At 46.5% G+C, this 57,671-nt stretch carries 58 protein-coding genes (1 of these 58 running past the window's edge); 35 read left to right on the forward strand and 23 right to left on the reverse strand.

Annotated elements, in window-relative coordinates:
• Both IE163_RS17690 and IE163_RS00005 read left to right on the forward strand, forming a co-directional pair.
• The coding region (locus tag IE163_RS17690; protein ID WP_229833372.1) for a hypothetical protein at window positions 1–218 on the forward strand (218 nt) is incomplete at its 5' end.
• A gap of 129 nt (window positions 219–347) precedes the next feature.
• A complete protein-coding gene (locus tag IE163_RS00005) occupies window positions 348–881 on the forward strand; it encodes a gamma carbonic anhydrase family protein (protein ID WP_189429076.1) in 534 nt (177 codons plus the stop codon).
• Here IE163_RS00005 and IE163_RS00010 read toward each other — a convergent pair.
• Together IE163_RS00010 and aroE are read right to left on the reverse strand one after the other, a co-directional pair.
• Complete coding sequence (locus tag IE163_RS00010) at window positions 878–1,114, reverse strand: DUF1488 family protein (RefSeq protein WP_189429077.1); 237 nt, start codon at window positions 1,112–1,114, stop codon at window positions 878–880. The two genes, IE163_RS00005 and IE163_RS00010, sit on opposite strands and share 4 nt — an antisense overlap.
• The gene (gene aroE, locus IE163_RS00015; protein ID WP_189429078.1) at window positions 1,111–1,926 is read right to left on the reverse strand and encodes a shikimate dehydrogenase; all 816 of its coding nucleotides are present in this window, start codon (window positions 1,924–1,926) and stop codon (window positions 1,111–1,113) included. The genes IE163_RS00010 and aroE overlap by 4 nt, the downstream gene beginning before the upstream one ends.
• 28 nt (window positions 1,927–1,954) lie before the next feature.
• Between aroE and IE163_RS00020 the strand changes: the two genes are divergently transcribed.
• The gene (locus IE163_RS00020; protein ID WP_229833373.1) at window positions 1,955–2,377 is read left to right on the forward strand and encodes a group II truncated hemoglobin; all 423 of its coding nucleotides are present in this window, start codon (window positions 1,955–1,957) and stop codon (window positions 2,375–2,377) included.
• Here IE163_RS00020 and hemF read toward each other — a convergent pair.
• Together hemF and tsaC are read right to left on the reverse strand one after the other, a co-directional pair.
• Entirely contained in the window at window positions 2,374–3,303 is a 930-nt protein-coding gene (hemF, locus tag IE163_RS00025; protein ID WP_189429080.1) for an oxygen-dependent coproporphyrinogen oxidase, read from the reverse strand. The genes IE163_RS00020 and hemF overlap by 4 nt on opposite strands.
• Window position 3,304: 1 nt before the next feature.
• On the reverse strand, window positions 3,305–3,859 hold the full coding sequence (tsaC, locus tag IE163_RS00030; RefSeq protein WP_189429081.1) for an L-threonylcarbamoyladenylate synthase type 1 TsaC: 555 nt from the start codon (window positions 3,857–3,859) through the stop codon (window positions 3,305–3,307).
• A 113-nt stretch (window positions 3,860–3,972) separates the two neighbouring features.
• Between tsaC and purE the strand changes: the two genes are divergently transcribed.
• Both purE and IE163_RS00040 read left to right on the forward strand, forming a co-directional pair.
• Window positions 3,973–4,464 (forward strand): 5-(carboxyamino)imidazole ribonucleotide mutase, encoded by a 492-nt coding sequence (gene purE, locus IE163_RS00035; protein ID WP_189429082.1) that lies wholly within the window; start codon window positions 3,973–3,975, stop codon window positions 4,462–4,464.
• Window positions 4,461–5,591: a 5-(carboxyamino)imidazole ribonucleotide synthase gene (locus IE163_RS00040; protein ID WP_189429083.1), complete on the forward strand. Its 1,131-nt coding sequence runs from the start codon at window positions 4,461–4,463 to the stop codon at window positions 5,589–5,591. The genes purE and IE163_RS00040 overlap by 4 nt, the downstream gene beginning before the upstream one ends.
• 66 nt (window positions 5,592–5,657) lie before the next feature.
• On the opposite strand, the gene IE163_RS00045 is transcribed toward IE163_RS00040, so the two are convergent.
• From IE163_RS00045 to IE163_RS00060, 4 genes are all read right to left on the reverse strand, one after another.
• Window positions 5,658–6,203: a DNA topoisomerase family protein gene (locus IE163_RS00045; protein ID WP_189429084.1), complete on the reverse strand. Its 546-nt coding sequence runs from the start codon at window positions 6,201–6,203 to the stop codon at window positions 5,658–5,660.
• Between the two features lie 185 nt (window positions 6,204–6,388).
• Complete coding sequence (locus IE163_RS00050; protein ID WP_189429085.1) at window positions 6,389–6,862, reverse strand: DUF494 family protein; 474 nt, start codon at window positions 6,860–6,862, stop codon at window positions 6,389–6,391.
• Window positions 6,863–6,864: 2 nt separating this feature from the next.
• Window positions 6,865–7,947 (reverse strand): DNA-processing protein DprA, encoded by a 1,083-nt coding sequence (dprA, locus tag IE163_RS00055; protein WP_189429086.1) that lies wholly within the window; start codon window positions 7,945–7,947, stop codon window positions 6,865–6,867.
• 24 nt (window positions 7,948–7,971) lie between these two features.
• Complete coding sequence (locus tag IE163_RS00060) at window positions 7,972–9,078, reverse strand: LysM peptidoglycan-binding domain-containing protein (RefSeq protein ID WP_189429087.1); 1,107 nt, start codon at window positions 9,076–9,078, stop codon at window positions 7,972–7,974.
• A gap of 125 nt (window positions 9,079–9,203) precedes the next feature.
• Between IE163_RS00060 and def the strand changes: the two genes are divergently transcribed.
• From def to trkA, 4 genes are read left to right on the forward strand one after another with little or no spacing between them, the layout of a single operon-like run.
• Window positions 9,204–9,719: a peptide deformylase gene (def, locus tag IE163_RS00065; RefSeq protein WP_189429088.1), complete on the forward strand. Its 516-nt coding sequence runs from the start codon at window positions 9,204–9,206 to the stop codon at window positions 9,717–9,719.
• 12 nt (window positions 9,720–9,731) lie between these two features.
• Window positions 9,732–10,676, forward strand: a complete 945-nt coding sequence (fmt, locus tag IE163_RS00070; RefSeq protein WP_189429089.1) for a methionyl-tRNA formyltransferase — start codon at window positions 9,732–9,734, stop codon at window positions 10,674–10,676.
• Complete coding sequence (gene rsmB, locus IE163_RS00075) at window positions 10,673–11,974, forward strand: 16S rRNA (cytosine(967)-C(5))-methyltransferase RsmB (protein WP_189429090.1); 1,302 nt, start codon at window positions 10,673–10,675, stop codon at window positions 11,972–11,974. Before fmt ends, rsmB begins: the two co-directional genes overlap by 4 nt.
• 8 nt (window positions 11,975–11,982) lie before the next feature.
• Entirely contained in the window at window positions 11,983–13,359 is a 1,377-nt protein-coding gene (trkA, locus tag IE163_RS00080) for a Trk system potassium transporter TrkA (RefSeq protein ID WP_189429091.1), read from the forward strand.
• 42 nt (window positions 13,360–13,401) lie between these two features.
• Here the strand turns inward: trkA and IE163_RS00085 are convergent, their stop codons facing one another.
• Genes IE163_RS00085 through IE163_RS00095 form a run of 3 tightly spaced genes read right to left on the reverse strand, consistent with a single transcriptional unit; the run spans window position 13,402 to window position 18,161 of the window.
• The gene (locus tag IE163_RS00085) at window positions 13,402–14,853 is read right to left on the reverse strand and encodes a TrkH family potassium uptake protein (RefSeq protein ID WP_189429092.1); all 1,452 of its coding nucleotides are present in this window, start codon (window positions 14,851–14,853) and stop codon (window positions 13,402–13,404) included.
• A 20-nt stretch (window positions 14,854–14,873) separates the two neighbouring features.
• A complete protein-coding gene (pepQ, locus tag IE163_RS00090) occupies window positions 14,874–16,199 on the reverse strand; it encodes a Xaa-Pro dipeptidase (RefSeq protein WP_189429093.1) in 1,326 nt (441 codons plus the stop codon).
• Window positions 16,200–16,241: 42 nt separating this feature from the next.
• On the reverse strand, window positions 16,242–18,161 hold the full coding sequence (locus tag IE163_RS00095; RefSeq protein ID WP_229833374.1) for a transglycosylase SLT domain-containing protein: 1,920 nt from the start codon (window positions 18,159–18,161) through the stop codon (window positions 16,242–16,244).
• 206 nt (window positions 18,162–18,367) lie between these two features.
• Here IE163_RS00095 and fadB point away from each other — a divergent pair, with 206 nt between their 5' ends.
• The 6 genes from fadB to rlmF all read left to right on the forward strand — a co-directional run bounded on the left by fadB (window position 18,368) and on the right by rlmF (window position 24,535).
• The gene (gene fadB, locus IE163_RS00100) at window positions 18,368–20,521 is read left to right on the forward strand and encodes a fatty acid oxidation complex subunit alpha FadB (protein ID WP_189429094.1); all 2,154 of its coding nucleotides are present in this window, start codon (window positions 18,368–18,370) and stop codon (window positions 20,519–20,521) included.
• Between the two features lie 18 nt (window positions 20,522–20,539).
• A complete protein-coding gene (gene fadA / locus IE163_RS00105) occupies window positions 20,540–21,703 on the forward strand; it encodes an acetyl-CoA C-acyltransferase FadA (RefSeq protein ID WP_189429095.1) in 1,164 nt (387 codons plus the stop codon).
• Window positions 21,704–21,829: 126 nt separating this feature from the next.
• Entirely contained in the window at window positions 21,830–22,078 is a 249-nt protein-coding gene (gene tusA, locus IE163_RS00110; protein ID WP_189429096.1) for a sulfurtransferase TusA, read from the forward strand.
• A 143-nt stretch (window positions 22,079–22,221) separates the two neighbouring features.
• On the forward strand, window positions 22,222–22,644 hold the full coding sequence (locus IE163_RS00115) for a hypothetical protein (protein WP_189429097.1): 423 nt from the start codon (window positions 22,222–22,224) through the stop codon (window positions 22,642–22,644).
• 113 nt (window positions 22,645–22,757) lie between these two features.
• Window positions 22,758–23,552, forward strand: coding sequence for a response regulator (locus tag IE163_RS00120; protein WP_189429098.1), 795 nt, complete (start codon window positions 22,758–22,760; stop codon window positions 23,550–23,552).
• 68 nt (window positions 23,553–23,620) lie between these two features.
• Complete coding sequence (gene rlmF, locus IE163_RS00125) at window positions 23,621–24,535, forward strand: 23S rRNA (adenine(1618)-N(6))-methyltransferase RlmF (protein ID WP_189429099.1); 915 nt, start codon at window positions 23,621–23,623, stop codon at window positions 24,533–24,535.
• 74 nt (window positions 24,536–24,609) lie between these two features.
• Here the strand turns inward: rlmF and blaOXA are convergent, their stop codons facing one another.
• From blaOXA to dnaA, 7 genes are all read right to left on the reverse strand, one after another.
• Window positions 24,610–25,443 (reverse strand): class D beta-lactamase, encoded by an 834-nt coding sequence (gene blaOXA, locus IE163_RS00130; protein WP_189429100.1) that lies wholly within the window; start codon window positions 25,441–25,443, stop codon window positions 24,610–24,612.
• Window positions 25,444–25,518: 75 nt separating this feature from the next.
• A complete protein-coding gene (gene glyS, locus IE163_RS00135; protein WP_189429101.1) occupies window positions 25,519–27,576 on the reverse strand; it encodes a glycine--tRNA ligase subunit beta in 2,058 nt (685 codons plus the stop codon).
• Entirely contained in the window at window positions 27,576–28,499 is a 924-nt protein-coding gene (glyQ, locus tag IE163_RS00140; protein WP_189429102.1) for a glycine--tRNA ligase subunit alpha, read from the reverse strand. Before glyQ ends, glyS begins: the two co-directional genes overlap by 1 nt.
• A 61-nt stretch (window positions 28,500–28,560) precedes the next feature.
• The gene (gene gyrB, locus IE163_RS00145) at window positions 28,561–30,978 is read right to left on the reverse strand and encodes a DNA topoisomerase (ATP-hydrolyzing) subunit B (protein ID WP_189429103.1); all 2,418 of its coding nucleotides are present in this window, start codon (window positions 30,976–30,978) and stop codon (window positions 28,561–28,563) included.
• Between the two features lie 2 nt (window positions 30,979–30,980).
• Window positions 30,981–32,081 (reverse strand): DNA replication/repair protein RecF, encoded by a 1,101-nt coding sequence (gene recF / locus IE163_RS00150; RefSeq protein WP_189429104.1) that lies wholly within the window; start codon window positions 32,079–32,081, stop codon window positions 30,981–30,983.
• A gap of 24 nt (window positions 32,082–32,105) precedes the next feature.
• The gene (gene dnaN, locus IE163_RS00155) at window positions 32,106–33,209 is read right to left on the reverse strand and encodes a DNA polymerase III subunit beta (protein ID WP_189429105.1); all 1,104 of its coding nucleotides are present in this window, start codon (window positions 33,207–33,209) and stop codon (window positions 32,106–32,108) included.
• 12 nt (window positions 33,210–33,221) lie between these two features.
• Window positions 33,222–34,589: a chromosomal replication initiator protein DnaA gene (gene dnaA / locus IE163_RS00160; RefSeq protein WP_189429106.1), complete on the reverse strand. Its 1,368-nt coding sequence runs from the start codon at window positions 34,587–34,589 to the stop codon at window positions 33,222–33,224.
• A gap of 440 nt (window positions 34,590–35,029) precedes the next feature.
• Here dnaA and rpmH point away from each other — a divergent pair, with 440 nt between their 5' ends.
• The 5 genes from rpmH to mnmE all read left to right on the forward strand — a co-directional run bounded on the left by rpmH (window position 35,030) and on the right by mnmE (window position 38,877).
• Window positions 35,030–35,167 (forward strand): 50S ribosomal protein L34, encoded by a 138-nt coding sequence (gene rpmH / locus IE163_RS00165; protein ID WP_008222343.1) that lies wholly within the window; start codon window positions 35,030–35,032, stop codon window positions 35,165–35,167.
• 19 nt (window positions 35,168–35,186) lie between these two features.
• On the forward strand, window positions 35,187–35,555 hold the full coding sequence (rnpA, locus tag IE163_RS00170) for a ribonuclease P protein component (RefSeq protein ID WP_189429107.1): 369 nt from the start codon (window positions 35,187–35,189) through the stop codon (window positions 35,553–35,555).
• On the forward strand, window positions 35,510–35,773 hold the full coding sequence (gene yidD, locus IE163_RS00175; RefSeq protein WP_189429108.1) for a membrane protein insertion efficiency factor YidD: 264 nt from the start codon (window positions 35,510–35,512) through the stop codon (window positions 35,771–35,773). Before rnpA ends, yidD begins: the two co-directional genes overlap by 46 nt.
• 3 nt (window positions 35,774–35,776) lie before the next feature.
• Window positions 35,777–37,417 carry a membrane protein insertase YidC gene (gene yidC, locus IE163_RS00180; RefSeq protein WP_189429109.1) on the forward strand — a complete coding sequence of 547 codons (1,641 nt, stop codon included), beginning with the start codon at window positions 35,777–35,779 and terminating at the stop codon, window positions 37,415–37,417.
• Window positions 37,418–37,512: 95 nt separating this feature from the next.
• Window positions 37,513–38,877 carry a tRNA uridine-5-carboxymethylaminomethyl(34) synthesis GTPase MnmE gene (mnmE, locus tag IE163_RS00185; RefSeq protein WP_189429110.1) on the forward strand — a complete coding sequence of 455 codons (1,365 nt, stop codon included), beginning with the start codon at window positions 37,513–37,515 and terminating at the stop codon, window positions 38,875–38,877.
• A gap of 56 nt (window positions 38,878–38,933) precedes the next feature.
• On the opposite strand, the gene IE163_RS00190 is transcribed toward mnmE, so the two are convergent.
• The 5 genes from IE163_RS00190 to IE163_RS00210 form a co-directional block, all read right to left on the reverse strand.
• Complete coding sequence (locus IE163_RS00190; RefSeq protein WP_189429111.1) at window positions 38,934–40,556, reverse strand: methyl-accepting chemotaxis protein; 1,623 nt, start codon at window positions 40,554–40,556, stop codon at window positions 38,934–38,936.
• 186 nt (window positions 40,557–40,742) lie between these two features.
• A complete protein-coding gene (locus IE163_RS00195) occupies window positions 40,743–41,921 on the reverse strand; it encodes a YbfB/YjiJ family MFS transporter (RefSeq protein WP_189429112.1) in 1,179 nt (392 codons plus the stop codon).
• Window positions 41,922–42,007: 86 nt separating this feature from the next.
• Window positions 42,008–42,499 carry a YbhB/YbcL family Raf kinase inhibitor-like protein gene (locus IE163_RS00200; protein WP_189429113.1) on the reverse strand — a complete coding sequence of 164 codons (492 nt, stop codon included), beginning with the start codon at window positions 42,497–42,499 and terminating at the stop codon, window positions 42,008–42,010.
• Between the two features lie 106 nt (window positions 42,500–42,605).
• A complete protein-coding gene (gene trxC / locus IE163_RS00205) occupies window positions 42,606–43,028 on the reverse strand; it encodes a thioredoxin TrxC (RefSeq protein ID WP_189429114.1) in 423 nt (140 codons plus the stop codon).
• A 225-nt stretch (window positions 43,029–43,253) separates the two neighbouring features.
• A complete protein-coding gene (locus tag IE163_RS00210) occupies window positions 43,254–45,053 on the reverse strand; it encodes a DEAD/DEAH box helicase (protein ID WP_189429115.1) in 1,800 nt (599 codons plus the stop codon).
• A gap of 162 nt (window positions 45,054–45,215) precedes the next feature.
• On the opposite strand from IE163_RS00210, the gene mioC reads away from it, so the two are divergent.
• The 15 genes from mioC to IE163_RS00285 all read left to right on the forward strand — a co-directional run.
• Window positions 45,216–45,653, forward strand: a complete 438-nt coding sequence (gene mioC / locus IE163_RS00215) for an FMN-binding protein MioC (protein WP_189429116.1) — start codon at window positions 45,216–45,218, stop codon at window positions 45,651–45,653.
• A gap of 477 nt (window positions 45,654–46,130) precedes the next feature.
• Window positions 46,131–48,020 carry a tRNA uridine-5-carboxymethylaminomethyl(34) synthesis enzyme MnmG gene (gene mnmG, locus IE163_RS00220; RefSeq protein WP_189429117.1) on the forward strand — a complete coding sequence of 630 codons (1,890 nt, stop codon included), beginning with the start codon at window positions 46,131–46,133 and terminating at the stop codon, window positions 48,018–48,020.
• Between the two features lie 9 nt (window positions 48,021–48,029).
• Window positions 48,030–48,656 (forward strand): 16S rRNA (guanine(527)-N(7))-methyltransferase RsmG, encoded by a 627-nt coding sequence (gene rsmG / locus IE163_RS00225; protein WP_229833375.1) that lies wholly within the window; start codon window positions 48,030–48,032, stop codon window positions 48,654–48,656.
• A 17-nt stretch (window positions 48,657–48,673) separates the two neighbouring features.
• On the forward strand, window positions 48,674–49,471 hold the full coding sequence (locus IE163_RS00230) for a ParA family protein (protein ID WP_189429118.1): 798 nt from the start codon (window positions 48,674–48,676) through the stop codon (window positions 49,469–49,471).
• 25 nt (window positions 49,472–49,496) lie between these two features.
• Window positions 49,497–50,369: a ParB/RepB/Spo0J family partition protein gene (locus tag IE163_RS00235; RefSeq protein ID WP_189429119.1), complete on the forward strand. Its 873-nt coding sequence runs from the start codon at window positions 49,497–49,499 to the stop codon at window positions 50,367–50,369.
• Window positions 50,370–50,505: 136 nt separating this feature from the next.
• Window positions 50,506–50,880: an ATP synthase subunit I gene (locus IE163_RS00240; RefSeq protein WP_189429120.1), complete on the forward strand. Its 375-nt coding sequence runs from the start codon at window positions 50,506–50,508 to the stop codon at window positions 50,878–50,880.
• Window positions 50,881–50,895: 15 nt separating this feature from the next.
• On the forward strand, window positions 50,896–51,762 hold the full coding sequence (gene atpB / locus IE163_RS00245; RefSeq protein ID WP_189429121.1) for a F0F1 ATP synthase subunit A: 867 nt from the start codon (window positions 50,896–50,898) through the stop codon (window positions 51,760–51,762).
• A 70-nt stretch (window positions 51,763–51,832) separates the two neighbouring features.
• Window positions 51,833–52,072: a F0F1 ATP synthase subunit C gene (atpE, locus tag IE163_RS00250; RefSeq protein ID WP_189430424.1), complete on the forward strand. Its 240-nt coding sequence runs from the start codon at window positions 51,833–51,835 to the stop codon at window positions 52,070–52,072.
• 52 nt (window positions 52,073–52,124) lie between these two features.
• Window positions 52,125–52,595, forward strand: a complete 471-nt coding sequence (gene atpF / locus IE163_RS00255; protein ID WP_189429122.1) for a F0F1 ATP synthase subunit B — start codon at window positions 52,125–52,127, stop codon at window positions 52,593–52,595.
• Window positions 52,596–52,607: 12 nt separating this feature from the next.
• Window positions 52,608–53,141 carry a F0F1 ATP synthase subunit delta gene (atpH, locus tag IE163_RS00260; protein WP_189429123.1) on the forward strand — a complete coding sequence of 178 codons (534 nt, stop codon included), beginning with the start codon at window positions 52,608–52,610 and terminating at the stop codon, window positions 53,139–53,141.
• Window positions 53,142–53,154: 13 nt separating this feature from the next.
• Complete coding sequence (gene atpA, locus IE163_RS00265) at window positions 53,155–54,696, forward strand: F0F1 ATP synthase subunit alpha (protein ID WP_189429124.1); 1,542 nt, start codon at window positions 53,155–53,157, stop codon at window positions 54,694–54,696.
• A gap of 53 nt (window positions 54,697–54,749) precedes the next feature.
• Entirely contained in the window at window positions 54,750–55,613 is an 864-nt protein-coding gene (gene atpG / locus IE163_RS00270; protein ID WP_189429125.1) for a F0F1 ATP synthase subunit gamma, read from the forward strand.
• A gap of 32 nt (window positions 55,614–55,645) precedes the next feature.
• Entirely contained in the window at window positions 55,646–57,031 is a 1,386-nt protein-coding gene (gene atpD / locus IE163_RS00275) for a F0F1 ATP synthase subunit beta (RefSeq protein WP_189429126.1), read from the forward strand.
• A gap of 22 nt (window positions 57,032–57,053) precedes the next feature.
• Entirely contained in the window at window positions 57,054–57,470 is a 417-nt protein-coding gene (locus IE163_RS00280) for a F0F1 ATP synthase subunit epsilon (protein ID WP_189429127.1), read from the forward strand.
• Between the two features lie 188 nt (window positions 57,471–57,658).
• A protein-coding gene (locus IE163_RS00285) for an alpha/beta hydrolase family protein (RefSeq protein WP_189429128.1) crosses the window boundary here: on the forward strand, window positions 57,659–57,671 show its 5' end (the start). Its footprint extends 1,931 nt past the window's final position; only the first 13 of its 1,944 coding nucleotides appear in the window; its start codon is at window positions 57,659–57,661; its stop codon lies off the right edge, out of view.

Below are 57,671 nucleotides of genomic sequence, written 5' to 3' on the forward strand. Positions count from 1 at the left end.
TCTTTTTAAAACTCTTCGTCACGTTCGACTCTACTTTTTACTTCACTTCTTGCTTCACTCTGCTTTTCGAGGCTTTCATTAGCGCCCTGAAGCGAGGCGGCCATTTTAGTGATTTTAAACTTGCTGTCAAGCGTCTTTTTAAAAGATTTTTGCTCTCACCCGGTTACCGGCTTCACTCTCGTTTAGCGCAGCGCCCCGTGGCATGGCGCGCATTATAGGGCGTTTTAGAATTGGTGCAAGCCTCTTTTTAATAAAAACCTATTATTTTATATCGTTAGCAGAAAATTTCAGCGAAGTGCAGCTTTTTCCCACGTTTGCTGCATAATATGTCGACACAGGAGGATTATATGACGTTACGTACTTATAAAGGGATAGCGCCAAAGCTGGGCGCCGGAGTCTATATTGATGCTTCCAGCGTGTTAGTGGGTGATATCGAATTAGCCGCAGATGTTAGCATCTGGCCTTTAGTAGCCGCTCGCGGCGATGTTAACTATATACGCATAGGCGCACGAACTAATATACAAGATGGTTCTGTGCTGCACTTATCTCGCCCGAGTAAAGGTAAACCAGCTGGTTCGCCACTTATTATCGGAGAGGACGTTACTGTGGGGCATAAAGTCATGCTACATGGTTGCACGCTAGGGAATAGGATCTTGATTGGTATGGGTGCTATTGTCATGGATGATGTAATAGTAGAAGACGACGTTATCATCGGTGCCGGTAGTTTGGTGCCGCCAGGTAAAAGATTAGCGAGCGGCTACTTATATGTGGGCAGCCCCGCTAAGCAAGCCAGAGCATTAACAGAAGCTGAGTTTGCCTTTCTTAAAGAGTCGGCTGTGAATTATGTCCAACTCAAAGATGAGTATCTGGCAGAAGTTTAAAGCCAGATCTCACCTTTTCCATTATAGCTATCTGTCGCGATAGCTAACTCTGCTTTATCTTCCCAGGTAAAAGCCTCAGCTTTTACCTGCAATAAGAACTGCTCTGCTTTATCCTGAACCGGGAGAGGAATAAAACAATCGACCTTTAACCCCGCTACCAGACAGCTAAAACCGACGGCGTTTCTATCTACAGCGTAGTAAAAGTCGTTATTAAAAATTAATTGTTGGTTCATTGACTAAGCTGCGCCTTTAATTGTGTAAGTACGGGGGTAATGTCTGGCTGTTTACCACGCCAAATAAAAAAGGCTGCTGCAGCTTGTGCAACTAACATACCCAAACCATCTGCCTGCACAGGTACACCCTGCTCTTTACACCAGCTTAAAAATGCCGTTGGTTTAGCACCATATAGCATGTCATACGCCAATTGGCAGTGTCTTAGATGTTTACTGCCAAATTCAGGACGCTCGTTAGTTAAACCTGACGAGGTGGCATTGATCACCAGATGATACGGCTGCTCAGGAATAGCATCCAGGCTAGCGGCTATTACCGATGCAGGAAAACTGGCAGCGATAGCTTGCGCCTTTTCCACTGTGCGGTTTGCGATAACGATTTTCGCAACCCCTGCCTGTAATAGTGGCCCCACGACACCGCGACTTGCGCCACCCGCACCGAGCAATAATATAGCGGCATTAGTAAGTTTTGCTCCAAGGCGCTCAAGATCCTGCACCAAGCCAATACCATCAGTGTTATCACCTACTAACTTACCTTCACTATTTATATAAAGAGTATTAACCGCGCCGGCTTGTTGCGCTCGCTCAGATAAAATCTCGGCCAGTGCAAAAGCTTGCTCTTTAAACGGCACGGTAACATTAGCGCCTTTGCCACCCTCGCTAACAAAGGTACGCCAGCTGTCGGCAAAACCCGCTACCGGTGCTAGAATAGCCTCATAGCTCAATGACTCAGCGGTTTGCAATGCAAACTGCTGATGAATATAAGGGGACTTTGAGTGCCCTATCGGATTACCAAACACAGCGTAACGGTCCACAATAATGCCTTTTAAGAAGTTAGTGCAGATGATTTTTAATAAAAGTACCACAAATAGCAAGGCACATCCGACACCAGAACAGACGCCCTATCAATTGATGGGCGGCGAAACGGCGGTAAGAGCCCTTGCCAATCGGTTTTACGATATTATGGAAACCGCGCCAGAAGCGAAAGCGCTGTATGCTATTCACCCTCTGCCTTTAGATGCTATTCGACAAAAATTCTTCGAGTTTTTATCCGGTTGGCTAGGTGGCCCTGCGTTATTTGAAGAAAAATATGGTCATCCCAGATTACGGGCTCGACACATGCCTTTTACCGTGAATGAACAACTACGCGATGAGTGGATGTTTTGTATGAATAAGGCGCTGGATGAAGTCGTAACAGATAAGCTGCTACGGGAAGGCATTCGCCAGTCGATTGGGCAACTGGCGAGCCATATGATTAACTGTTAATCGGCTTGCTGTAACAGCCAGTCTTGCGGTTTTAGATAACGCTCGTATAGGAGCGCTTCAGCACTGCCCGGCTCGGGTTGATAACCATACTGCCAGCGCACCAATGGCGGCATCGACATGAGAATGGACTCAGTACGACCGCCACTTTGTAAGCCAAACAGGGTGCCACGGTCATACACCAAGTTAAACTCGACATAACGCCCACGGCGATATAACTGAAATTGTCGCTCGCGCTCGCCGTAGGGCATGTCTTTGCGTTTAGCTACTATAGGTAAATAAGCCTGGCAAAAGGCCTCACCCACCGCTCGCATTAACGCAAAGCTTTGCTCAAAACCTGGCGCATTTAAATCATCAAAAAATAAACCACCTACACCACGGGTTTCATTGCGGTGTTTTAAATAGAAATAGTCGTCACACCATTTTTTATAGTGTGGATAGTACTCCGCACCAAAAGGCTCAACCGCATCCTTTGCGGTTTGATGCCAATGAATGACATCTTCTTCAAACGGGTAGAATGGCGTTAAGTCAAAACCACCACCAAACCACCATACGGGAGCTTCACCTTCTTTTTCAGCAATAAAAAAACGGACATTGGCATGGGTGGTCGGCAAATACGGGTTATGCGGATGAATCACCAGCGATACACCGCACGCATTAAAGTTACGCCCAGCTAATTCGGGGCGATGAGCGGTAGCAGACGCGGGCATTTGCGCACCATAGACATGAGAGTAATTTACCCCCGCCTGTTCAAATACGCTGCCTGCAGTCAAAACTCTACTACGGCCACCACCGCCTTCCGCCCGTTGCCAGGCATCTTCTACAAAGTGTGCGCCACCATCAGCTTGCTCTAACTGCTGGCAAATACTGTCCTGCAATGCCATAAGAAAGGCTTGCACCTGCTGCAATTGTTCTGAATGCTTTGCCATCTTAACTCCTGAGTATTTCGCCGCTCACACCATCACGAATTTGACTGGGCTGAGAGGCGCCGCCTAAAGCGCCTTCAACTATCACAGCTACCTTAAGGCCGATGCTGGTTAACAGTTGCTGATAATCGGTAATGGCAGGCTCACCGGCCAAATTAGCACTGGTGGAGACCATAGGTTTGCCATAAACCTGGCAAAGTTGCTGCACTAAAGGATGCGCGCTTACCCGCACCGCTATCGTCTCGAATTTACCGGTGATCCAAGCCGGTGCGCCAGCACTGGCAGGCAAAACCCAACTGATATGCCCTGGCCAACTGGAAAAAATCTGGTAACGGCGCTCTAACGGGATCGCCTTATCATTTATATAGGGCAATAATTGTGAATACGTAGCCGCCACCAAGATTAAGCCCTTTTCTAGAGGGCGCCGCTTAATAGCAAGCAACTTTAATACTGCTTGCTCATTGTCGGGGTCACAACCTAAGCCATATACGGCTTCTGTGGGATAAGCAATAACCTCACCAGCATTGAGCTGCTCAATTGCGTTTGCTATGGATGTCATTTTTTCCTATCCGTCGTCTTTGTGTTAATGACTAAACGTTTATTCATAACCCGATGAGCGTTATAATAACCCTTTAAACCCTCGACTTCATCAAGTTCACAAAGGAAACCACTATGCAGGTTGGTATTATCATGGGTTCAACGTCAGATTGGCCTACCATGAAACATGCAGCAGATATGCTGGACCGTTTTGGCATTGCCTATGAAACAAAAGTGGTTTCTGCTCACCGCACCCCACAACTTTTAGCTGATTATGCCTCAGCGGCCGCCTCTCGTGGTTTAAAAGTTATTATTGCCGGTGCCGGAGGTGCAGCTCACCTGCCAGGTATGGCCGCCGCTTTTACTAGCCTACCTGTATTGGGCGTTCCGGTACAATCTAAGGCGTTAAAAGGATTGGACTCGCTCCTCTCTATCGTCCAAATGCCTAAAGGTGTTGCAGTAGGCACCTTAGCTATTGGTGACGCCGGAGCAGCTAATGCCGGCTTATTAGCAGCACAAATTTTGGCGACCAGTAATGCAGACTTATTGACGAAAATTGATGCGTTTCGTGCTACTCAAACTGAAACAGTCTTAAGTCAGCCCGATCCATCACAGGTAACGCTATGAATGTATTAGTTCTCGGTGCCGGACAACTGGCCAGAATGATGGCGCTGGCTGGTGCACCACTTAATATCAATATCAGTGCCTATGATGTCAATACTGACACTATTGTGCATCCATTAACCCAAGCACAACTCGGCAGTGGTTTGGCACAGGCACTGGCAGCGGCCGATGTGGTAACCGCTGAGTTTGAACATATTCCTTTGCCTGTATTAGAACAATGTCAGCAAAGCGGTAAGTTTTTACCGGGTGCCGAGGCCATAAAAGCTGGTGGTGATCGACGCTTAGAAAAGGCATTGTTACAAAGCGCCGGTGTAGCCAGCGCTGCTTATCGCATTATTAACTCAGAAACCGATTTTAACACTGCCATTGCAGAGCTCGGCTTACCCTTAGTGTTTAAAAGCGCTCTGGCTGGCTACGATGGCAAAGGCCAGTGGCGTTTAAAATCGGCAGACGATGCCAAAGCGGTTTGGCAACAAATGGCCGCTTTCTTAGCTACCGATAGTAAGCAGGCAATTGTCGCTGAACAATTTATTCGCTTTGAGCGCGAAGTTTCTTTAGTGGGCGCACGCAGCAGTAATGGTGAAGTCAAAGTTTACCCGCTGACTGAAAACCATCATGTCAATGGCGTACTTAGCGTCTCTTTGGCTCGGCCAGTTACTCAGGCATTACAATTACAAGCGGAAAAAATGTTTACTGCGGTAGCAAATAGCCTGAACTATGTTGGCGTGCTGGCAATTGAATATTTTGAGGTTCAAGGCACTCTGCTGGTTAATGAGATCGCGCCAAGAGTGCATAACTCGGGCCATTGGACGCAACAAGGAGCCGACTGCTGTCAGTTTGCTAATCATTTACGGGCAGTCTGTGGTTTACCTTTAGGTAGCACGGCGTTAGTTAGGCCTACCTTGATGGTAAATATTTTAGGCGAAGATGCCATACCCGCATCCATCCTTACGCTGCCAGCTTTAGGGTTGCATTGGTACGGAAAAACCAAAAGAGCCGGTCGCAAAATGGGGCATATCAACTTGTCAGCAAATAGCAGCGCAGAGCTTAAAGCTGTGTTTGCGAAGTTGATTGATCAACTGCCAGCTACTGCCTTTCCTGAATTGGAGCAAATGCTAGAACGCATTTAAGCACAACCTAAGTATAACCAGATGAGGATGCAGCAAAGGCTGTTGCATCTTCAAGCTCAATAAGCGTCAGTCGGCTACTATCGTTGCCGACTGTTTACGCTGACACGCCTTAGCCGCACAGTATAATCCCGACTTTTTCTGCACTAATAACGGAAAAGCACAGTGTTCGCATGTGCCCGCTACCGGCGTATCATTTAATAAGAACTTACAATCTGGATATTTATCACAACCCCAGAAGGTTTTACCGTACTTACTCAAACGCTCAGTAAGTTGACCCGTTTTACATTTAGGGCATTTAACCGTATTAACAGATTCAGGCTCATCATGCACAATAAAATGACACGCCGGATAATTAGTACAGCCAATAAACATACCGTAGCGACCATTCTTTACTGCCAGTGGTGCAGTACACTCTGGACAAGGTTCCTGCTCTAACACTTTAACTATGGTATTTTCGTGCTGGTGTAGCGCTTTAATATACTGGCACTTAGGATAAGCACTGCAACCTAAAAAAGGGCCGTTTTTGCCAGAGCGAATAACCAAAGGCTGCTGGCACAACGGACATGGCTCAGTCTGTGGTGCCAGCGAGAATAAGGGTGAATGGTCTGTCATAACAGCTTTATTACCTTTGCTTAATTATACCCGTCATCATTGCAGGTGGAGCGAATTTACTTCCCAGTCGCCCACCTGAGAACACAATGATTTCGGGTATAATGCGGTTAGTTTGTACTAAAATCTAAGCGCAAATTTTTAAGCGTATGCAATATAGACTCAGGTTTACCAAAGTATACACACTACTAATGCAGTGGACCTTCGGGTTCATCAAACAGCAGATCTTCCATTTGGGCGTAGGCGTTTTCACGACCAGGTACATTAAACAATACCATTAGCACCACCCACTTTAAATCTTCCAGACTGATGCTATTACTATCTAAATCCATCACACGATCGATAACCATCTCACGTGTAGTGGCGTCAAGCACATTGATCTGCTCCAGAAACATCAGGAAGCCCTGACCTTCAGTATCAATTTTCCGGTATTCTTCTAGAGTAAGAATGCGGGTAGCATTGCTGGTTGCTTTGGATAAATAGGGTTTAGTTTGATTTTCCTGTAACGCAGATAAACGGTCTAACCATTTAAGCGCACGGAAGATGTCATTATCATGAAAACCCGCTTTGCTTAACTCTTTAGTTAAGTCAGCATGGTTAACGTAAATATCAGCTTCATTGTGAATATAGTTTTCGAACAGATAAACGAGGATATCAAACATAATCAGGTACTCCTCACTATAATGTAACCACCGGGTACTGCTGCCACCTTACCTGCTAGTTCTAGCTCTAGTAAGGCAATGGATACGTCTGTCACTGTTATGCCAACCCTCTCAGCTAATAAATCTGCTGGTATCGGCTGTTCATCTAAGTTATCTAACAACTGCTTACTGCACAAGTCTAATGTAATATTTTTTTCCGACTGATTTAACAGGCCATTATCCACAAATAGCGCTCGCTCTTCCAAGATATCGGCCACGCTGGTAACAAGTTTAGCCCCTTGTTGGATCAGGTAATGACAACCTGCGGCCTGAGGATTATAAAAGGCCCCCGCTACCGCAAACACCTCTCTATTGTAATCAACTGCCAGCTGCGCACTAATGAGTGAGCCACTTTTTAAAGCCGCTTCAACTACCACTGTCCCAATACTTAGACCTACTACTATACGGTTTCGTTGCGGAAAAAATTCAGCTCGGGCCCGAATATTTGGAAAATATTCAGAAACAAGTGCTCCGGCTTGCACAATATCAGCGGCTAATCTTTTATTGCTGCTGGGGTATACCTGCCGTAAACCATGCCCTAACACCGCTAACGTCTTTCCACCCGCCTGCAGCGCACCCTGATGGCACTCACTATCAATGCCCCGCGCCATACCACTCGTGACCAGGATACCGGTCTGGGTTAACTCTGCGGCTAACTGTCTGGCAACCTTACGCCCTGTAGGTGAAGGCGATCGACTCCCCACCATCGCCATCTGTGGTTGGCATAATAGCTCGGCAGCGCCTTTAACAAATAGTACCAAGGGTGGCTGACGGGTTTCTTTTAATAGCGGTGGGTAAAGTTGATGGTCAAAAGGAATAATATGATGGTCTGGCGCTTCGGCTTGCCACTGTAGTGCTTGGTCAACCCAACTTGAAGCCTCATAACAAAGTAATTGAGCTTGTCGTTGGGTAAAACCAATTTGCTGTAACGTACTGGCAGGTAAAGCGACCAGCTCAGCCAAACTCATATGCTCACTTAGCTGCAGGTACCGCTGGCCACCAAGACCAACACTCGCTATAGCGAGCCAGTTGTGCAACGTATCCATAGCACACTAGCTCCATGTTAACGGCTATAAATTACCGATATAGTCTCCAACCCTTATTGGGCGTGAAGTCTGGGTAACAATAGCAAAACTGACTTTTTCAGAGACTTTAAATACCATTAACTCACCCACTTTTTCCTGCGGCATCGTTATGGCATCGCCGCCAAAATCACGCATTACCTTTTGTAATTTTGTGGCATCTTCTAAATATACCGGACCATTACGACCATCGACTACAGCGGGCGACTGGCGATAGATGGCGAGCACATGACCTGGATTTAATTCTTGTTCTCCGCGATTTAAAACAACAATGTCCATTTTCGCAAATTCTCGCAAATCCGAGGTAGTAGCAATAATACGCCCCTCTACCGGTTGCTCCGGTTTAGTCATTAAAAAATGAGCAGGTAGTAATTGATTGTCATAGGCTGGGATAACCCTATCACCTTGTCTAATTTCCCGGATCACACTAAGCACTTTTAAGGAAGCAGGTACCAGCTGGGTATCTGCGGTTGCAGCCTGCCCACTGCGAAACGCTCTGGCGCTGGCAATCAACTTGGTTTCAAAACCAAGGGTCTCGCCGCTCTCAGGATCCACATAAGGACGCCCTTGCCGATAGATTGCATAACCAGCGCCCTCTTGTAACTGGCTATTTACGTACAAAGTATGGGTTTCGGCTGCACTCTTCGAAGCGGTATCACTGCCCAGAATATAAGGCAGAGCATCAATTTGAGCTTGTGATAAAGCCTGTTCATAAGTTAAGAAGGGTCTAATAATGCCCAGTGGTAAGGTGGTAATCGCATCAGGCGCTTTATGATTAGTGCGACTTTGCGGTGATAAACGAACAATACGTTTATTTATTGCCAAGCGCGGACGCCCTTCGCTATCGTAAGTCAAAGACAATACATCACCTGGGTAAATCAGATGCGGATTCTCAACTTGTGGATTAACTTGCCACAGCTCAGGCCATAGCCAAGGATGTTCCAGATAAAGCCCGGAAATATCCCATAACGTGTCTCCGGGTTTCACTATATAGGTTGCCGGCGCATTCGGGCGTAGTTTTAACACGTCTGCAAAAACCGAGGTAGTAAACAAACATAGTGAGGCCGCCAGTATCAATATCGTTTTTTTCAGCATGCCAGCATCCTTTAAACCTATACTCTTTTGTAATTATTACATACTAAGCTGTTATTGCTGCGTAATAATGGCTAAAATTAAAACATACCACAGCGAACTAATTAAAGCATACTTTTGTAGGTGTTATGACAGTTTTAAAAGTTTTACATTATCCCGATGAGCGCTTGCGCACTATCGCCAAGCCAGTACCCGCAGTAACACCAGAAATAAAGCAACTGGTGAATGATATGCTCGATACGATGTACGATGAAAACGGCATCGGCTTAGCAGCCACGCAAGTTAATGTCCATCTACGCGTCGTGGTTATTGACCTATCAGACGACCGCAATAACCCCTTGGTGTTAATTAACCCAGAGATTATCGCACATGATGGCGAAACCAGCTACGAAGAGGGCTGTTTGTCTGTTCCTCAGAACTACGCGTCGGTATCACGGGCAAAAAATGTCACGGTAAAAGCCCAAGATCAAGATGGCAACTGGTTCGAATTGAACGCCGACGGTCTATTAGCTATCTGTCTACAACATGAGTTAGACCATTTAATTGGTAAACTCTTTATCGATTATTTATCGCCATTAAAACGCGACAGAATTCGCAAAAAATTAGAAAAAGAAGCCAAACTGGCAGAGCGCCACGCGCTATAAACAGGAATTAAAGTGACACAACCTCTTCGAATAATCTTTGCCGGTACACCGGATTTTGCTGCCCGCCATTTGCAGGCGTTACTTGACAGCAACCATCAGGTGGTCGCTGTGTATACCCAGCCCGACAGACCTGCAGGCCGTGGCCATAAACTACAACCCAGCCCGGTAAAACAATTGGCTCTTGCCCAGCAAATCCCGGTATATCAACCAAAATCGTTAAAGAAAGCCCCGGCCCAGCAAGAGCTAGCCGCCCTGAATGCTGATTTAATGATTGTGGTAGCTTATGGCTTAATCTTACCTAAAGCCGTACTCACTGCACCACGCCTGGGCTGTATTAATGTGCATGGCTCGCTATTGCCTCGCTGGCGCGGTGCTGCGCCTATCCAAAGAGCTATTTGGGCGGGCGATGCCGTAACGGGCGTTACCATTATGCAGATGGATGAAGGTCTGGATACCGGCGCTATGTTAAGTAAAACCAGCTGCACTATTGCCCCAGAAGATACCAGTACCTCACTTTACGGCAAACTGGCGGAGCTAGGGCCGAAAGCCTTGTTGGCAGCATTAGAACAGTTACCTGAACTGCAGCGAGAAGCGACAGTGCAAAACGATGCAGAAGCAAATTACGCCGAAAAATTGCACAAAGACGAGGCAAAGCTCGATTTCACAAAGAGTGCGATGGCTTTAGAAAGGGAAATTCGCGCCTTTAATCCCTGGCCAACAAGTTATTTAGATTTAGCACAGGGCACAGTTAAAGTATGGCAAGCAGAAGTAAGCTCTGAGCAGCATTCCGCCGCTGCAGGGCAAATTATTAAGGCCGATAAAACCGGCATCTACATTGCCTGTCAACAGCAAACCCTGGTGATTACACAACTGCAACCGCCCGGTAAAAAACCCATGTCTGCTGCGGATTTTTTAAATGGCCGCGCTGATTGGCTGGTACCAGGGCAGCAATTATGAGTGCACAACTTCGCGCTTTTGCAGCAGAAACCTGTTTTCAGGTCGTTGACCAGGGTAAATCACTCTCTGACGTCTTGCCCAAGGCCCAACAAAAACTCATTTCTGCACCAGATAAAGCCTTATTACAAGAAATCTGTTTTGGCGTGATGCGCACACTACCGCAATTGGAAACGGTTTGTCAGCAACTGATGAGTAAACCGCTGATTAAGCAATTGCGACCTTTGCAGTTTTTAATCTATGTCGGTATTTACCAGCTGCAATTTATGCGCATTCCTGACCACGCAGCCATTAGCGAAACCGTAGAGGCGGCACGTAGTTTAAAAGGCCAGAGCCTGACCAAGCTAATCAATGGCGTACTACGTAACGTCCAGCGCCAGCCAGCGTTGTTTGATTTTTCTGCTGCCAGTGATGCCGTTAAATTTAATCACCCAGGCTGGATTATTGCAGCGGTGCAACAGGCATATCCAGAATATTGGCAAGATATCTTAGCCGCCAACCAACAGAAAGCGCCACTTTGGCTGCGTGTTAACCAACAACAAATTAGCCCTGCTGAATTTGTCTCTGAGTTAACCCAAGCAGAGATAGCTTGTAGCCAGCCTTTCAGTTATTTACCCGTGGCGATAAAACTGGAACAGGCTCGTGATGTAACTGCTCTACCAGGCTATGAAGCTGGCTGGTTTTCAGTACAAGATGCTGCCGCGCAGCACGCCGCGCTATTACTTAATGCCCAACCCGGTGATAACGTGCTAGATGCCTGCTGCGCGCCCGGCGGCAAGACTTGCCATATACTGGAGCAAACCCCTGAGTTAATACTGACTGCACTGGATCGTGATGCTAAGCGCTTGGAACGCGTTTACCACAATCTGGAGCGGTTAAAACTCAACGCCCGGGTGGTTGCTGCCGATATTCTGGATACCGATAATTGGTGGCAAGGTGAGTTGTTCGATCGAATTTTATTAGATGTGCCCTGCTCGGCTACTGGAGTGATTCGTCGCCATCCAGATATTCGCTGGCTGCGTAAAAAATCTGATATTGCGCCGTTAGTAGCGTTGCAACAACAAATATTGCAACAAGCCTGGCAGCTGTTAAAACCTGGTGGCACCCTGCTCTATGCCACTTGTAGTATTTTACCTGCTGAGAACAGCGAGCAGATCAGCCATTTTCTGGCGCAACAAGACGATGCCCAATTGTTGCCCATTGCAATTGCCAGCGGTGCGACAACCTGGCAAATATTACCGGGCGAGCAAGAACAAGATGGATTTTTCTTCGCACTACTGCATAAGAAAACCAGAGACTAAGGCGCAATATGAAAATCATTATTCTGGGTGCTGGACAAGTCGGTGCCACCCTGGCAGAAAACTTAGTGGGCGAGCAGAACGATATCACTATTGTAGACACCAACCTTGATAAATTGCGGGCTTTACAAGATCGGTTTGATTTGCAGGTGATTTATGGCCATGGTTCTCACCCAGACATATTACGCAAAGCCGGTGCCGAAGATGCTGATATGGTGGTGGCGGTAACCAATAGCGATGAAGTGAATATTGTGGCCTGTCAGGTGGCCTACAGTATGTTTAATACGCCACTTAAAATCGCCCGTATTCGCACCAACCAATACCTGAAATATCGGGATGAACTGTTCCACAAAGACGATATGCCGGTGGATCACTTTATTGCCCCGGAAGCGCTGGTGACCAATTATATCCGCCGTTTAATTGATTATCCGGGTGCTTTACAGGTGGTGGAGTTTGCCGAAGGGAAAGTCAGTTTAGTCGCAGTAAGGGCCTACTATGGTGGCTTGCTGGTTGGCCATGCTTTGTCGGCGCTAAAAGAGCATATGCCACATATCGAAACCCGGGTTGCTGCTATTTATCGCCGTGGTACCGCCATCAAGCCCTTAGGTACCACCATTATTGAAGCCGATGATGAAGTGTTCTTTGTGGCAGCCACTAAACATATCCGGGCGGTGATGAGCGAGCTACAAAAGCTGGAGCGCAGCTACCGGCGCATTATGATTGCCGGCGGCGGTAACGTCGGTTTTGGTTTAGCCAGAGCACTTGAAAAAACGCACAGTGTCAAACTGATTGAACGCAGCAAAGAGCGGGCGGAGTTTTTATCCAGCGGCCTGGATAACACCGTAGTTTATGTTGGCGATGCCTCAGATCCTGAGTTACTGGAAGAAGAAAATATTGAGCAAATTGACGTTTTTATTGCCGTAACCAACGATGATGAAGCCAATATCATGTCGGCCATGTTAGCGAAACGGATGGGCGCGCAAAAAACCATGGTGTTGATTAAACGCGGCGCCTACGTCGACTTATTACAGGGCGGAGAAGTTGATATTGCTGTATCGCCGCAGCAAGCCACCATCTCGGCTTTGCTAACGCATATTAGGCGCGGTGATATAGTTAATGTGTACTCACTTCGCCGCGGCGCCGCAGAAGCTATAGAGGCTATCGCCCATGGCGACAGTAGCACCAGCAAGGTAGTAGGTAAAACCATTGGTGAAATTAAGCTGCCGCCGGGTACTACCATAGGTGCTATTGTTCGCGCAGAAGAAGTATTAATAGCGCACGATAACACCAGGATTGAAACGGATGATCATATCATTCTGTTTATGGTCGATAAAAAGCACATCGTTGAAGTGGAAAAGCTGTTCCAAGTCAGCGCAATTTTTATCTAGGCTATTAATCTCTTTATCGATTTAAGGCTTGCCTGGCAAGCCTTAATCTTTCCAAAAAGCCGGAGTAAATAATACCAATAAGGTAAAAATCTCAAGGCGGCCAAATACCATTGCGATAATGAGAATCCACTTACTAGCATCCGGGATATTCCCAAAGTGTGCTGCCACTTCTCCCAAGCCAGGACCCAGATTATTTAAGCAAGCCGCAGTAGCAGAAAATGCGGTAATATTATCCAACCCAGTAAAGATCAGTGCCAGCATGATCACTACAAATACCAGCGCATAAGCCGCAAAAAAGCCCCAAACAGCCTGCACTATGCGATCTTCAACCGGGCGACGCCCTAATTTAATGGCATAGATAGCGCGAGGATGTACCAAACGATTGAGTTCCCGCGCGCCTTGTTTGAATAACAGTAAAACCCGTACCACCTTCATACCACCGCCGGTAGAGCCGGCACAGCCACCAATAAAACTAGAAAAGATGAGTAAAATAGGTAAGAACAATGGCCAGGCAGAGAAACCGTCAGTAGCAAAGCCCGCTGTAGTAGAAATAGACACCGCCTGGAAGGCAGCATGATTAAGCGCCGTTAAACCACTTTCATAGACACTGGTATGTAACAACACCAGGAAACAAATCAGCACCAGCGCGGCCTGAATACCCAAGAAAGTTTTAAATTCAGGATCCCGAAAATAAGTGCTGACACTTTTACCACGGATAACTGCAAAGTGCAGTGGAAAATTAACCGCACTAATCAATAAAAACAGCACGCAAATGGCATTAATAGTAGCACTATCAAAATGCCCTATACTGGCATCATAAGTAGAGAATCCGCCTATTGCCACTGTGGAAAAGGCATGGCAAATAGCATCAAAAAAAGACATGCCAGCCAGATAAAAAGCCAGCGCGCACGCTACCGTGATAGCTAAGTAAATATACCAAAGATGCTTAGCCGTATCGGCAATACGCGGGGTCATCTTATTATCCTTTACCGGCCCAGGTGTCTCAGCGCGGTATAGCTGCATGCCCCCTACCCCTAATAAAGGCAAGATGGCAACGGCCAAGACGATAATTCCCATCCCCCCCAACCATTGCAGTTGCTGGCGGTAATAAAGAATAGCCTTTGGCAACAGTTCGATGCCAGTTAGCACTGTGGCACCTGTGGTGGTTAAACCAGAAAAGGCTTCAAACATGGCCGAAGCCAAACCCATATTCGGGTGTTCGGCCAGCACAAAGGGAATGCCACCTACAGCTCCCAGTACCGTCCAGAACAATACGACAATTAAAAAACCGTCACGGACTTTCAGTTCATCACGGTATTGCCGATTTGGATACCAAATAACAAAACCTATGGCCAAGCAAAGCAGAAATGACAGGATAAAAGGGACACCAGCGCCGTCTTTATACCAATAAGCCACCAACGCGGGCGGCACCATAGTGATGCTGAAAATCGCAATCAGCATCCCCAATATACGGATAATAGAGCGATATTGCATAGTGTCCTTTTCAGTGCCAATTAAGGCAGTTGCAGCTCGCGGGTCATATTTTCATTGCGCTCACGATGCACAATAATATTGTCTTCGATACGAATACCGCCAAAACGACGGAAAGCATCGATTTTTTGCCAGTTTAACACTTTACTCTGCGGCGTTTGCTTTAAATCAGTTAACAAGCTCTCAATAAAATATAGGCCTGGCTCAATGGTAAATACCATAGACGGTTCAATTAGCCGGGTACAACGTAAAAACGGATGCTGCTCTGGCGCAGCGATATGGGTACCACGCTCGTCGGCCATAAAGCCACCTACGTCATGCACCTGTAACCCGAGGTGATGCCCAACGCCGTGTGGAAAGAAGGTACTACTAATACCGGTATCGACAATACTCTCGACACTGTCGCGCACAAAATCGAAATCGATCAGCACCTGTGCCAGTAGATGATGAGTTAAAAATTGTAACTCGGTGTACTTAATACCTGGTTTAATGGCATCAACAACCTGCAAATGTACCCGCTCTACCGCTTTGATTAAACTGGCAAACTCATTGTTTTGCTCAAAGCTGTAAGTACGAGTAATATCAGCGGCATAGCCATGGAACTCAGCACCCGCATCAATTAAAAAAGAATGATGCTGTGCCGGCTTTTGCCGCTCTAGTGCGGTGTAATGCAATATAGCCGCATGCTCATTTAGGCCAATAATATTGCCGTACGGCACTTCATTTTCACTTTGCCCTACCGCCGCTAAATAAGCTAACTGAATATCAAACTCGCTACCACCTGCATAGAAAGCAGCCGCAGCAGCGCGATGCCCTGCCACCGCCATCTGATTCGCAATACGCATGCAAGCATGCTCATAAGCCGTTTTATAAGCGCGATGATAATGCAAATAATTCATTACCGGCTCAGGATTTATTTCAGTAAAGCCTAACGCCTTAGCCACTTCCAAATATTCACCCAGATAGGCTAACCGCGCCTTATCATAAGGCAGCAGCGTTTCAACTGTATTAGCTTTTTCCAATAGCTGAATATCAAAGAAGTCTGCCCAAAAATCACTCGGCTCGTCAGGTACTTTATGCCAGAAGTCTTTTGGCCGGTAAAAGATCAGTTTAGGTTTATTCACGCCGTCTACCAGCAACCAACAATGTGGATTATCTACCACTGGCAACCAGGCTTTAAAATGCGGATTGGCTTTGAATGGATAGTCCATATCATCCAGAAACTTGCGCTTAGCTTGCCCGGAATGAATCACCAGCGCATCTAAATTCTCGCGCGCCAGCAGTTGCCTGGTGCGTAATTGCAGCTCTGCAATATGTTCCTTGTACAGTTGCTGATAAGTAGGGTTCATAAATACCTTATTCTTTGCTGTTAAGGGGAGTCGATAATAACATTATTTGCCTGCAGTCCCAATCTGCATGCCCAATAGCGGCTGAAACACATCTATAGGTTCATTCAGCCGAATATTGTAAATTTGATAATACGCCATAACAGCTTTGACGTATTCACGGGTTTCTCGAAATGGGATGGTTTCCACCCAGACATCGACAGGTAACGGCTGGCCCTGCGGGATCCACTGCCGCACCCGGCTGTAACCCGCGTTGTAAGCCGCTGTAGCCATAATTAAATTGCCGTCATTGCGCCGCATTAAGTAATTAAGATAGTCAGTACCGTAATCAATATTGGTAATAGGGTTGTATAGCGTAGATGCCTGCACCCTTTTCTTTGCAATGTAATTGGCGGTGTCTGGCATAATTTGCATCAACCCCCGGGCCCCCACCGGCGAGTTAGCGTCAGGCATAAAAGAGCTTTCGCGCCGGGCAATCGCCATGGCCCAGCCGGAATCCACTTTAGCATTACTAGCAAAACGCTGGATTTCTTCTTTGTAGGCCAATGGAAAACGCAACTCTACGTCATCCCAATAACCGGCATCGGCTAAAGTAAAAATAGCCCGCTCATGCCATTCGAGCTTACCGGCCAGTTTTGCTGCCGCCAGTTTTTGTGGCTCAGTAACCGAACGTTGTAAGTGATTCCACTCACGGCGCGCTTCGGTCAAGCGCCCTAATGCTAGCCATTCTTGTGCCCGCTGCACCGCCGGATGCTGCTGAATTAATACCAGCTCTTCATCAGATACCGGCACAGGATTATGCGCCAAACTGGGCGGCAACCCTAATTTAGCCGCAGCCATAAAGCCATAAAAGTGCCGCCGCTGTGCAACTTCACGAAAAATAGCTTCAGCAGCTGCTTTTTGATCTTGTTCTTCCAGCGCGCGAGCTAACCAGTACCGCCAATTTACATCTGCTGCCAGCGCTGGTGGAAAGTTCTCAATAACTTGCTGCACTTTGGGCCAATTTAGCTCGCGTAATGCATGCCCGACCTGCCACTGTGCCAAGCTACTATCCAGCGAGTCTGCCGGCAATTGCCGCATCCAGTCATCGGTGCGGCTATCACCCTTACTGGCCAACGCAATAGCAAACTGTCGCTGTACATCCAATCGCTGGGCTTTTGTAAAATAAGGATCGCTAGCGAAGCGCTGCCAGGTTTGGATGGCCTGATCCGGTGAGCGCCACACTAAACCCTTTAAACCATACGCCAGTATATCGCGCTCTATTACCTGCTTGCCGGGGAAGAACCGCGGCTGGGCGATCACAGCGGGATTCGTTCTTACTTGCTGCCACATATCCGCCAGATACTGTCTATCGGCAGGTAATAAGGTTTTAAGGTAACGAATTAAGCCAACATCACCTCCCTCTGCAGATAACTGAATACGTCTGAGCACCACCTCTGCCCTTAACGGCTCAGCCTGGCGCCACTGGCTAAAAAGCGGATCACAACTTTTCGGTTGCGATTTACCTACTGTCCAAAGTGCTTCTACTTCACGCCAGATCAGTTTTTTATCAGCAGCTTTAGTGCGCAACTGTTGTTGCAATGCCGTGCAACTTAGCTCTGCATCAGAGCTTCCCGGAAAATGCGTTAGGAAAAGCTCCGCTTGCTGCGAACTCGCTAAATTCATCAACCAAGGCCTACGCAAAGGCCAATCCATAGGTGAGCCTTGATGCGTAGTTAAAAAGGTTTTTATTTCGTCATGATCATTTAAACGACGCTGTAACCAGCGTTGCTGAATGTAAGGATGTAACGGATAGCCCCGCAACTGCTCCAACCAAATCTCAACTTGAGCGCGGGGAGCAGAGCTCACCTGCCGCTCCACTTGCAAAAATAATTTTCGCTGTTGCTCCAGCTGCTCATCTATGCTGGCACTTACCGCAGCCCCACTAAAAAGAAAAATACCAAGAAAAATAGTCAGGCGCTTCACAAGATAACTCCAAATAACACCTAGCCGGGAGAATCCCGTCTATAGTTTACTACGGTTTACACTTTGTACGATTCCACCAGCAAAAATTCAAACACCCGTTTAAATAACTGTTGATATTTTCATTAAAGCACGACACACTGATTAAGATACCCTCATCGTACCAGTTGCGAATAATCATATAGCTAACGCGACCAAGGAGCATATTTATGATTCACCAGAGTAACAGCATTCAGGTTGAGTATATAAAACCTGGTATTGCCCAGTTTACGTTTAACGCCCAAGGTTCGGTCAACAAATTTGATCAACAAACTCTAGCCGATTGTAAGGCAGCTTTAACCAAGCTGCACGCGGATCCGGCATTAAAAGGCGTGCTTTTTGTCAGTGGCAAAGATAATTTTATTGTTGGCGCCGACATTACTGAATTTCTTACCACCTTTGAACGGCCAGAAGCCGAGTTAATCCCCTGGATTAAGATCGCTTCAGATATCTTCGACTATTGCGAAGACCTACCAGTTCCAACTGTGGTTGCCATTAAAGGTTTTGCATTGGGCGGTGGTTGTGAATGGACCCTGGCCTGTGACTACCGCGTTGCTGACACCACCACCCGTATTGGTTTACCTGAAGTGAAACTGGGCTTAATGCCTGGCTTTGGTGGCACAGTGCGCTTACCGCGAATTATTGGTGCGGATAACGCCATGGAATGGATCACCACCGGTAAAGACCGTGGTGCAGAACAAGCACAAAAAGAAGGTCTGATTGACGCCGTTGTTGCGCCGGAAAAACTGCAAGCAGCGGGCCTTAGCATGTTGGAAGATGCTATTGCCGGTAAATTAAACTGGCAGAAAAAACGTGCGGTAAAACTACAGCCACTTAAGCTAAATAAAACCGAAGCGACCATGAGCTTTAGCACTGCTAAAGGTATGGTGTTTGCTACTGCCGGTAAACACTACCCAGCACCTATGGTTGCGGTACAGACCATTGAAGCCGCAGCAACACTGGATCGCGCAGGCGCTATTGCACTGGAAAACGCTGGCTTTGCGAAATTGGCAAAAACCGATGCGGCTACCGCACAAATTGGCCTGTTCTTAAATGATCAGGTGATTAAAGGTAAAGCGAAGAAGGCTGCTAAAACCGCCACTAAAGCAGTGAAAAAAGCCGCCGTACTGGGCGCAGGCATTATGGGCGGTGGTATTGCCTATCAGTCGGCCTTTAAAGGCGTGCCGGTAGTGATGAAAGACATTGCAGATAAAGCCTTAGAGCTTGGTATGAGCGAAGCCACTAAACTGCTAGCCAAACAAGTCGAGCGTAAAAAGCTGGATGCGGTGGGTATGGCGAAAGTGATTGCTTCTATTACCCCAACACTCAGTAACGAGCAAGTTGCCGGCGTTGATATCGTGGTTGAAGCGGTAGTAGAAAACCCGAAAATCAAAGGCGCCGTATTAAAGGAAGTAGAAGGCCTGATCGCCGAAGACGCTATTTTAACTTCTAATACCTCAACTATTTCAATCGACCAATTAGCCGCGAACTTAAGCCGGCCACAAAACTTCTGTGGCATGCATTTCTTTAATCCGGTACACCGTATGCCGCTGGTAGAGGTGATTCGTGGTAAAGACACCAGCGAAGAAACCGTTGCCGCAGTAGTAGCTTATGCTGCGAAAATGGGTAAATCACCTATCGTTGTTAACGATTGCCCAGGGTTCTTTGTTAACCGCGTGCTGTTCCCCTACTTTGCCGGTTTTAGCAAATTGGTATTAGATGGCGCCGACTTCGCCCAGGTTGATAAAGTTATGGAGAAGCAATTCGGTTGGCCGATGGGCCCAGCGTACTTGCTAGATGTGGTTGGTTTAGATACCGCTTATCACTGTACTGATGTGATGGCTGCAGGCTTCCCAACGCGGATGGCTAAACTGGAAAAAGATCCGGTTGCCGCTATGTTCAACGCTAATCGCTACGGCCAGAAAAACGGTTTAGGTTTCTATGCCTACAGCAAAGATGCTAAAGGTAAACCAAAGAAAGATATCGATGCTGCCAGCTTAGAACTTTTAGCCGGCATTGCTGCCAATAAGCAAGACTTTAGCGCTGACGAGATTATTGCCCGTGTGATGGTGCCAATGATTAACGAAACTATTCGCTGCCTGGAAGAGGGCATAGTAGCCAGTGCTGCTGAAGCCGATATGGGCTTAGTCTACGGTTTAGGTTTCCCGCCGTTCCGCGGTGGCCCATTGCGTTATGTTGACACCATTGGCCTAGCTAATTTTGTAGCATTGGCAGATAAATACGCCCACTTGGGCGAGATTTATCAGGTAACAGACAACACCCGCGCTATGGCTGCTAATGGCCAGCGTTTCTTCCCGGTTTAAGCGCAGGAGCACAGTATTATGAAAAACGCCGTAATTGTAGATTGTATTCGTACCCCAATGGGCCGTTCAAAGGCCGGTATGTACCGTAATGTGCGCGCCGAGCAATTGTCCGCGCATGTCATGGCCTCGTTAGTGGCCCGCAATCCCGCGCTTAACCCGAGCGATATCGACGATATTATTTGGGGTTGTGTGCAACAAACCTTAGAACAAGGTTTTAACGTAGCTCGCAACGCGGCGCTGTTAGCGGGTATTCCGCACTCAGTACCCGCAGTGACTGTAAACCGCCTTTGTGGTTCTTCTATGCAAGCCTTGCACGACGCTGTACGCGCCATTCAAACCGGCATGGGCGAAGTGTATTTGATAGGTGGCGTGGAGCATATGGGCCATGTACCAATGAACCATGGTGTGGATTTCCATCCGGGTTTATCAACCTCTGTTGCCAAAGCTGCCGGTATGATGGGCTTAACCGCTGAATTGCTGGGTAAGCTACATGGCATTAGCCGCCAACAACAAGATGAATTTGGTGCCCGCTCACACCGTTTAGCACAAGAAGCCTCAGTTCAAGGCCGCTTTAAAAACGAAATTATCCCTACCGAAGGCCACGACGCTGACGGCGTACTACGGGTATTCGATTACGATGAAGTCATTCGTCCAGAAACCACCGTAGAAGCATTAAGTCAACTGCGTCCGGTATTCGACCCAGCCAATGGTACAGTAACGGCAGGTACCTCGTCAGCACTGTCTGATGGCGCTTCCGGTATGTTGGTGATGAGCGAAGACAAAGCCAAAGCCTTAGGCTTGCCTATTCGTGCTTACGTACGCGGTATGGGCGTTGCAGGTTGTGATCCTTCTATCATGGGTTACGGCCCAGTACCAGCCTCGAAGAAAGCCTTAAAGATGGCCGGTATTACCGTAGCTGATCTGGATTATGCCGAGCTTAACGAAGCCTTTGCGGCGCAGGCACTGCCAGTAATGAAAGACTTAGGCTTGCTAGAAGTTGCCGATCAGAAAGTGAACCTAAACGGTGGCGCTATTGCTCTGGGCCACCCGCTGGGCTGCTCTGGCTCGCGCATCAGCACCACCTTGATTAACGTAATGGAAGACAAAGGTGGCAAGTTCGGCTTAGCCACTATGTGTATTGGTTTAGGTCAGGGTATCGCTACCGTATTTGAGCGTCCCTAAGCTAGCCGCACCCGCAATAATCACTTAGAATAAGGGCCGTTTTACGGCCCTTTTGTTTAAGACTCAGCAGCAAGCTATAACAAGTTTATCGATAGCCTGGCCAGTACAGTAATAACCGGAGTAAAGATGGAAGCGTTGTTTAATAGTGCCAACCACACCCTTGACGCCCTAGGGCTACGCTGCCCAGAGCCGGTAATGATGGTACGTTTGCAAATCCGCAAAATGCAGGCCGGTGAAACCTTACTGATTATCGCCGACGATCCTGCTACTACCCGCGACATCCCGGCATTTTGTCGCTTTATGGACCATGAACTGCTGGCAAGCGATACCTCTGTTTTACCCTTTCATTACCTGATTAGAAAATCAGGCAGCTAATTACCCTTTACGCAAAACAATTTCGTGAAGAGGTCTTAAAAGCGGAAGCAGATCTCATTGAGAGCCAATAGCCTTTTAATTGACCCGTTGTCTAAGTTGCTTTATTGTGAATTTCGTAAAACAACTTAGGTAGTCCTTATTGCATGTTATGGTCAATCGTTAAAGACTCTATCCCTAGACAATTTCTACTGGTGGCTGCTATCGCGCTAGCGTTTTGGTTGGCGGGTTGGCTTAGCATGGCATTTTTTGTCCTGCTGTTTGCCTTAGAGCTGGTATTGTTTCGCTCAGCAACCTTAAACTCCATCGAATATGTTTATAGCAAAGATATTTTTAAACTATTACATATCGAAGGTAAAAAATTACGCGTTGGCATGGATAGTGGGACAATCAAAGATATTACGCAGATAGAATTGTGGCAACAGGACCAGTATGGCTATCTGGATTTCTCACTGAATGCGTATAGCGTAGTGCGCTACAAATTTCCGGTTGCACAATATACCGCTTTGGTTGAGTGGCTTAGCCGCAACTTACCCGCCACGGCACTAAAAACAGCCTTTAAGGGCTAGCCTCGCACTAGGTTATTGTTTGTTTTTTAGCAATTAGCAGTTGGTTAAGGAGGCTCGCATATTGCTATTATTTGGGTTTATACTGCAGTCTGTGTCACGATACGGACTATGCTATGCAACTTTCTGCCACTGATTTACACATCTTATTGGTTGAACCCTCTGATGTACAAAGAAAAATTATAAAAAAGCGACTTGCCGAAGAACATGTAACTCAGGTTATCGAAGCCGCTACACTCCAACAGGCCCTAGAGCTGATTAAGCAGCAAAAACCTGATGCTATTGCTTGCGCCCTGCATTTCGCTGATGGTACGGGTGAACAATTATTACAACAGCTAAAATCTAACGTTGATACCGCTGATATTCCTTTTATGCTAGTTTCCAGCGAAAGCCGTAAAGCGCACTTGGAAGCATTCAAACAATCGGGAGTGGTGGCGATTTTGCCAAAACCGTTCGACGCAATGCAACTTGGCAAGGCTTTAAATGCTGCTGTCGATCTGCTTAGCCCAGCAGAATTAGAGCTAACATTATTTGACGTGCATGATGTGCGGGTGCTGATTGTTGATGACAGCCGCCTTGCCAGGAATCATATCAAACGCGTATTAGTCAATTTGGGGATGCAGCATATTACTGAGGCCGAAGACGGCAAAGAAGCTATTGCCATTTTGCAACAACAGATGTTTGATTTGGTCGTGACTGACTATAACATGCCAGAAATAAACGGCCAGGAGCTAACCGAGTTTATCCGTGAGCACAGCACCCTATCTCATATACCCGTGTTGATGGTGACCAGTGAAGCCAACGACACGCATTTAGCTAATATCGCCCAAAGCGGTGTTAATGCGCTATGTGATAAACCTTTTGAGCCACAGTCCGTAAAGCAGTTGTTATATAAACTGCTAGAGCACTAAGCATTCTTGTAGCCGATAGCATTAAGCAAGGCTATCCGCAGCCTCTCTTTTCATATTACAGGTTAGCCATGCCGCAAAAAACAAAGGCTTTGCATCCCAGAAATCCACATCAGGGTCGTTATGATCTGAGCCTGCTGTGCAAGCATTACCCTGCTTTGACTAATTTTATTGTACTCACCCCTGGCGGTGAACAAAGTATCGACTTTACACAGGCAGCTGCGGTGCAGGCATTAAATGCAGCTTTGCTTGCCAGCTATTATCAAATTAAGTTTTGGCAACTGCCCGACGGCTATCTCTGCCCGCCCATTCCAGGGCGGGCAGACTATTTGCACTATGCCGCCGATCTGATTGCAGAGTTACATAACGATGTTGATAAGGTCCCTCAAGGTAAGCACATTCGGATGCTGGATATTGGTTGTGGCGCTAATTGCATCTACCCCATTCTGGCAGCTCGCAGCTTTGGTTGGCAAGTGGTCGGTAGTGAGGTGGATACTCAAGCACAGGCTATTGCGCAAACGATTGTCAACGCCAATCCAGCTTTAAAAGGCCTGGTCAAACTGCGCCAACAACATGATGCCAAGCAGTTGTTGACCGGTATTATTTTAGCAGATGACTATTTCGACCTTATCGTTTGCAATCCGCCTTTTTATGGCTCAGCGGCAGAAGCACAAGCAGTTAATCAACAAAAGTGGCAGAAGCTAGGTAAAGCTAACCAGGGGCGCAACTTTGCCGGCAGCAACAGTGAACTATGGTGCGAAGGCGGCGAACTTACGTTTATCAGCAAGATGATTATTGAAAGCCAAGCCTATGCCAAGCAAGTTGGATGGTTTAGCAGCTTAGTCTCGCAGCAGAAGCACCATAAACTATTAGTTGCCCAGCTCATTCAGCAAGCCAAAATGTCTGGCCCCATCGACATTCGGCAAATAAAAATGCAGCAAGGGCAGAAAACCAGCCTGCTATTGGCTTGGCGTTATACCGCTTAGCGTTAATAACCAAAGCCAAACAGCGTATGATATAAGATTAAGTATTGCTGGATGGCTTTAGCATCTGTTGCTGATTAACGCTGATTCTGATCTTCGGGTAATGCATTAATAGCACGCAATACTGCACGTCCAATCAACTCCCGTTTTGGTAAATCATCTAAGCGATTAGGTGTATCGATATTCAGCGCAAAGAATACCGGCCCAGCCGGCAGCGCTACCCAACCCACCCACCAGCCGTATTTACCCTGCCAGCCAGTTTTAGCATATAGCTGCCAATCTTCACCCTGCTCGTTAACGAGCAGGGTTTTTACCAGTTGTTGATGCGCCATACTAAAAGGCAAACGCTCAGCGTACAAGTCTTGTAAAAATTTAACCTGTTCAAAAGCGGAGATCGCCAGTTCGCCGTCAATCCAGTAATCGCCCTCAGTCGTTGCTACAGAAGCATTACCATAGGCCAACTTAGCTAAGTACTGGCCAGCGCGGGCCGCGCCAATAACGTCTGCCAGTTCACGATATACCCATACCGCAGAGTAACGCATGGCGCTGCTAAGCGTTTGATCCTGGTTATGTAACTTAAAACTATGCTCAGTGCCATCCCAACGAAATAGCTGCTCTGCTGAGCTAATCATGCCAGCATCCAGCGCCATTAGGGTATGCGGGATTTTATAAGTAGAGGCAGGTGTATAACGCTGTGCTGCGCGCGCAGCGTTATACACCAACAACTGTGCTTGCCGCAGATCGGCGATAACGATAGTACCATTCGCTTGCTGCGCCGAAAAAATTTGCTGCCACTCTGGCCTTTCTTGCCAGGGCAGTTCGCTCGTTCTGCTGTCGGCATAACAGTTAATAACAATAAGGTTAAGCACTATACAAATAATTAGCCTGATGTTAAAGCTACTTTGCCACATAGGTAAATCCCCTGCTGTTTAGGTATATAACTAAAAAAGCCAGCACGTGGCTGGCTTTATCGGATGCTAGTACGCCTACTGCAACACGGAAATATCCGCTACCTGTAAGAATAAATCACGTAACTGCTTAAGTAAGGCAAGACGGTTAGCCCGCACGGCCAGGTCATCAGCATTGACCATAACCTGATCAAAGAAGCTGTCAATAACCTCACGTAACGCGGCAAGGTGCGTTAACGCTTCGCTATAGTCGGCTACTTTCACCTGATATGCCTGCTCTGCGGTAATCGCCGTGTACAACGCCTTTTCAGCAGCATCTTGCAGCAATTCGGTGTTGATGGTAGCAGCAATATCGCCTTCTACCTTTGCCAGGATATTAGCTACCCGCTTATTGGCGGCCGCCAGCGCTGTTGCCGCTTCTAGCTTACGGAACGCCGCCACAGCTTTTACTCTGCGATCAAAGTCAGCAGGGTTAGTTGGACGACGGGCTAGTACTGCTTGAATCACATCGACACTGTAACCTTCATCCTGATACCAAGCGCGGAAGCGGCCTAACAGAAAGTCGAGCACCTCATCGGCTACCTTAGCATTACTAAGCTTGTCGCCAAAGGTTTGCTGACTAAAAGCAATTAGCTCAACCAAGTCAAGTGGCAATTGCTTTTCAACCATAATGCGTAAAGCACCAATAGCAGCACGGCGCAGCGCGAACGGGTCTTTATCGCCTTTTGGAATCTGACCAATCCCAAAAATGCCTACCAATGAATCCAGTTTATCGGCAATAGCTACCGCTGCGCCTTCTAAACGACTCGGTAATTCGTCGCCCGCAAAGCGTGGCATATATTGCTCGTTTAGCGCCAAAGCCACGGCTTCAGCTTCGCCGTCTAAGCGCGCGTAGTGCATGCCCATAATGCCCTGCACTTCTGGGAATTCACCCACCATATTGGTCATTAAATCGGTTTTTGACAGCAAACCCGCGCGCGCGGCAGCCTGTTCATCGACGCCAATTTTACTGGCGATAAAGCCTGCTACCTGACTAATGCGCTCTGACTTCTCAGCTAGAGTACCTAGCTGCTGCTGGAACAATACCGTTTTCAGGCTATCTAATCGATCCACTAATTTAACTTTACGATCAGTATTAAAGAAAAATTGCGCATCGGCCAAACGTGGCCGCACCACTTTCTCGTTGCCTGAGATAATTTGCTGCGGATCTTTACTGCTGATATTCGCCACAAAGATAAACTTATTCATCAGTTTGCCAGCACTATCTAACAGCGGGAAGTACTTTTGATTATCTTTCATGGTTGAAATTAGCGGTTCAGCAGGTACTTGCAGGAAGCTTTCTTCAAAGCTACCGACTAACACCGCAGGCCATTCGACTAACGAAGTGACTTCTTCTAACAGCGCATCGTCCGGTTTTACCTGTGCCCCTAACCCTGCTGCAGTAATAGCAACCTGTTCAGCAATATAAGCTTTACGCTTGGCATAATCGGCAATGACAAAAGCCTGCTCTAGTGTTGGCAAATACGCATCGGCATTTTTAATACTAACCAGTGCTGGTGCATGGAAACGGTGACCATAGGTTTGATTACCGGCGGTGCGCCCTAAAATCGTCGCAGGCACCACTGTCTCGCCGTATAACATAATGATGGTATGCACAGGCCGGATAAATTCGGCATCTGAATTGCCCCAACGCATGGGTTTGGCAATAGGTAGTTTACTTAACGCTATACTGAGCATATCAGGTAATAGCGTGACGGTAGCTTGCCCTTGCTGCTGTTGCCGGCAAAGTAACCAGGCACCTTTATCCGTTTCTAAACGCTCAGCTTGCTCAACGGTGATACCACAACCTGCGGCCCAACCTTGTGCGGCCTTGGTCGGCTGGCCTGCAGCATCAAAAGCAGCGCTGATGGCAGGGCCGCGCTTTTCTACTACTTTATCGGCTTGCGCTGCTGCCAGTTGGTTAATACGCACAGCTAAACGCCGTGGTGCGGCATACCAAGCAACAGTGCCATGGCTTAGTTCTTGTTTCGCCAGCTCTGCTACTAAATTATCTGCCAGTGCTGTGGCCAAGGCTTTTAATGCTTTTGGTGGTAGCTCTTCGGTTCCAATTTCAACCAGAAAATCCTGTGCGCTCATTAGTTAGCCTCCGACTGCACTGGCTTAATTTTACAAAGCGGGAAACCCAGTTTTTCCCGTGCATCATAGTAGGCCTGTGCGCAGGCTTTGGCTAAGGTGCGAACCCGCAGAATATAGCGCTGGCGCTCGGTAACCGAAATGGCATGGCGGGCATCTAACAGGTTAAACGCATGCGAGGCTTTCATCACTTTTTCGTACGCGGGTAATGCCAAGCCTTGCTCAATCAGATACTGGCTTTCTTTTTCGCACTGATCAAAATAGGTAAAGAGCGCAGCGACATCGGCATGCTCAAAGTTATAGGTAGACTGCTCTACTTCGTTTTGATGAAACACATCGCCGTAGGTAACACGGCCTAAAGGTCCATCGGTCCAAACCAGATCATAGATAGAGTCGACGCCTTGAATATACATGGCCAGGCGCTCTAAACCATAGGTAATTTCACCGGTAACTGGGCGACATTCTAAGCCACCTACTTGCTGAAAATAAGTGAACTGGGTCACTTCCATGCCGTTCAACCACACTTCCCAACCCAGACCCCAGGCACCCAGTGTCGGCGATTCCCAGTTATCTTCTACAAAGCGAATATCATGCACCAGCGTATCTAAGCCCAACTCTTCTAACGAGCCTAAATAAAGCTGCTGAATATTATCGGGTGATGGCTTTAAGATGACCTGGAATTGATAATAATGCTGTAAGCGATTAGGGTTTTCGCCGTAGCGACCATCTGTAGGACGACGGCAAGGCTGTACATAAGCTACATTGGTTGGTTCAGGCCCTAACGAGCGTAAAAAGGTCATAGGATGGAAAGTACCAGCACCGACTTCTAAGTCCAGTGGCTGCACGATAACGCAGCCTTGGCGTGCCCAGTAATCTTGCAGGGCTAAAATAAGGCCCTGAAAGGTTTTGATATCGTATTTATGCATGCGTTGCTAACTCACTAAAATAACTGAGGGGCTTAAAAGCCCCTACTTTGTTTAACTTTGCTTATACGTCTAAGTTAGCAACGTATAAGGCATTCTCTTCAATAAAGGCTCGCCGTGGCTCTACATGATCACCCATCAATGTGGCAAACAACAAATCTGCGCCAATGGCGTCTTCGATGGTAACCTGCAACATGCGGCGATTTTGCGGATCCATGGTAGTTTCCCACAGCTGATCCGGGTTCATTTCACCTAGCCCTTTATAGCGCTGGATATACAAGCCGCGTTTGGATTCTGCCATTAGCCATTCCAAAGCTTCTCGGAAATTCGCTACCGGCTTCACTTTCTCGCCACGACGGATATAACCGCCGTCTTCAATCAGATCACGTATTTCATCACCCAAGGACGTTAAGCTTAGATAATCACGTGACGTGATAAAATCATGATGCAGTAAGTATTCGTTATCAATACCGTGCTGGCGAATGATGACTTTCGGTTGAAACAGTTGGCGCTCACGATCTTCTACCACATCGTATTTGTAGATTGAGCCATCACCTTCTTTTTCATCCAAACGTTTGGCAAGCGTTTTTACCCATTCTGCTACCGCTGCCTGATCTTTCATCGTCTCGGTAGTTAAGCCAGCAATGTAAATCAGTTCAGTTAATAAGTTCTGCGGTATCTTGCGGCTTAAACGTTGGATAACTGCAGTGACTTTATGATACTGCCGCACAATCTTTTCTAACGCTTCACCACCGATGCCTGGCGCACTTTCATTAACATGTAGGTAAGCTTCGTCTAAGGCCAGTGTAGTCAAATATTCAACTAACGAAGGCTCATCTTTAATATATTGCTCTTGCTTGCCTTTTTTCACTTTAAATAATGGCGGCTGCGCAATATAGATATAACCACGTTCAATCAACTCTGGCATTTGCCGGTAGAAGAAGGTTAATAACAAAGTACGGATGTGCGAACCATCGACGTCGGCGTCGGTCATCAGTACTATGCTATGGTAGCGGGTTTTATCTGGATTATATTCTTCACGGCCAATACCACAGCCCAGCGCAGTAATTAGCGTACCCACTTCTTGTGATGACAACATCTTGTCGAAACGGGCTTTTTCAACGTTTAGGATTTTACCCTTTAATGGCAAAATCGCTTGGTTTTTGCGGTTACGGCCCTGCTTAGCTGAACCACCCGCAGAGTCACCCTCTACAATGTAAAGTTCAGATAATGCTGGATCTTTTTCCTGACAGTCGGCCAATTTACCTGGCAAGCCAGCAATATCCAGCGCCCCTTTCCGCCGAGTCATTTCACGAGCTTTACGCGCCGCTTCACGGGCCCGGGCAGCATCAACAATTTTACCGACAATAATCTTGGCATCACCAGGGCTTTCCAGCAAATACTCGTTCAGACGCTCGTGCATCACACTTTCTACTGCTGATTTAACTTCGCTTGATACCAATTTATCTTTAGTTTGCGAGCTAAATTTCGGATCAGGTACCTTAACGCTAACTACCGCTGTCAAACCTTCCCGGGCATCATCACCGGTAGCCGACACCTTCATTTTTTTGGCATAACCTTCTTGCTCAATATAGGTATTAAGCACCCGGGTTAATGCTGAACGGAAACCGGCTAAGTGGGTGCCACCATCGCGCTGCGGAATGTTGTTAGTAAAGCAAAAAACGTTTTCTTGATAAGAATCGTTCCACTGCATCGCCACTTCAACCGAAATGCCATCTTCACGCTGATCGCTAAAATAGAATGCTTTCGGGTGAATACTGGTTTTGCTGCGATTCAAATATTGTACAAAGGCTTCAATGCCACCTTCATACTTAAAGTGATCTGATTTATCCGTACGCTCATCAGTCAGAATAATGCTGACACCCGAGTTCAGGAATGATAGCTCGCGTAGCCGCTTTGCTAAAATATCGTAATGGTAATTGATATCAGAAAAGATGGTTGGGCTTGGCCAAAAACGAATAGCGGTACCAGTGCCTTCTGTTTCACCAATAATGGCTAATGGCGCTTGCGGTACGCCCAGGTGGTAAATTTGGCTATGCACTTTGCCTTTACGGCGGATGGTTAGCTCAAGCTTATCAGACAAGGCATTTACTACCGATACACCTACGCCGTGCAAACCGCCAGACACTTTATAAGAGTTATCATCGAACTTACCGCCTGCGTGCAGTACCGTCATAATGACTTCGGCAGCGGATACCCCCTCTTCGTGCATGTCAGTCGGCACGCCACGGCCATTATCACGAACAGAGACCGAGCCATCACTATGGATAGTTACCCAGATATCAGTACAGTAGCCGGCTAAGGTTTCGTCGATGGAGTTATCGACCACCTCGAATACCATATGGTGCAAACCGGTGCCATCATCCGTATCACCGATGTACATACCGGGTCTTTTGCGTACCGCATCCAGACCTTTTAAAACTTTAATACTTGAGGAATCGTAATTATGCTCTTCGGCCATCTTTATCTGTCCGTGCTTGTTATCTGACCGTGTTCCACGTGAAACAATTGCCGGCTAGCAGCCGGTATATAAGGTGAAACCTGATCAGCATTAATTGCAGTTATAAAAACCTGTGAATTAATATTGGTTAAATAATTAAAAACCGTTTGGGTTGAACCCGCGTCTAGTTCAGACGCTAAATCATCAATCAGCAATAATGGCTGTTTCTTACCACTGTTACCTATCACATTATTCTGTGCGACCTTGAGGGCAAATAATAACACTTTTAGCTGCCCACGGGATAATACTTCTTCAACTGTTAACTGGGCTTTCCTTAGCTTTAGATCGGCTTTTTGCGGCCCATACAACGTAAAGCCTTGCCTTAAGTCTTGCTGAAAGTTTTGTTCAAGCAATTGCTGTAGTTCCGCTGGCTGTTGAATTTTCTCAGGCCATCCAGCTTGCAATTGCATACTAATGTCAGCCAATAGCGCATTGTCCGTGGTTAGCTGTTGATAGGCAGCAGTTAATTTAGCAATATAGTCTTGTCGCAGATTTTGTAATTGCCAGGCCAGCGTAACAAATTGCTGATCCCAGTATTCGAATTGCTGATCATAACGCCGACTCTGCTTTAGTAGGGCATTGCGCTGCTTTAATACCCGGCTAAATTGCTGCCATACCGGGAAAAACTGTTGTTCCACGTGGAACACACCCATATCAAAAAACTGTCGCCGCTCTTTGGGGCCACCGAAAAACAACTTAAAGCTATCTGGCGTAAGTAGCTGTACCGGCAACAAGGTGGCGAAATCGGCCAACTTACAACTACTAGAACCGTTTAACCGCAATAACAACTCAGCCTGGCGATCACGTTGCAGACCTAGACTAAAAGTTTGTTCACCATAGTCAACTTTAGCATGCAAAACAAAATGCTCGTGCTCATCTTGAATTAGACGTTGGTGCTTACTGGTACGAAAGGAGCGGCCGTGCGCTAAGTAATAAATAGCTTCAAGCAGACTAGTCTTACCGCTACCGTTTTCACCACAAATTAAATTAAATGCCGTGTTAACATGAAATTGCAGTTCCGAAAAATTTCGAAACTGCTTTAACTGCAATGAGGCTAAGGACATATCAACAACAGTCTGGTTGTTACACTATAAACGCATTGGCATAACAACGTAAGCTGCACCTTCGTTACCTACCCCTTCCAACAAAGCACTAGAGTTACTATCGTTTAAATGCAAAATAACCAAATCAGTACTTAACGAATTTAAGACATCTAACAGGTAGCCGACGTTAAAGCCGATTTCGAGATTATCACCTTGATACTCAACTTCGATAACTTCTTCTGCCTGTTCATGTTCAGGGTTATTTGCCACAATCTGTAACTCAGAAGGGCTTAAGGTAAAGCGCACTCCACGATATTTCTCATTTGATAAAATAGAAGCGCGGGTGCAGGCATCTTTTAATACAGAACGGTGAGCAGTAACCAGCTTAGTACTGTTACGTGGTAGCACTCGGCGATAGTCAGGGAAACGACCATCAATTAATTTACTGCTAAAACTAAAACTACTATCGCTTAGCCGAATATGGTTCTGCCCTAAACTTAGGCTAACCAATTGTTCATCATTCGCCAACAAACGCATAATCTCTAATACCCCTTTGCGTGGGATAATAATTTGCTTTTGTTGTCCGGCAACAGCGGGTAACGGTAAAGTACTCATTGCCAAGCGGTGGCCATCGGTGGCAACAGCAGTCAAGGTGCCGTTATCTACTTCAAATAACAAACCATTCAGATAATAGCGAACGTCTTGGTTTGCCATGGAAAAAGCAGTGTCGTCTAATAGCTTACGCAGCTGTTGGCGGCTCAGTTTTAACTCTACTTCGCCCTGCCAACTTTCTAAATTAGGGTACTCGGCGGCACTAAGCGTAGATAAGGTAAACTTCGTTTTACCACAAGAAAGAATACAGCTCTCACCTTGCATCTGCACAGCTATATCGCTGCTCTCTGGCAAACTACGGCAGATATCCAGCAGTTTTTTAGCCGGTACCGTAATGCGCCCAGGGGTTTGCACCTGCAACTGCACCGTACTTGCCACTAATTCTACTTCTAAATCGGTGCCGGTAAGCGACAAGGTATCGCCGCTAACATCCAACAATACATTCGATAAGATTGGCAGATTATGCCGCCTCTCGATAGCACCCGAAACCATTTGCAGCGGTTTTAGTAAGGCGTCACGGTTAATAACAAATTGCATAACAAAACCCTGTTAAGACGACAAAGTACGAATAAGATTCTGGAAATCTTCTTTAATTTCATGCGTTTCTTCTTTCAGTGATTCAATTTTACGACAGGCATGTAACACTGTTGTATGATCGCGCCCACCAAAAGCGTCACCAATTTCTGGTAAACTATGGTTAGTTAATTCTTTTGCCAAGGCCATGGCCATTTGCCGTGGCCGAGCTACTGAACGTGAACGACGCTTTGACAATAAATCCGCCACCCGAATTTTATAATACTCGGCAACGGTCTTCTGAATATTCTCTATCGTCACCAGTTTGTCTTGCAAAGCTAATAAATCACGCAGCGCTTCACGCACAAAATCGATAGTGATTGGCCTACCAGTGAAGTTAGCATTGGCAATCACCCGGTTTAGCGCCCCTTCCAACTCCCGCACATTGGATCGCAACCGTTTTGCTACGAAAAAGGCCACTTCTTCCGGCAAGCGGATCTGGTTCTCTTGTGCCTTACGCATCAAGATCGCCACCCGAGTTTCTAACTCCGGTGGTTCGATCGCGATAGTTAAACCCCAGCCAAAACGTGATTTTAAACGATCTTCAACCCCATCAATTTCTTTAGGGTAACGATCGCTGGTTAAGATGATCTGCTGATTACCTTCCAACAGCGCATTAAAAGTATGGAAAAACTCTTCCTGCGAGCGTTCTTTATTAGCAAAGAATTGAATGTCATCGATAAGCAAGGCGTCTACTGAGCGATAATAACGCTTAAACTCCTCTATGGCATTGTTCTGTAAGGCTTTTACCATATCCTGCACAAAGCGCTCGGAATGCATATAGATTACTTTTGCATCAGGCTTTTTCGCTAGGATACCATTGCCAACAGCATGCAATAAATGTGTTTTACCTAAACCGGTACCGCCATAAATAAATAATGGGTTATAAGCCGTACCTGGATTGTCTGCAACCTGTGAAGCGGCCGCGCGCGCTAACTGGTTTGATTTACCCTCAACAAAGTTAGTAAAGGTGTAATTAGCACGAACATTAGAACGCACTATTGTTTTAGGCGCAGGCTCTGGTACTTCAGGGGCAACGGGCGCAATTTGCGCCGGTCTGTGATTTATCTGCGGGCTCGGAGAGCTGGCAGTAGCTTGTTGGCTAGTTCCCACATCAAAGCGCAAGCGCGGTGCATTATCACCGCAGTAATCCCGGATCAGCTCCAGGATCCGATTTAAATACTTTTCACGTACCCAATCCAGCACAAAACGATTTGGCGCATAAAGCGTCAAAGCATCTGCCGAACTATCGGCCTGTAGCGGCCGGATCCACATACTAAAGTGCTGTGCGGGAAGTTCTGCTTGCAAAGCTTGCAAACAATTTTGCCAAACGGACTGGTACACCGAATCTCCTGAAGCCTGAGTTATGATTTAAGTTAAAGGCTGGTGTAAAATGCCAGAGGGTCATTATCGTACTATCTTATCCACAACTTCAAGATTGACTTTTTAAAAAAAATTTTATTTAAACAAAAAATAACCTAAGCATCTGTTTATTATTAGTTTATTACCTTTATTCTATTTCAGAATACTGAACCGAAAACACCCCGAAATCTGGCTTAAAAAGCATTTAACTCACAATTTATCCGCAAAGGATCAGCGAAGCTGTGGAAAACTCAGCGAATAATACCTTTAACTTGTCTTTGGATCATAATTAAAGCAAGGATCGCATTGACTTTAGAGCCCGAACTACTTAAAATTCGCGCTCATTTTTGTCAGCTGCGTTTTGGTGTATTTGCTAAAACACAGGTAACCTTAGTAAATATTTCGACCGGACGGATGAAATTATGAGTAAAAGAACGTTTCAACCCAGCGTATTAAAGCGCAAGCGTAACCACGGTTTCCGTGCCCGTATGGCCACTAAAAACGGTCGTCAGGTATTAGCACGTCGTCGTGCTAAAGGCCGCAAACGTTTAACTGCCTAAGCTGGCGGTTAAACGCTGCGTGGTCAGCTTCAGATTCGGCCGGGAGTTAAGGCTGTTAACTCCCAGTCAGTTTGATAACGTATTTCAAAACCCGTTTCGGGTCGCTTCCCCCCTATTTACCATCCTGGCAAAACCCAATCAGTTAACTCATCCGCGAATTGGCCTTACTATCGCCAAAAAACGTGTTAAATTAGCCGTGCAACGCAATCGTATCAAACGTTGTGTGCGTGACAGCTTTCGTTTGCATCAGCATCAGCTTCCCGGTGTGGATCTGGTACTCATGGTAAAAGGGGACATAAGCAACACCCCTAATGATGAATTACTGAAACAACTGGAACGGCTATGGCAGAAGATCGCTCGCCAGTACATCGCTTTATCATCTGGTTAATGCTCGGCTTAGTCCGAGGTTATCAGCTATTGATAAGCCCACTACTGGGGCCGCGCTGCCGTTTCCATCCCACTTGCTCTCACTATGCTATTGAGGCCATTGGCCGCTTTGGCGCAGTAAAAGGGGCTTGGTTAGCCGGCAAACGCATATTAAAATGTCATCCGTTTCACCCAGGTGGTGAAGATCCCGTTCCTGAAAAGCATAATGAGAAAAGCTAACCCATGGATTCACAACGCAGTTTTCTAATAATTGCCCTGGCAATCGTCAGTTTCTTCCTCTGGCAGGAATGGCAAAAAGATTATGGCCCGCAACCAGCGGTAGCCCCCACACAAGTTTCTGCATCCAGCACAGGTACTGCTGATGGCGGCATGGCTTCATTACAGTTAGAGAGCCCAGAAACTGCCGCAGTACAAGCAGCCACCGCCAGTAGTCAGCTGGTAAAAGTAATAACCGACACGCTGGAGCTACAAATTGACACCCGCGGTGGCAATATTGTTAGTTTGAAATTACCACAATATGCTCTAACCAAAGACAGTGCTGAACCTTATGTACTAATGCGGCAATTAGCCGGCTTTGAGTATGTCGCACAATCTGGTCTAATTGCGCGCGATGGCCCGGATCGCACTGAGAGCCCGTTATATCAGGCCACTAATACCGAATATCGTTTAAGTGGTGACGGTACCCTAACGGTTCCGCTGCGCCTTGAACATAATGGCATGCAGATAGAAAAACGTTTTATTTTCACTGCTGGTAAATATGATGTCCGGGTAGAACATTATATTGTTAATAACAGTACCGAAGTTAAAACCGTGCAACCCTTCCAACACTTGCGCCAAAATATTGATAACGGCGAAAGCAGCAGTATGTTTATGCCGATATACCGCGGTGCAGCCTTTGGTAGCAGCGAAGAGCGCTATAAAAAGTACGACTTTAGCGATATGCAAAAGAATAATCTAAATGTCAGCACTCAAGCCGGTTGGGTGGCGATGTTAGAGCACTATTTTGTTTCTGCCTGGATCCCTGATCAGCAAGCAAGTAATCAGTTATATAGCCGTATTACCGGTGGCAATAAAGGCGTTATTGGTGCACTGGGGCCGGTAGTTGATATCGACCCAGGCCAAAGCGTAACCTTAGGCTCAACTTTTTATGCAGGTCCAAAAATACAGGACAAGTTAGCCGAGCTGGCTAATGGCTTAGACCTTACCGTAGATTACGGCTTCCTATGGTTTATCTCGCAATTTTTATTCTGGTTATTAACTAAAATCCAGCTGGTAGTTTCCAACTGGGGTCTAGCCATTATCTGTATTACGCTAATAGTAAAAGGCGCGATGTTCCCGCTGACCAAGATCCAATACGAATCTATGGCGAAAATGCGGAACTTAAAGCCGAAAATTGAAGAATTACAGGCACGCTACAAAGATGATCGCCAGAAAATGGGCCCGGCGATGATGGAACTGTATCGCAAAGAAAAAGTTAACCCTATGGGTGGCTGTTTACCAATGCTGATTCAAATGCCGATTTTCCTGGCACTTTATTGGGTATTTGTAGAAAGCGTTGAATTACGGCATGCCCCCTTTATGCTGTGGATCACCGACTTATCTGCACAAGATCCCTACTACGTTTTACCTGTGTTATTTGGTATCAGTATGTTCTTGATGCAAAAGCTGACGCCTATGCAGGTTACAGACCCACTTCAGCAGAAGTTAATGATGTGGATGCCGGTAGCATTTTCGGTGTTCTTCCTGTGGTTCCCAAGTGGTCTGGTGCTGTATTGGTTTGTTAGTAACCTGATCTCCTTGGCACAGATGCTCTATATCTATCGTGGTATGGAGAAAAAGGGTTTGCACACTCGCAAAGCCTAAGACGCTATTTAAATTAGTTAAATAGTACACATTAAGCCTGTTTGCCTCGCGCAGCAGGCTTTTTGCTTAACAGCTTTTACCCTATTGAGGTTAATATGTTTAATACCGATACCATCGCTGCGTTAGCTACTGCCCCCGGCCGCGCCGGTGTCGGTATAATTCGGATCTCCGGCCCAGCAACCAAAGCCGTAGCACAAGCTATTTTGCACAAGCTCCCTAGACCCCGTTACGCTGACTATCTGCCTTTTTATGCCGCCGATAAACAGATACTCGATCAGGGTATCGCTATCTTCTTCCCGGGGCCGAACTCCTTTACCGGCGAAGATATCCTTGAGCTACAAGGCCATGGTGGTCCAGTGCTGCTGGATATGTTGCTAAAACAAGTGTTAGCACAACCTAATGTCCGTATCGCCCGCCCGGGTGAATTCTCAGAGCGGGCTTTTTTAAACGATAAACTCGACCTGGCACAAGCAGAAGCCATCGCCGATTTAATTGATGCCAGTAGCGAACAGGCGGCCCGTAGTGCTATGCAATCACTGCAAGGCGAGTTCTCACGCCGCATCCATGAACTGGTCGAAAAAGTGATTCACCTGCGCATGTACGTGGAGGCCGCCATAGATTTCCCGGATGAAGAAATTGATTTTTTATCCGACGGTAAAGTGGCTGCCGATTTAGCGGAAATTATCGACTATCTGGCTACCGTTAAAAAACAAGCGACTCAAGGCAGCATACTGCGCGAAGGGATGAAAGTTGTGATCGCCGGGCGGCCTAACGCTGGTAAATCCAGCTTACTTAATGCTCTGGCTGGCCGGGAAGCTGCAATTGTTACCGATATTGCCGGTACCACCCGCGATGTACTGCGTGAACATATTCATATCGATGGTATGCCGCTGCATATTATTGATACTGCCGGGCTGCGTGAAGCCACCGACCAGGTTGAACAAATTGGTATTGAACGTGCCTGGCAAGAAATCGCCCAGGCCGATCGGGTGCTGTTTATGGTCGATGGCACCACCACAGAAGCTACCGACCCACATGCGATCTGGCCTGATTTTATCGACCGCTTACCGGCTAATTTGGGCGTAACAGTAATTCGTAATAAAGCCGATCTTACCGGTGAACCTATGACGCCGGATCTTAATAGCAACACCCCTGTTTACCGTTTATCCGCGAAAACCGGTGCCGGTATTGACGCACTGCGCGAACATTTAAAGCAATGTATAGGGTTTGATGCCAGTACCGAAGGCAGCTTTCTGGCCCGCCGCCGTCACCTCGATGCGCTGGATCGCGCCGCCGAACACTTGAGTATTGGCCAGGAACAGCTACATAGCTATATTGCTGGCGAAATTCTTGCCGAAGAGCTGCGGTTGACACAACAACACCTAAATGAAATTACCGGCGAATTTAGCTCAGATGATTTGCTGGGTAGGATTTTTAGCTCGTTTTGTATCGGTAAGTAAGCTCTAAGTTAGCACCAAAGCCGGTAAATACATTGGTTACCGGCTGCTTCACCCCTTTACTGCAATCTAAATTCCCCCACTAAGCGCTGCTGATCATCCGCCAGCGTTACCAGCTCATGGGTAACTTCTGTTACCCGTTTAGCATCCTCGGCGGTGGTATCGGCAATAGCCGTCACGCTATTGACCTGCTGCTGCACCCGGCGGGTTAATTGTTGCTGAGTTAACGCTGTGGCTTCCATGGCAGTAGTAAGCTGATTAATACGGCTAATGGCAGAGGCAATAGTGTGTAACGACTGCCCCACCTGGTCTACAGCACTAACACAATCGGCTGAACCCGTTTGTGCTTGTTGCATCATAGTCACTGCGCCTTTAGCTTCTTGCTGTAACTGCGCAATGGTTTGCTGTACTTCTGCCGTCGCCTGATGTGTCCTATTTGCCAAGGCCCGTACTTCGTCTGCTACCACAGCAAAACCTCTGCCGCTTTCTCCCGCCCTGGCAGCCTCAATAGCGGCATTAAGAGCCAGTAAATTAGTCTGCCCGGCAATACCGGAAATAAGCTCTAAAACCTTCCCAACATCATTGCTATAATTATCCAGGCTAGTGATAACGGCGGTAGCCTGTTGTAACTGCGCAGCTAACTGGCGAATTAAGCTGATGCTGCTTTCGGTCAGGTTACGACTGGTATAGGCTTCTGTCTCAGCTTCTGCCGCTGCTGCAGCACTATCAACCACGCCTTGCTCACTGAGCTTAACACTGTGCTCCAATTCCGTAATAGCCGCAATCATCGCCGCCGTTTGCTGATTTTGCTGCACTACCGCTTGCTGTGTAGTATCCGCAACCGCAGCAATCACCTCAGCCGATTGCTGTAAAGTAGCGGAATTTTTCGCCACACGCCCTAAACTGGCAGCAAACTGCTGAAGCATACTATTAAAGGCCTTGGCTAACTGACCCGTTTCATCGTCACTGGTTACCTGAGCCGTAACAGTAAGATCAGCATTACGTTCGGCTTGCAACATGGAAGAACGTAATTGGCGCAGTGGCGCCAATACTAATTTAAAAATAACCCATGAAATAAGGGCAATACCCACTACAAAGCAAAGTAACTGTATAGCGCCCAATTGTAGTAAATTACTACGAATTTGCTGATCTTGTGCGGCCAGAGAATAACTTAAGCGAATAGCGCCGAGCACTTCATCTTCTTTGCCTTGATGACACATAATACAATTCGTCCCACGATAGTTGGCGTGGTTAAGCACCGGCCGGATCACCGTCAGTACCCGTCCTTGTTCAGTTTGTTGGATCAATTGGATCTGCTCCCCCTGCAAGGCCCGCTGATCCAGATCATCCTGCGGTTGATCCAACTCTGCACCGGCGCCAAAAAACTTCCGCACCTGTTCGCCGCGCAACACTCTGGCTTCCAGCATATTAGGCTGCTCCAGCACCTTTTGCCGGTGCACCTCGCGGTACTGTGCCAGAGTGCCGGTTAACATCATAATGTTAAGCGTATCCAGGTAGGAGTCTGCTGAATCCAATACATGCTGTTCTACCGTTTGCTCCACTAATTGTCGCTCACTTTGGGCGGTAAAGAGCATAGATAACACCATCACCGTCAACAACACCAGTAACAACACTACGTTAACTTTAAATCTGAGCGATAACCCGGACCACCACATTTTCATCCCCTGCTCCACCTGCTGTTATTTCCACTATGCTGGCAAATTACCAAGTTTTAGGTATTGTCCAATTTGGCAGCAGCATGCCATAACAGCCGGCAGCACTTTATGATCGACATTAAGAAAACAGCGAAATTTTGAAAAAGGATAAATAAGCAGCAGAGAGCCTGGATTAGGCCACAGCTAAGGCAGTTAAAAGAATTGTTTTGCGCTTTGATCAGAACGACTAAGCCAGTAAAGCAGTAGTACCGCCAAACCAAGTAAGGCTGCAGCTAAATAAAGTCCTGGTGCAAAAGATCCGGTTTTCTCAGCGATAACTCCCGTGATAGCAGGGGCTATAACTTGTGCAAAGCCATAAGCTAACGTCATTTTTCCCATCAGCTTTGCTGGTTTACTCGGATATAAGCGTCCAGCCATGGTCAGCACTAAACTGACGACACCAATAAAGGTCGCACCAAAAAGCGCCGCGCTTATCAGCACCACTGACAGTGACGCAAACGAAAGTGGCACTATAATCGCCACTAATTGCAGTAACAGGGCTAACATTATTGCGTATAGATAGCCGGTTTTACGGGCAATCAAGTCCCACAACAGCACCGCAGGTACTGCCGCCAAACCGAGCACCACAAAACTCAAATTGCCACTACCACCTAACCCCGGCATGCGCTCAACGATAGTAACGATAAAGGTCGCACTCAGTACATAGCCATAACCGGCGCAAAAGTAACTTAGTAACATTAAACGAAGAAAATGCTTACTGGGTGGCACGTCGCTAACGCTTTGCTGCGATTGCAGCACAGGTAAGGCAGGTCTTGGTAACCAGCACCAGGCGGGTATCGCCAGTATCCCCCCTATAGCCGCCAAAGATAACCATTGGCTCTGCCAGCTAAATTGCAGTTGCAGCATAACTTCGACCAGAATAGCGGACATCGCGATACCCAGCCCTAAACCAGCAAAATGCACCCCCAGTTCCGCACGTTGCCCATGGCTGATCAGCCAATGCATTATCAGGCCAGAAGCAATAAGCATAGAGCCAGCACTGCTTAACCCGGCCATAAAGCGCCAAAAGGACCATAGATACAGATTTTCTGTTAACGCCATGCCAAGGGTGCTGACTATTGCCACAATCAAACCCAGCCTATATAAGCGATCTTTTAACTGCAAATTACTAAGGCTGGCAGCTAGTAAAGCACCCGCCATATAGCCTAAATAATTTACTGCAGCTAAATAACCACTGCTGGCGTCTGTTAGCAGGTTTTGTTGCTGCATTAAGGGTAATAATGGCGTATAGGCGAAGCGCGCCACGCCTAAACAAAGGAGCTGACTAAAAAAACCGGCAAGTAAAACTTTAAACCTTATTGAAGGCGGCATAAATAAGCTGGGTTATCACTATCAAGAAACCCAGCTTAAAACAGAACAGCGCACTAAGCTATGCGCCTATAGTAGGGTTAAGCTAATTAGCGGGCATAGGTTGCGGTTAGGGTAGCTTTACCCAGTGCCATCGCATTCAACATAAAGCCCACCACCGCCGCGCTGGCGCCATCGGGTGCCGGTAAAGCCTCTTCCGGCAAGGCCCAAACAGTAAATTGATAACGATGCATGCCATGGCCTTCTGGCGGGCAGGCACCACCGAATTCTTTGCTGCCATAATCATTGGTAAAAGTGCGGCTCCCAGGCGGTAAGCTACCCTTACCAGCCCCCTGCGCTAAACCTGTAGCAGCCGCCGGAATGTCGGTCACCAACCAATGCCAAAAACCAGAGCAAGTTGGTGCATCTGGATCAAATACCGTTACTGCGAAACTTTTGGTGCCCGCTGGCGCATTTTGCCAATTTAATTCAGGCGAAATATTCTGGCCGTTGCAGCCAAAACCATCAAACTCCTGTGCTTTGGCCATAAAGTGCCCTTCAGTTAAATCTGGGCTGGTTAAAACGAAATTTGCTTTGCTCATGTTTCACTCCCGGGTAACTAGTATATGTTTACCTTAGGTTGCAGTTAACTGCCGTTCAAGATAATCAGATAAAACGCCTATGCACTAAAGTAAGTAAATACTTACATCAAGCTAGCGTATTCAGCCATTGATAAAATTGCGCCTTGGGTAAAGCACCGGCCTGCTGTGCCAATATGCTACCCTGCTTAATCACCATTAAGGTGGGGATAGAACGTATGGCAAACCGGGCAGCCAGCGCTTGCTGCTGCTCAGTGTCTATTTTACCAAAACGAAACCTGGGCTCTAACTCTGCCGCTGCCTGATTAAATACCGGGGCAAAACTACGACAAGGTCCACACCAGCTAGCCCAAAAATCAATTACCAAGGGTAGCTCAGCTTTCTCGGCGTGAGCCGCAAAATTTGCACTAGTAAGTTCTAGCGGCACGGCCATAAAAAGTGGCTTTTTACATTTACCACAGTTCGCCGCGGTGGCCTCTCGCGCTGCTGGTAACCTATTCAAAGCAGAGCAGTGTGGGCAAGCAACAATCATCAGGCTAATCCTATAGTTTAAGATAACAGTGATCTATGGCATTAGATAACAACTTTAAAGGGGGGACGACCATTTTTGATAAAAGTCGGCGATAACAAAACAACATAAGATATGAAAAGCAGCTTAAACAAAATACCGCCTAAATTTAGCAATGAAAAAGCCCCGGACCCGGGGCTTTTTTATCGATAATACCGTTACAGCAAGTTTATTGCTGATCGGGCAGCATTAATCGCGTGGTTTACGTGGTGCGCGAGGCGCGGCACCCGGCCGTGGACCAGGACCAGAACTCGGCGCGGATGGACGACGCTCGCCCGCTGGCGCAGAGCCAGTATCAACTGTGATATTCAATTTCTGCTTACGCACATAGACTTTTTTCAGGTGCTGAAAAATTTCATTCGGAATAGTTGCTGGCAATTCTACCGTACTGAAATGATCAAACAACTTGATATTACCGATAAACTGGCTGTCGATATTGGCTTCGTTAGCAATAGCACCCACGATATCACCAGCACGCACACCGTGCTCCTTACCGACTTCTATACGGTAAGTATTGTAATCACCTTGCATTTCACGGCGCTGACGCGGGCCACGCTCTGCACGATCTCCGGCAGAACGTTCACCACGCTCAGGACGATCACGGCGTTCACTGCCACGGTCACTACGCTCATTGCGCTCGGCACGTGCATGTGGTTGACGTAATTCAGGGAATTGCTTCGCTACATTCAACGGCTGATCTTTTTGTGCTAAGTACAACAAGGCTGCAGCTAAATCTGCATCCGTCGTTTCCAGTTTCTCGCGCCAATCAGTAATCAGCGTTTCAAAGAAACTTAAATTTTGTGTTTCAATGGTCTGCGCTAACTGCTCACGGAATGATTCAATACGACGCTGTTCAATCACCTGACCTGTTGGCAAACTCATTTGTTCAATGGGTTGCTTAGTCGCATGTTCAATGGTACGCAGTAAACGACGCTCACGAGGTGAAACAAATAATATTGCTTTACCTTCACGACCAGCGCGGCCAGTACGACCGATGCGGTGAACATAGGCTTCACTATCGTAAGGTATATCATAGTTAACGACTAAGCTGATGCGTTCAACATCCAGACCACGGGCGGCAACATCGGTAGCCACGATAATATCGAGTTGGCTAGCCTTCATACGACGAATGGTTTGCTCACGGTGTGCCTGGTTCATATCACCATTTAAACAGGCAACAGCGTAACCACGGGCACCCAATTTCTCAGCAATCTCTTCTGTGGCACTTTTGGTACGCACAAACACGATGCTGGCATCGTATTCTTCGCCTTCTAATAACCGGGTTAAGGCATCCAGCTTTTGGTTACCGTCTAACATTACGTAACGCTGAGTGATTCGCTCAACAGTACTGGTTTTAGAGGCGATTTTAATTTCTTCAGCATTTTTTAAATGCTTCTGCGCAATGGCGCGGATAGGCGCAGGCATGGTAGCGGAGAACATCGCCACCTGACGACCCGGTGGGGTGGCGTCCATAATGGTTTGCACATCATCGATAAAGCCCATCCGCAACATTTCGTCGGCTTCATCCAACACGATAGCGCGCAGTTTATCCAGCTTTAAGGTGCCGCGCTCTAAGTGATCAAGGATACGACCCGGCGTACCTACGATAACCTGTGAACCGCGCTTCAGTGATTTCAACTGATTGGTATAGCTTTGACCACCGTATAAAGGCAGAACATGAAAAGCAGGCATATAACGGGCATACGCTTGAAAGGCTTCTGCTACCTGAATAGCAAGCTCACGCGTTGGCGCTAAAACCAAAATTTGTGGATCGTTTTGGGCAGGGTCAAGCCGCGCTAATAAAGGCAGCGCGAAAGCACCAGTTTTACCAGTACCGGTTTGCGCCTGGCCTAATACATCTTCGCCAGCTAATAGTTTAGGGATAGCAGCAGCCTGGATAGGCGACGGCGTTTCATAGCCAAGTTCAGTAACAGCACGAACAATAGCTTCAGGCAGCATTAGCTGGGAAAATGACACAGTGTCAGACATACGTTGTTTAAACCTCAATAACACGCAGGCGCAGTGGTAGTGCAATTGTCGCTTTTACTTTGCCTGCAAAGCAGTAAAAACGCGAAATCGAGCAAGTATCGATAGCCTTACTCAATTTTATTCCAGTAGTATAGCCAATCATTTAACAAGCGAGAGGCAAAAATGATCGAAATCCTCGTCGGCAGCCAAATGGGCGCAGCGGAATATGTGGCAGAACAAGTTGCTGAAGCACTGGTACAAGCGGGTTATGAAGTTAACATTCATCTGAAACCCAAACTCAATCAGCTAAACCAGCATAATATCTGGTTAGTGATTACATCCACCTATGGCGCAGGAGATCTGCCTGATAATATTCAACCCTTTGCGGATCAATTAGCACAAGATCAAGGCTATCTTACCACACTTTCTTACGCCGTGATCACTTTAGGTGACTCCAGTTACGATACTTTTTGTCTTGCAGGTAAAAAAATAGCCGAGTTACTACAGAAAAAGGGAGCAAAAACCTTACTTCCTGGCTTAGATATTGATGTGCTAGCAGCAGATTTACCTGAAGATCTAGCGTTAGCATGGTTACCGAAACTTATACACAGTTTATCCTGATCCAGATCGGGATAACTTTAAGCCGGATCCTGTTACTGGATCCGGCAAACCCATAATTACAATGACTCGCAGGATCTTATGATCTTGTTATCCTCACCTTACCCACAATATCCCATCTTTACTAAACGATTTGTGTATAACAATAGCTTTTACCGGTGATTAAGCTGTATTTATCCAATTTATAAAAAAATATTCTAAGGAGTCTGTGTATAACTGTGGATCTTACGCACCGCTTTAAAGCGATCAGATCCAAGCTTGATCACAGGATCTGATCTACTCTAATTGCTTGATCCTCTTTTATAAAAACAACTTATCCACGCAAAACAGCCTCAGTAATAGAAGTAATAACAGAAAAGATCTTAAAAAGATCCTATATATATTAAGCAGGATCCTGATCAGACTTAGGCATTTCACTCGTGGTCAGATCAAGCTACAATATGCACCCTGTTTAAACTTGCTAACTGATTCGAGGCAATAATGCTGTTTCAAGAAACTTTTGATGTGATCGTAGTAGGCGGTGGTCATGCTGGAACGGAAGCTGCTCTAGCTGCTGCCCGTGCTGGACAAAATACCCTATTACTAACGCATAACATTGAAACCCTCGGTCAGATGTCGTGTAACCCCGCTATTGGTGGTATTGGCAAAGGCCATTTAGTTAAAGAAATCGATGCTCTTGGTGGCGCTATGGCAATAGCTGCTGATAAAGGCGGTATTCAATTTCGCACGCTAAACAGCTCTAAAGGCCCGGCAGTTAGAGCCACAAGGGCGCAAGCCGATCGGCAACTTTATCGTGCTGCCATTCGACATATTCTAGAAAACCAGCCAAACCTTAAAATTTTTCAACAAGCCTGTGATGATATCATCGTCGAACAGGATCAGGTGAAAGGTGTAGTAACCCAAATGGGCTTAAAATTCCGCAGTAAAAGCGTCGTGCTTACTGTCGGAACCTTTTTGGGTGGTCAAATCCATATTGGTTTAGAACAATTTTCTGGTGGTAGAGCAGGCGACCCGCCATCTATTGCTTTGGCGAAACGTTTACGCGAATTACCATTTAGAGTAGATCGCTTAAAAACAGGTACGCCTCCCCGGATCGACGCCAGAACGGTTGATTTTTCCGTTATGCAAGCACAGCCTGGTGATACACCAACACCAGTATTTTCGTTTTTAGGCAAACAGAGCGATCATCCTACTCAGATCCCCTGTTTTATTACCTATACCAATGAACAAACCCATGATGTGATCCGCAGCAATCTGGATCGCTCACCTATGTACACAGGGGTAATTGAAGGTATTGGCCCACGTTATTGCCCGTCTATTGAAGATAAAGTCATGCGTTTTGCTGATAAAGATAAACACCAGATCTTTATCGAACCCGAAGGCTTAACGACACATGAGCTTTACCCAAATGGCATCTCCACCAGCCTGCCCTTTGACGTACAGTTAAGTATTGTTCGCTCAATAAAAGGAATGGAAAACGCTTACATCACACGACCAGGCTATGCCATAGAATATGATTTCTTCGATCCACGCGATCTAAAAGCAACGCTTGAAACCAAGTTTATTAAAGGCCTATTTTTTGCTGGCCAGATCAACGGCACTACCGGTTACGAAGAAGCCGGTGCTCAAGGCTTATTGGCAGGATTAAATGCCGCATTGTACGCTCAAGATCTAGCAGGCTGGTCACCGAGTCGGGATCAAGCCTACTTAGGTGTATTAGTTGATGATCTCACCACCTTAGGTACCAAAGAGCCTTATCGTATGTTTACCAGCCGTGCTGAATATCGGCTAATGCTGCGTGAAGATAACGCTGATGCCCGCTTAACGGCTAAAGGCCGCGAGTTTGGTTTAGTTGATGATATCCGCTGGGCAGCATTTAATGAAAAAATGGAACAAATTGAACTAGAACGGCAACGCTTAAGGCAAAGTTGGATCCATCCACAGCATAGCGCATTACACGAAGTAAATTTATTACTAAAAACACCGTTAAGCCGTGAAGCCAGCTTGGAAGAACTAATTCGCCGGCCAGAAATGACTTACCAGCAATTATTGCAAATTAGCGATTTAGGGCCTGGTTTAACCGATCCTATAGCTGCTGAACAAGTTGAGATCCAAATTAAGTACGAAGGCTACATTAACCGACAACAAGATGAAATTGCTAAACAACAACGCAATGAAGCCAGCAAATTACCTGCCAGCTTCGATTACAGCCAAGTGAAAGGTTTATCCAATGAAGTTGTGTTGAAATTAAATCAAACCCAGCCGGAAACTGTTGGTCAAGCATCCAGGATCTCCGGTATTACGCCGGCTGCGATATCCTTATTGCTGGTTTATCTGAAAAAACAAGGTTTGCTGCGAAAAAGCGCTTAAAGGACCCTTATGCTTGATTTGTTATCCCGTTTGCGCGATCTTGTCGCGCAAACGTCTTTAGAACTATCTGAAACCCAGCTAAAACAATGCATAGCCTATGTCTCATTATTAGACAAATGGAATAGCGCTTATAACCTAACTTCAGTGCGCGATCCAAAGGAAATGCTAATGAAGCATGTACTGGATAGCTTGGTGGTAGCACCACATCTCACGGGTAACAATTTTATCGATGTCGGTACCGGGCCAGGTTTGCCTGGCATATTGTTGGCGATCTATTACCCAGACAAACACTTTACCTTACTCGATAGCCTGGGTAAGAGGATCCGCTTTTTAAATCAGGTTAAATTACAATTAAACCTGCAAAATGTGACTCCACTGCAAAGCCGGGTTGAAGATCACCAACCTGAACAAGGCTATGATGGTGTAATAAGTCGGGCTTTTGCGTCTCTTAATGATATGCTTGCATGGTGTAAGCATTTACCAGCGGTAAATGGCCAGTTTTTCGCCATGAAAGGGGCTGCAGTGCAAGAAGAAATTGCAGCTTTGCCGGATTTTGTTAAAGTAATGGCTATTAAAAACTTACAGGTACCAGAGCTGGATGCCCAGCGACATCTGGTTATACTGGCAAAAGTTTAATCATCAAGAGGGATCACGTGGGTAAAATCATCGCAATAGCTAACCAAAAAGGCGGCGTGGGTAAAACAACCACAGCGGTGAATTTAGCAGCCTCTATGGCGGCAACCAAACGCAAAGTGTTGCTTATTGATCTGGATCCACAAGGCAATGCTACTATGGGCAGTGGCGTAGATAAATACGAGTTAGCTGCTAGCGCTTATGAGTTATTAATTGATGAAAAGCCGCTATCTGAAGTAGTGGTTAAAGAAACCACCGGTGGCTACCATTTAATTGGGGCAAACTCTGACGTTACTGCCGCCGAAGTGCGTTTAATGGATGTATTTGCCCGGGAACTCCGTCTGCGTAATGCCCTGAAAGCTTACAAAAGTAGCTACGATTTTATTTTTATTGACTGCCCTCCTTCACTCAATATGCTAACAGTAAATGCTATGGCTGCTGCAGACAGTGTATTAGTGCCGATGCAGTGTGAATATTTTGCTTTAGAAGGCTTAACTGCACTGGTTGATACTATTAATAAATTAGCAGCAGTGGTAAACGCGGATCTTAAGATCGAAGGGGTGCTACGTACTATGTACGATCCACGCAATCGATTGGCTAATGACGTATCTGATCAATTAAAACAGCATTTTGGCGATAAAGTCTACCGTGCCGTAATCCCTCGCAATGTTCGCTTAGCTGAAGCTCCAAGTTTTGGAACACCTGTGATGTATTATGATAAGAGCTCAAGCGGAGCCAAAGCTTATTTAGCTTTAGCTGGTGAAATGTTGCGACGCTCAGAAAAAAAAGCGAGTAACAGTAGTACCTTAGCCCAATAATACAAATTAAGGAATTCGATCGAGCATGTCTTTAAAAAAACGTGGCTTAGGTAGAGGGCTTGATGCTCTGCTTACCGCCAGCAAACCCGCTAACTCAGCTTCTGCTTTACCATTGTCAGAGTTACAGACGATCCCTGTAGAATTTTTAAGACCTGGTAAGTATCAGCCACGCAAAGATATGTCGCAAGATGCGCTGGAAGATTTGGCGAGTTCTATTAAAGCACAAGGTGTTATTCAACCAATAGTCGTTCGTTCACTGGCTGAAGATAGCTATGAGATTATTGCCGGCGAACGTCGTTGGCGCGCTGCACAAATAGCGCAGCTGGCAGAAGTGCCGTGTTTAATCAAAAATGTACCAGACGAAGCCGCTGTTGCTATCGCCTTAATTGAAAATATTCAGCGCGAAGATTTAAACGCCATGGAAGAAGCCGTTGCTTTGCAGCGCTTATTATCAGAATTTGAGTTAACACATCAGCAAGTGGCTGATGCGGTGGGTAAATCGCGGGCTAGTGTCAGCAATTTACTGCGCCTTAATCAATTAAATGATGATGTAAAACTGTTGTTGGAACATGGCGATATTGAAATGGGCCATGCCCGCGCCTTGTTAGCACTCGAGGGTAATAGCCAATCGGACGCCGCCAGGTTAGTAGCAGCAAAACAATTAACCGTGCGTGATACCGAAAATCTGGTAAGAAAAATTCTTGAGCCAGCACCGCAAAAATCAGAAAAACAAAAAGACCCAGATGTTGCTGCGTTAGAACAACGCTTAGCTGAGCATTTTGCTGCTCAAGTACATATTGATTACAACAAAAAAGGTAAAGGCAGTTTAGTCATAAACTACAGCAGCCTAAGCGAACTGGATGGTATTTTAGACAAATTGCAGCTAGGTGAAAACTAAGCGGAGATTTCTGTTTTCAAATCAGCTACAAGACTATAGTTGCAACCGCTTTTTGTTGCAAAAGAAGGCAGGTTAAGTATACTTGCGGCTGTTTTTTTGCCTAAGTTTGTAGGCATTGACTGAAAGTGGAGATGTAATGCAACCGAATCCGCGACAGGTTCGAATTTCAGCCTACAAATTGGTCGCTTTTCAGGTTGTCGTTGCTGCTTTAACCGCATTATATTTTGCCGTTACCAGTGATGAATTAGCGGCAAAATCTGCCTTTAAAGGCGGGCTTATTGCAGCAGTACCAAATTTTGTGTTTGCGCTGATCGCTTTTTGGACCTTAGGTCGTGGCAGCGTAGAACAAGCGAAGACGGCGATGATGCGCGGTCATTCGTTGAAAATAATTTTGACCATAGTGTTGTTCGCAGTAGTTATGCAACAGGAAATCGCGGCAGGTCCTCTGATGCTCGGTTTTATCCTGACATTACTGGCACAATGGTCAACAGCAATTTTCTTTAAACATTGATTATTGGGATGAAACATGGCTGCAGGTGAACTTACCGTTTCAAGTCATATTCAGCACCACCTTACTAATGCAAAAATGTGTACTGTCGATGGCAGTGTCGCATTTAATAAAGCATGTAGCGAGGCTGGTTTCTGGGTATTACATATCGACTCCTTAGCTTGGTCTATCGGCTTAGGTATTCTTTTCTTATGGTTATTCCGCAAAGCTGCGGTAAAAGCCAGCTCTGATCAACTTGCTGTTCCAGGCAAATTTCAGTGTTTCGTGGAAATACTGATTGAATTTGTTGAAAGCAACGTGAAAAGTACCTTCCATGGGAAAAGCAAACTAATTGCGCCACTGGCACTGACCATCTTTGTCTGGGTTTTCTTAATGAACCTGATGGATTTGGTACCGGTTGACGTGCTACCTGCATTTGCTGGCTGGGTTGGCGCCACCTTCTTTGGTATGGACTCACATGATGTTTATATGAAGATCGTACCTACCACCGATATCAATACCACTGTGGCGCTAGCCTTAGGCGTCTTTGTATTGATGATCGGGTACTCAATTAAAATTAAAGGCGTAGTAGGTTTTATCAAAGAACTGACCCTGCACCCTTTCCACACCAAAAATGTCTTTGTGCAGGCGCTGTTAGTGCCGTTCAACTTGTTACTTGAAGTGTTAGCATTGATCACTAAACCGTTCTCGCTGGCACTACGATTGTACGGAAACCTGTATGCTGGTGAGATGATCTTTATCCTGATCGGTATTATTGGCTTGTTACAATTGCCTTTACACTTTATCTGGGCAGTATTCCATATCCTGGTTATCGTGTTACAGGCGTTCGTGTTTATGATGTTGACCATTGTTTACCTGAGCATGGCCAGCGCAGATAACCATTAATTTTTAGCTTTATTTTTAACTTAACTTTAACTTTAAACTATCGGAGTAAAACATGGAAAATATCTTAACTATGCCAGAAGCAGTTGTAGAAGCGGTAAAACTGATCGCTGTTGCCCTGTTGATTGGTTTCGGTGCTATCGGTACTGCACTGGGTTTCGCTAACATGGGTGGTAAGTTCTTAGAATCTTGTGCTCGTCAGCCAGAATTAGCCCCATCTTTACAAGTTAAAATGTTCATCCTTGCAGGTCTGATCGATGCGATCTCTATGATCGCGGTTGGTATTGCAATGTACATCCTGTTCGTTAGTTAATTCTCTGACGTTTAGCTAAACCAAGAACTAACTTAACTAAGGAGGAGCGGACGTGAATCTGACTCTGACTATAATTGGACAGATGATTGCATTTGCAGTCTTCGTGCTGTTCTGTATGAAGTACATTTGGCCACCGCTGATGAACGCGATTGAAGCGCGTCAAAAGAAAATCGCGGATGGTTTATCGGCTTCAGACAGAGCTGAAAAAGACCTGATGTTAGCGCAGGACAAAGCTAAAGATCAGCTAAAAGATGCCAAAGCGAAAGCCGCAGAAATCATTGACCAAGCGCGTAAGCGCGAAGCTAAGTTGATTGACGAAGCCGTTGCGAAAGCGAATGCCGAACGTGATGTTATTTTGGCACAAGCAAAAGCCGAGGTTGAAGCTGAGCGTAACCGTTTACGTGAAGATTTACGCAAACAGGTTGCTGCTCTGGCGATTGCCGGTGCAGAGAAGATCCTGCAACGTTCAATTGATGAAGCTGCGCATGCAGACATTCTGGAAAAACTGGTACAAGAACTGTAAAGAGGATGAGCTATGTCTGATTTGACGAATATTGCTCGTCCATATGCCAAAGCCGCCTTTGATTTTGCTGTTGAGCAAAATGCCTTGGCAACTTGGCTAGAGATGTTAGTGTTTGCTGCCGAGGTTGCGAAAAACGACCAGGTAGCAGCGCTACTTCGAACTACAGGTATTGCTGAAGAGCAAGCCAACCTTTTTATCCAGGTATGTGGTGAGCAACTTAATGCACATGGCCAAAACTTTATTAAAGTAATGGCAGAAAATCACCGCTTGTTGGCGTTGCCAGAAGTGTTAGCGACCTTTGTTGAGCATAAAGCCGAGTATGAAAAAGAAGTTACCGTTGATGTGACTTCTGCTTCAGTACTGAATGCTGCACAACAAGATAAGTTGATCGCTGCACTTTCGAAACGTTTACAACGCAAGGTTAAATTGAACTGTAGCGTTAATCCTGACGTGGTAGGCGGTATGCTGATCCGTGCAGGTGACATGGTAATTGATGGCTCGGTCCGCGGTAAGCTGGATCGTTTAGCAACTGCGCTGCAGTCGTAATGGGGAACAGAGAATGCAACTGAATTCCACAGAAATATCTGAACTGATCAAAAGTCGTATTGCTCAGTTTGACGTGGTCAGTGAAGCTCGTAACGAAGGAACTATCGTTCAGGTAACTGACGGTATCATTCGTATCAATGGCCTGGCAGACTGTATGCAAGGCGAAATGATTGAGCTTCCTGGCAGCCGTTATGCAATCGCACTGAACTTAGAGCGTAACTCAGTGGGTGCGGTAGTAATGGGTCCATATGCCGACTTAACAGAAGGCACCAAAGTTAAAAGTACTGGCCGTATCCTTGAAGTACCAGTAGGCCCAGGCCTGTTAGGTCGTGTGGTTAACACCTTGGGTGCACCTATTGATGGTAAAGGTCCGGTAGAAGCAGCAGGTTATGAACCTGTTGAAAAAATTGCACCAGGTGTAATCGACCGTCAATCGGTAGATCAGCCAATGCAAACCGGTTACAAATCTGTTGATGCAATGATTCCAATCGGCCGTGGCCAGCGGGAATTATTAATCGGTGACCGTCAGACTGGTAAAACAGCACTGGCTATCGATGCCATCATCAATCAGAAAGGTACTGGTGTTAAGTGCGTATACGTAGCGATTGGCCAAAAGGCCTCTACTATTGCTAACGTGGTACGTAAACTGGAAGAGCACGGCGCTTTAGCACACACTATTGTGGTTGTCGCCTCTGCTTCTGAAGCGGCTGCTCTGCAGTTCTTAGCACCGTACTCTGGTTGTACTATGGGTGAATACTTCCGTGACAACGGTGAAGATGCGCTGATCGTATACGATGATTTGTCTAAGCAAGCTGTTGCTTACCGTCAAATCTCGTTACTGTTACGTCGTCCACCGGGCCGTGAAGCTTACCCAGGTGACGTATTCTATTTACACTCTCGCTTACTAGAGCGTGCATCTCGTGTTAATGCTGACTATGTAGAGCGTTACACTAAAGGTGCGGTAACAGGTAAAACCGGTTCTTTAACGGCCTTACCAATTATCGAAACGCAAGCGGGTGACGTATCAGCATTCGTACCCACTAACGTAATTTCGATTACCGATGGTCAGATCTTCTTAGAAACTGACTTATTTAACGCCGGTATCCGTCCTGCGGTTAACGCTGGTATTTCGGTATCGCGGGTTGGTGGTGCAGCGCAAACGAAAATCATCAAAAAGCTGGGTGGTGGTATCCGTTTAGCTTTAGCACAGTACTCAGAACTTGCAGCGTTCGCGCAGTTTGCTTCTGACCTGGACGATGCGACCCGCGCTCAGTTAGAGCACGGTCAAAAAGTTACTGAGCTGATGAAGCAGTTACAATATAGCCCAATGTCAGTAGCCGAAATGGGTATCTCTATTTTCGCTATTGAAAAAGGTTTTATGAAAGATGTAGACGTAGCCAAAATCCTGGATTTTGAAGCCGGCTTAATTTCTTACATGAAAGCTGAACACGCTGAGCTGATGGCTGATATCGACAAAACCGGTAACTACAACGATCAAATCGAGTCTACGTTTAAAGCCGCTATTGAGAAATTCAAGGCAACGCAGACCTGGTAAGCAATGCGGGTGGCTTAGCCACCCCATTCGTTGAATAAATCGGAGATACAGTCATGGCCGGTGGTAAAGAGATAAAAAGTAAGATTGGGAGTATTAATAATACTCGCAAGATCACCAGTGCTATGGAAAAAGTTGCGGTCAGTAAAATGCGCAAAGCGCAAGACCGCGTGGCTGCAACTCGCCCATACGCTGAAGGTATGCGCAAAGTGATCGGTAACGTTGCCAATGGTAACCTGGAATACCGCCATCCGTATTTAGCGGATCGTGAGGTAAAGCGGGTTGGCTATATCGTCATCTCTACCGACCGTGGTCTTTGTGGTGGCCTGAATACCAACGAATTTAAAAAAATTGCCGTTGATCTAAAACGTTGGAAAGACCAAGGCGTTACTGCTGAGTTTGCCGTTATCGGTAACAAAGCAACTGCCTTCTTTAAGCGTTTCGGTGGTAAAGTTGTTGCTGCCCAGGCAGGTTCAGGTGATGTACCAAGGTTGGCCAACGTGATTGGTTCGGTGCAAGTCATGCTTAAAGCATTCGACGAAGGCCGGATTGACCGCTTATTCCTGGTGTATAACAAATTTGTTAACACTATGAAGCAAGAGCCAGTGATCGATCAATTGCTACCTTTGCCTAAAACAGACCTCGCGAAGCGTGAGCACAGCTGGGACTATATTTACGAGCCAGATCCACAACCTATTTTGGATATGTTACTGACTCGTTATATGGAATCACAGGTTTATCAAGGTGTTGTTGAGAATTTAGCCAGCGAACAAGCCGCCCGTATGGTGGCGATGAAAGCAGCTACCGACAACGCAGGTAACCTGATGGATGACCTGAAGCTGGTTTACAACAAAGCACGTCAGGCTGCTATTACCCAAGAATTAAGCGAAATTGTCGCGGGTGCAGCAGCGGTAGGCTAAGGTTTTAAGTTTTGCAAAATTGAGGAAACATCATGAGTCAAGGTAAGGTCGTCCAAATCATTGGCGCCGTTGTGGATATCGATTTTCCACAAGATGCGGTACCTGGTATCTATGACGCGTTAAACGTTACCGACGGCGATCTGGCTGGTTTGGTGCTGGAAGTACAGCAGCAGCTGGGTGGCGGTACAGTACGTGCTATCGCAATGGGCACTACAGACGGTTTACGTCGTGGTACCTTAGTTGGAAATTCTGGTAAAGCCATTCAGGTACCTGTTGGTAAAGCGACTTTAGGTCGTATTATGGACGTATTAGGTAACCCGATTGATGAAGCTGGTCCTATAGGTGAAGAAGAGCGCTGGTCAATCCATCGCGCCGCCCCTTCATACGAAGATCAAGCCGCATCAAACGCCCTGTTGGAAACCGGTATTAAAGTTATCGACTTAGTTTGCCCCTTCGCTAAAGGTGGTAAAGTAGGTCTGTTCGGTGGTGCCGGTGTAGGTAAAACCGTAAACATGATGGAGCTGATCCGGAACATCGCGATCGAGCACAGCGGTTACTCTGTATTCGCCGGTGTCGGTGAGCGTACCCGTGAAGGTAACGACTTCTATCACGAAATGAAAGACTCTAACGTACTGGATAAAGTATCGTTAGTATACGGTCAGATGAACGAGCCACCAGGCAACCGTTTACGCGTTGCGTTAACCGGCTTAACCATGGCGGAAAAATTCCGTGATGAAGGCCGTGACGTACTGTTCTTCGTAGATAACATCTACCGTTACACCCTAGCCGGTACTGAAGTATCAGCACTTCTGGGCCGTATGCCATCAGCAGTAGGTTACCAGCCAACGCTGGCCGAAGAGATGGGTGTGCTGCAAGAGCGTATTACTTCAACAAAGACAGGCTCAATCACGTCAATCCAGGCCGTTTACGTTCCTGCGGATGACTTAACTGACCCGTCACCAGCCACTACCTTCTCGCACTTAGATGCAACGGTAGTACTGAGCCGTAATATCGCGTCTTTAGGTATCTACCCGGCAATCGATCCACTGGATTCTACCTCTCGTCAGTTAGATCCACAGGTTATCGGTAAAGAGCACTACGAAGTAGCACGTGGCGTACAAACTGTACTGCAGCGTTACAAAGAGCTGAAAGATATTATCGCCATTCTGGGTATGGACGAACTGTCTGATGAAGACCGTACTACCGTATACCGGGCGCGTAAAATTCAGCGCTTCTTGTCGCAGCCGTTCTTCGTTGCTGAAGTATTTACTGGTTCACCAGGCAAATACGTACCGCTGAAAGAAACGATCCGTGGCTTTAAAGGCATTTTGGCCGGTGAATACGACCATATGCCAGAACAAGCGTTTTACATGGTTGGTTCTATCGACGAAGCGATCGAAAAAGCGAAGAAACTATAAGTTCAGGCTTTAGGAGAGCGACATGGCGATGACAGTGCAACTGGATGTAGTAAGTGCCGAAGAAAAAATCTTCTCCGGCCTTGTCGAATCCGTGCAGGTCACAGGCAGTGAGGGCGAGTTGGGTATTTTACCTTTTCACGCCCCGTTACTGACCACCCTGAAACCTGGCATGGTCCGTATCGTTAAACAGTTTGGCGAAGAACATTTGGTATATGTAGCTGGTGGTGTAATTGAAGTACAACCAGATGCGATTACCGTGCTAGCCGACGTTGCGGTACGTGGCGAAGACTTAGATGAGCAAGCTGCTTTAGACGCCCAAAAACAGGCAGAAGAAGCCATGCAGCATGCCAGCGCTGACTTTAATTACGCCGAAGCTGCAGCACAATTGGCCGAGGCCATTGCCCAGCTGCGTATTATTCAGAAAATGCGCAAAAAGTAAGTTAACGTATCTAAAAAGGCCACCCTAGGGTGGCTTTTTTTTCGCCCAGAATAGCGCGGATAGTCATAATACTAACTTAACTTTCTTTATTTACGTTAAATGGCGTTTACAACTTGTTTCAATTCGAAAAGCTATTTATATTTAATTAGCGAGTTAAAAACTAATAATTACAATACAGGACAAATATTATGCGTTTGCTAT

Source organism: Alishewanella longhuensis (assembly GCF_014653435.1).
GTDB classification, from domain to species: domain Bacteria; phylum Pseudomonadota; class Gammaproteobacteria; order Enterobacterales; family Alteromonadaceae; genus Alishewanella; species Alishewanella longhuensis.

Excerpts from the sequence above, each read along its gene's own strand:
- IE163_RS00005 (WP_189429076.1), top strand. The coding sequence starts at position 348 with ATGACGTTACGTACTTATAAAGGGATAGCGCCAAAGCTGGGCGCCGGA.
- IE163_RS00010 (WP_189429077.1), bottom strand. The coding sequence starts at position 1,114 with ATGAACCAACAATTAATTTTTAATAACGACTTTTACTACGCTGTAGAT.
- IE163_RS00020 (WP_229833373.1), top strand. The coding sequence starts at position 1,955 with ATGATTTTTAATAAAAGTACCACAAATAGCAAGGCACATCCGACACCA.
- hemF (WP_189429080.1), bottom strand. The coding sequence starts at position 3,303 with ATGGCAAAGCATTCAGAACAATTGCAGCAGGTGCAAGCCTTTCTTATG.
- tsaC (WP_189429081.1), bottom strand. The coding sequence starts at position 3,859 with ATGACATCCATAGCAAACGCAATTGAGCAGCTCAATGCTGGTGAGGTT.
- purE (WP_189429082.1), top strand. The coding sequence starts at position 3,973 with ATGCAGGTTGGTATTATCATGGGTTCAACGTCAGATTGGCCTACCATG.
- IE163_RS00040 (WP_189429083.1), top strand. The coding sequence starts at position 4,461 with ATGAATGTATTAGTTCTCGGTGCCGGACAACTGGCCAGAATGATGGCG.
- IE163_RS00045 (WP_189429084.1), bottom strand. The coding sequence starts at position 6,203 with ATGACAGACCATTCACCCTTATTCTCGCTGGCACCACAGACTGAGCCA.
- IE163_RS00050 (WP_189429085.1), bottom strand. The coding sequence starts at position 6,862 with ATGTTTGATATCCTCGTTTATCTGTTCGAAAACTATATTCACAATGAA.
- dprA (WP_189429086.1), bottom strand. The coding sequence starts at position 7,947 with ATGGATACGTTGCACAACTGGCTCGCTATAGCGAGTGTTGGTCTTGGT.
- IE163_RS00060 (WP_189429087.1), bottom strand. The coding sequence starts at position 9,078 with ATGCTGAAAAAAACGATATTGATACTGGCGGCCTCACTATGTTTGTTT.
- def (WP_189429088.1), top strand. The coding sequence starts at position 9,204 with ATGACAGTTTTAAAAGTTTTACATTATCCCGATGAGCGCTTGCGCACT.
- rsmB (WP_189429090.1), top strand. The coding sequence starts at position 10,673 with ATGAGTGCACAACTTCGCGCTTTTGCAGCAGAAACCTGTTTTCAGGTC.
- trkA (WP_189429091.1), top strand. The coding sequence starts at position 11,983 with ATGAAAATCATTATTCTGGGTGCTGGACAAGTCGGTGCCACCCTGGCA.
- IE163_RS00085 (WP_189429092.1), bottom strand. The coding sequence starts at position 14,853 with ATGCAATATCGCTCTATTATCCGTATATTGGGGATGCTGATTGCGATT.
- pepQ (WP_189429093.1), bottom strand. The coding sequence starts at position 16,199 with ATGAACCCTACTTATCAGCAACTGTACAAGGAACATATTGCAGAGCTG.
- fadB (WP_189429094.1), top strand. The coding sequence starts at position 18,368 with ATGATTCACCAGAGTAACAGCATTCAGGTTGAGTATATAAAACCTGGT.
- fadA (WP_189429095.1), top strand. The coding sequence starts at position 20,540 with ATGAAAAACGCCGTAATTGTAGATTGTATTCGTACCCCAATGGGCCGT.
- tusA (WP_189429096.1), top strand. The coding sequence starts at position 21,830 with ATGGAAGCGTTGTTTAATAGTGCCAACCACACCCTTGACGCCCTAGGG.
- IE163_RS00115 (WP_189429097.1), top strand. The coding sequence starts at position 22,222 with ATGTTATGGTCAATCGTTAAAGACTCTATCCCTAGACAATTTCTACTG.
- IE163_RS00120 (WP_189429098.1), top strand. The coding sequence starts at position 22,758 with ATGCAACTTTCTGCCACTGATTTACACATCTTATTGGTTGAACCCTCT.
- rlmF (WP_189429099.1), top strand. The coding sequence starts at position 23,621 with ATGCCGCAAAAAACAAAGGCTTTGCATCCCAGAAATCCACATCAGGGT.
- blaOXA (WP_189429100.1), bottom strand. The coding sequence starts at position 25,443 with ATGTGGCAAAGTAGCTTTAACATCAGGCTAATTATTTGTATAGTGCTT.
- glyS (WP_189429101.1), bottom strand. The coding sequence starts at position 27,576 with ATGAGCGCACAGGATTTTCTGGTTGAAATTGGAACCGAAGAGCTACCA.
- glyQ (WP_189429102.1), bottom strand. The coding sequence starts at position 28,499 with ATGCATAAATACGATATCAAAACCTTTCAGGGCCTTATTTTAGCCCTG.
- gyrB (WP_189429103.1), bottom strand. The coding sequence starts at position 30,978 with ATGGCCGAAGAGCATAATTACGATTCCTCAAGTATTAAAGTTTTAAAA.
- recF (WP_189429104.1), bottom strand. The coding sequence starts at position 32,081 with ATGTCCTTAGCCTCATTGCAGTTAAAGCAGTTTCGAAATTTTTCGGAA.
- dnaN (WP_189429105.1), bottom strand. The coding sequence starts at position 33,209 with ATGCAATTTGTTATTAACCGTGACGCCTTACTAAAACCGCTGCAAATG.
- rpmH (WP_008222343.1), top strand. The coding sequence starts at position 35,030 with ATGAGTAAAAGAACGTTTCAACCCAGCGTATTAAAGCGCAAGCGTAAC.
- yidD (WP_189429108.1), top strand. The coding sequence starts at position 35,510 with ATGGCAGAAGATCGCTCGCCAGTACATCGCTTTATCATCTGGTTAATG.
- yidC (WP_189429109.1), top strand. The coding sequence starts at position 35,777 with ATGGATTCACAACGCAGTTTTCTAATAATTGCCCTGGCAATCGTCAGT.
- mnmE (WP_189429110.1), top strand. The coding sequence starts at position 37,513 with ATGTTTAATACCGATACCATCGCTGCGTTAGCTACTGCCCCCGGCCGC.
- IE163_RS00190 (WP_189429111.1), bottom strand. The coding sequence starts at position 40,556 with ATGAAAATGTGGTGGTCCGGGTTATCGCTCAGATTTAAAGTTAACGTA.
- IE163_RS00195 (WP_189429112.1), bottom strand. The coding sequence starts at position 41,921 with ATGCCGCCTTCAATAAGGTTTAAAGTTTTACTTGCCGGTTTTTTTAGT.
- IE163_RS00200 (WP_189429113.1), bottom strand. The coding sequence starts at position 42,499 with ATGAGCAAAGCAAATTTCGTTTTAACCAGCCCAGATTTAACTGAAGGG.
- trxC (WP_189429114.1), bottom strand. The coding sequence starts at position 43,028 with ATGATTGTTGCTTGCCCACACTGCTCTGCTTTGAATAGGTTACCAGCA.
- IE163_RS00210 (WP_189429115.1), bottom strand. The coding sequence starts at position 45,053 with ATGTCTGACACTGTGTCATTTTCCCAGCTAATGCTGCCTGAAGCTATT.
- mioC (WP_189429116.1), top strand. The coding sequence starts at position 45,216 with ATGATCGAAATCCTCGTCGGCAGCCAAATGGGCGCAGCGGAATATGTG.
- mnmG (WP_189429117.1), top strand. The coding sequence starts at position 46,131 with ATGCTGTTTCAAGAAACTTTTGATGTGATCGTAGTAGGCGGTGGTCAT.
- rsmG (WP_229833375.1), top strand. The coding sequence starts at position 48,030 with ATGCTTGATTTGTTATCCCGTTTGCGCGATCTTGTCGCGCAAACGTCT.
- IE163_RS00235 (WP_189429119.1), top strand. The coding sequence starts at position 49,497 with ATGTCTTTAAAAAAACGTGGCTTAGGTAGAGGGCTTGATGCTCTGCTT.
- IE163_RS00240 (WP_189429120.1), top strand. The coding sequence starts at position 50,506 with ATGCAACCGAATCCGCGACAGGTTCGAATTTCAGCCTACAAATTGGTC.
- atpB (WP_189429121.1), top strand. The coding sequence starts at position 50,896 with ATGGCTGCAGGTGAACTTACCGTTTCAAGTCATATTCAGCACCACCTT.
- atpE (WP_189430424.1), top strand. The coding sequence starts at position 51,833 with ATGCCAGAAGCAGTTGTAGAAGCGGTAAAACTGATCGCTGTTGCCCTG.
- atpH (WP_189429123.1), top strand. The coding sequence starts at position 52,608 with ATGTCTGATTTGACGAATATTGCTCGTCCATATGCCAAAGCCGCCTTT.
- atpA (WP_189429124.1), top strand. The coding sequence starts at position 53,155 with ATGCAACTGAATTCCACAGAAATATCTGAACTGATCAAAAGTCGTATT.
- atpG (WP_189429125.1), top strand. The coding sequence starts at position 54,750 with ATGGCCGGTGGTAAAGAGATAAAAAGTAAGATTGGGAGTATTAATAAT.
- atpD (WP_189429126.1), top strand. The coding sequence starts at position 55,646 with ATGAGTCAAGGTAAGGTCGTCCAAATCATTGGCGCCGTTGTGGATATC.
- IE163_RS00280 (WP_189429127.1), top strand. The coding sequence starts at position 57,054 with ATGGCGATGACAGTGCAACTGGATGTAGTAAGTGCCGAAGAAAAAATC.